Here is a 57,671-nt window from a genome sequence, read left to right as displayed (position 1 = left end):
TTCATCGCCTTAAGTGCGACGAGCGTAGAATCATATCCGAACTGCGCGTAGGCCAGCACATCCACTCCGAAACGCTTCTTGAACCGTTCGGCGAAGTTTTTTCCTGCCGCGTTGGACTCGAGCGGACGACCGGGCTCCCACGCATAATCCCCCTCCGAGCTAGGACCCGTTAGGTTGATGAACTCGGTCGTGTTGACGCCGCCGCCGCCGACGTATGCCGCTCGCAGCCCGAGCGAGCGCATTTGCTTTGCAATCAGAGCTGCCTGAGGATTGCTAGTCGACACGTAGATGAGGTCCGGTGTAAGTCCTTTTATGGTCGTCAGTTGAGGTCTAAAATCAACGGCCGTGTTTGAAGTATATTCGTGAGCAACGACGTTGCCGCCGGCAGCCTTGGCGATACGTTCGAATTCGTCCGCTTGGTTCTGCCCGAATGCGGTTCGGTCGTCGATGATTGCAATGCGCTTCGCCTTTTGAACGTTGACTGCGTACTTCGCCGCCGCTCCCGAATTTTGAGCATCGTTTGTGATGGTCGAAAACAGATTCTTGAAGCCGCGTTGGTTCAGCGAAGGGTTAGTCGACGTTGGATTGACATCAGGAATGCCGGCCCTTTCATAAAGGGCCGAAGCGGGGATCGTTGTGCCGGAGTTGAAGTGGCCAACTATAAAGTTCGATCCCTTGTCGATAAGCATCTGCCCGACCTGCACCGCGACGCGCGGGTCGCCTTGATCGTCCTCTGCGATCAATTCGAAACTTACCGGTTGTCCATTGATGTTAATCCCTTTCGCTCGCGCATCCTCCAACGCAAGCTGAACCCCATACTGGAGATCCTTGCCATAGCTTGCGTATTGGCCCGTCAAGGGACCGGCGAACCCTATCTTGACCATAGTGTCGGCAACCGCCAGAGTCGGTGCCGAAGAGCTAATCGCTGTGGCGATCAAACCACGCAACAACAGGCTGCTAAAATTCCTCATGTCTTACTCCAAGGGAGGCTGCGAGTCTTGCGAAAAGCCTCAGAAAGAACTGAAGTTCATGTATGGCTTTAGTGGACGCGCAGGCAATCGGCTGCTCTCCCGTCTACGTGACTGGTACCCGCAGTAGATTGTTTCGCCTGTTCAGTCGAGTCTGGCCACACCTGACCGGAACTAGAACCGGTGGACGATACCCACGCCTACGCCCACCATGCTGCGAGAAGACGAAGGCGTCGAATTGAAGCCGTCGCCGAGCGTAGCCGTCGCGTTGATGATGTTTCCTGCGCCGTTGTTTCCGAGTGTTTGACCGCTTGCGCGCTGATACCCCTGCAACGCGTACAGGCCCGTGCGTTTCGACAGCGAGTAATACTCGGACAGGTTGAACTGCTGGTACTGCGCGTTGCTCGTGATACCGTTGGCCTTCGTCGCGCGGGTGTAGCTGTAGCCCGTCGCGAAGTCCCAGGCGACCGTCGGCTTCCAGTGCAGCACAATGCCCCCCGTGTTCCAGATCGCCTCACTGTGAAACGCCGAGCCAGCACCGGGAATGTATTGCACGTTCGTGTAGGTCGCGGTAACGTCGAATTGGCTGTTGAACGTATAGCCCGCGCCGACTGCGAAGCGCTGCTGTGCCTGCGCCGTGCGATAGCCGTTCGTCACAGCCGAGACGCCCGTCTGCGCGCCCGCGTTCGACGTCGTCGAGTCCGCGCCGAATGCACCGCCGCCGACCGTCGAGTTGTTGATTCGGGAGAACCCGACCGCAATACCGACAGGCCCCTGCGAATACTGGATCGCCGTGGTCCACGTCGAACCTTGGTTGACGCTGCCCGGTACGCCCGCGAATGAATAGGAGCCGCTAAACTTGAAGCCATACAGTTGAGGCGACATGTAAAGTAACGTGTTGTTCGCGCGGTAGAGCGTATCCAGGCCGTCTACGTCGCCAGGGTGTGCACCGTAGAAGCCGGTGAGCCACGTCGTTGGGCTATAAGGAAAAAGAAGCTGGTAGTAAGATGTGTACTGGCGGCCAGCCGTAAGCGTGCCATAAGTGCCGTTGGCCACACCGACGAATGCCTGTCGGCTAAACATCAGATTCGACGTGGACATCGCGCCAGTCGCGCTATTGATGCCCTCTTCCAATGTAAAGATGGCTTTCGTGCCACCACCTAGATCTTCGGCCCCCTTCAGGCCGAACCGGCTGCCGGCCCACACCCCTGTAATCATCTTGAAGCTCGAGCGCCCGCCCGATGTCGAGCCTAGGGAAGTCGAACTCGACTGGTAGCCCAAACCCGTATCGACGATGCCGTACAGTGTTACGCTGCTTTGCGCGAAAGCGGAATGGACGGCGAGCATGGTTGCACAAACGAAAGCCGCCCTAACTCCGAGGTAATGTTTTTTCAATTTTCAGTCCTCATTATGTAATGTGTTATGACGACGCGTTATCTGAACAACGTGTCGCGCTAAAGCAGGGTTATCGAGGCAAGGAAGAAAAACAAGATACGGTACATTTGCCGATAGGCTTACTGCCACCGGTCTGGCTAAGCGCGGTTCAAGAGCGCACGGATACTATCAGGATGCTAATGTCTAGATCCGCGTCTACTCGCGGGCTAATTTCTCCATGGCACGCCTAGAAGTTTCGTGACTACAGTCTGTTGCAAGCTCAATGCGGCAAGCCAGGATGTCTTTGGGTTACCAGGCGTCGGCTCATTAGACATGCTCACCCTCAGTTCACCGCTCTTGCTCTTCGCATAGATCTCATGGCAGTTCAAGTGAATCGAAGGATCAGCGATCAGCGTCACACTCGTCCTCTCGAAGCCCAGACCATGAATAGCGATCGTAGCGGCGACGTTCGCGTTGGCGGGAAACTTCAGCGCGGCCTGCTCAGCTGTCCCTATAAAAACAACTCGTTGGCTCGTCAACGCTTCGAGATCGACTTCTTCCGCAGCAGGTGTACCCGCCCACGCTCGTGGAGGCTTTCGCCCGGTGTACATGACCTCGGTCAGTCCGCTCCGTGATGCGGCCGACAAAGCGTCGATCCCGCCGATCGCTCCGGCAATTGGTATGACTCGTGATCCGCCAGCGCTCGAACTGCTGCTCAACGCCGTGCGATTCTCGACCTTTGCTAGCGCTCCAACCGAAGAAAGTACCACGTCGAAACCTTCTCTAAGCACGTCGGGAACGACATTGGAGACGGCGTCATGGCCAGCGCACTCGACAACAACGGTCGGACGCCACGCAACGAGCTCGTGAATACTCGTCAGACGGCCATATCGTTCATCCGCCATGAAGTAGGGCGTCGCTCGCACGTCGAGGAACGCAATCTGATCGAAGGAATCGCGCGACAGGCACTCTGCGAAGCTCTGACCGATCGTGCCGGCGCCAATCACGGCGACTCGAAAACGGTCCTTAGTCATGGTTTGCCCACAAATTCGAGGAGATAACGCGTGTATTCGACCGTCGCGACATTCGGAAAAAAGTGTCCTCCGTTCATCTCGACAAGCGTCGAGCCAGGGATCAGTGACGCCAGTTCCCTGCTATGCTCGATCGGCACCACCATGTCGTCGCGAGCGCCGATTACGAGCGTTTGCATGTCAAGATTAGGCAACTCGTCAAAACGGGAATATTGGAGAAGCATGTCGATTCGGTCCCTGACCGTCGCCGCATCGGTGTCTAGGCCGCCATCAAAAGCGGGCATACTCGGTCCCGCTATCGCGCTGTTGTACCATTCGTTCGGGTAAGCGAGCAAAGCGGAAAGCATGCCGTACGCTGCGCTTCCTGCCTTGCTCAAGACCTCTTTGCGCAAGAGGAAGCAGTCGCGAAATCTCCTATCCGGTCGGGCCCATCCTCCACTCAGAACCAACTGATCGCAGCGGCGCGGAAACTCAAGTGCAATCGCCTGTGCAACGAGGCTGCCCGTGGAATGGCCGACGATCGTGGCATGGTCAATGTCAAGCGAGTCAAGAACATCCAACGCGGCGTCAACAACATTCGAGATGCTTTGCTCGCCGACGCACTTGCTCGCACCCACGCCTGGATGGTCGAAAGTGACCGTTCGATAGATTGGACAAAGGGTCTCCATCACCTGATGCCAGAACGAACCGCGTCCTCCGAGACCTGAAATCATCAAGATTGCCGGGCCGCTGCCTGCGGCCGCGCCTGCAACCCCAGCGTTGGTCACAAACGACTTCATTTGCTATCCCTGTTCGGTGCGGCAAACACGGTGTTTGCTTCGATCTCTGCAACGTTCGTGGGTCGGGGAAACGGCGACGGAGGCGAATCGCCGTGTGCCCGTGGTCGCCCGATCTGTCTGAAAAACGATTCCAATCCGCCCGGATTCATGAACCAAATCCAGTGCATCTCCTCGGTTTCACTGTCATTGATGAAGGTATGCGTACAACCCTTACCAAGAAAGAGGGTGGTACCAGGGGTAATGTCGTGAGTCTCGGTTCCGTTGATCACAACTCTGCCCTTGCCATGGATGAAATGAATGACTTCTTCATTTCGATCGTGACTGTGGTCGCGTACGTAGGCGCCTTTGCCGAGCGTTTGGGTCCCAACTGCAATCGGCGCGTCCATACGGATTTGATGGGGCGCGACGTGGATTGAGACGTACCCATTCGCAGGAAGCGGCTGCCAGTAGCTCTCCGCCTCCTCGGGGCGCGTGATGAGGAACCTTTCGCCTTCGATGCTTTTTGCGGTGTCGGTGTTGCTCATTTGTCGTCCATACTCCAGTGAGCACAGGTGTGGTGCTGTGACAGCCGATTGCCACAACATTTCTCGTTAGAGACGCCTCATTCATTCACGCGGCGAGTCTTCACCACCTCCCCGCGTTGCAGGACCAGCTCCAAATGCTCACCTGGTCCCGCCACTGCACCGATATCTGAAAGCGGGTTGCCATCCACGACCAGTATGTCTGCGAACGCTCCCTTTTCGATCGAGCCCAGCTTTCCCTTCATTCCGACGATTTCGGCAGCCACAGTGGTTGCCGAACGTAGCGCTTCCAAGTTTCCGAGCACTTCTGCACGAATACGAAATTCATTGCACTGAAACGCATGCCCGTCACTGCTCAGATCCGTTCCGAATCCCATCAACACGCCAGCCTTCGCATAAATCTCCAGCGATTCGCGCCCCGCGCGTTGGATTGCTGGGACCTTTGCAACAGACTCAGGCGGAAGACCGAGCTTTGCCCCCTGCTCTAGCAGAACATCGTAAGCGATGAGCGTCGGCACAACGAAAGCGCCATGGTCGTGCATCAACGTCGCTGTCGGCTCGTCGATAAGGTTGCCGTGTTCGATTGTGCGAACGCCGCACCTCACAGCTCGGGCGATTGAACGTGCGGTGTAAGCGTGAGCCATCACATAGGTGTTAGCGGCTTGCGCTTCATCTACGATGGCACGGATCTCGTTTTCCGAGTACTGAGTGTTCGCAATCGGGTCCGTAGGAGAGGCGATGCCACCTCCAGCCATAACTTTGATCTGAGTAGCACCCTTTTGAATTTCTTCGCGCACCGCTAAGCGAACCGCGTCCACACCATCGACAACGCGAGCGATAGCTCCTGTACGAATGGCGCATGAGCAAGGTTCGAGCACATCGTTTCGGGGGCGAAAATCCCCGTGACCTCCGGTCTGAGAAAGCGCCCTACCGGAAGGAAAAATCCGGGGGCCCGGGATGAGTCCTGTCTCCACAGCCTGCATAAGCGCCCAGTCAGCCCCACCTGCATCGCGTACGCTTGTGAAGCCTCGAGACAACATGCCGTCGAGAATGGGCAGCGATCGGATCGTTGCCAGGACATTTGGTTGTGCAGCATTCGCACCAAGGTTTGTGTGAGACGTGACAACGTGCACGTGGCAGTCGATGAACCCCGGCATTACAGTCTTTCCGCGGACATCGATCACGCGAGCATCTGCACGATCAACAGGGCCGTCAGTCACACCCACTATCACTTCGCCTTCGATGATTACATTGTGACCTTCCAGCAAAATCCCGCGTTGCAGATCAAGTACGTTTCCGCCTTGAAGAATAGTAGTTGTTGGCATATCGGTGTCCTTGTTAGGCATCTGGAGTTAACGCCGCGCGTCCTTTACAAAGCGGCTACCCACGAGGCTGATAGCGGCTGCGGCGATTACGTAATACGCTGGGACCATATTGCTTCCGGTGCTAGCCATTAACCACGTGACGACGAACGGCGTGAAGCCCCCGAACACCGTGACGGCGAGGTTGTATGCCACTGAGAGGCCGGTCGAAAGTACTTTTGTGGGAAACAGTTCCGAGAAAGCGGCCAATATCGAGCCGGCGTATCCCGAAAAAAGGGCACCGAAGACGATCTGAAAGACAAGCAGTGAGGTCAAACCGGGCGACCGATTAATCCAAGCGAACATCGGCCACACTAGTACCAAAATCGCAACTGCAGATCCGGATATGAAGATCCTTCTTCCATAAACGTCCGCGAGCCGTCCAACGATCGGTGAAACAAACATAATGACGGCGCCTCCCACCATGCCCGCGATGAATCCTGTCGACGGGTCCAGATGTAAGGTGCGGACTGAGTACGTCGGCATATAGAACAGCAGAACGTAAGTGATCACGGTCCAAAGAATGACCATCGAAAACGTCGCTAGCGTCTCGCGCGGAAAACGAGCGAGTACCTCTTTAAGAGGGGAGTTATGCTTCGCCTCTTCTTCAACAGCGCTGAACGCAGCAGTCTCGTCCATCCGACTACGGATGTAATAACCAACCGGTCCGATAAGAATCCCCAAAAGGAACGGCACTCGCCAGCCCCAGCTATGCAACGCTGCGGGGTCGAGCGAAGTATTGACGAAAGTGCCAACGCCCGCCCCTAAAAGGACTGAGAAACCAGTGCTGGACAAAATCCAGCTGGAATAGAAGGCACGCTTTCCCGGTGGAGCGCACTCCGTCAGGAATGCCGTGGCACCTCCCATCTCCCCACCAGCAGAGAACCCCTGTAAGAGCCGTGCGAAAACGATCAGCACGGGCGCGACAATGCCCGCCTGTTCGTAAGTGGGAGCAAAGCCGATGATCGCCGTGCCAAGTGCCATCAGTAGGATGATGAGCGACAGCGCCGCTTTTCGACCTGCCTTGTCGGCGTACACGCCTAGGATAATGCCCCCTACTGGACGCATGAAAAAGCCTACGCCGAAGGTTCCCACCGCAAGAAGTATCGACGTGAGCTCGTTTCCGGTAGGGAAGAACAGCTTGGCGATTGTCACCGAGAAGAAGCTAAAGACCGTCCAGTCAAACCATTCAAGTCCGTTTCCCAGAACTGTTGCAATGATTGCGCGCCGACCTTGGTCTGCTGTGCCAGTGATGTCGCGGCCTTCCGCTAAAAGTGTCTTCTCCATATCTCCTCCTATAGTCGACCTGTGGTCCTGCGTGTGCCTTGTTGATGATCGCCGTCAGCCTTGAGGAAAGCCCTCACCCCAGGTATCGCTCACCATGAAGCCAGTGCCGAATGGATCCGTCGGGTCGACGCCGAGCTGTTCAACGCTGAAGACCCAGCCTCGCCCTTCAATTCTCGGAAGCACAGCCGGTCGGCCGCCGATCTCCGTTCGCCCAAGCATTTCGACCTTGAATTCACTTCCGATAGCGGAGCGCGACACCAGTCGACTTCCTACATCCGCGAGCCCGCGGGCTGCGAGCGTCGCCAGGTTAGCTGAGCTTCCAGTTCCGCAGGGTGAACGATCGATTCGGCCCGGGACGAGCGTAGTACATGTTTGGTAGACATCGTCAGCGACGCGATTGCGGAACATCACATACGCAATCTTATTGATGCTCGGATAGAGAGGATGCTCGACCTTAACTTGTTCGTTCACGATGTCGGCGAACTTCACGCCTAGATCGGCAAGGCGACGGGCGTTCTCCGCATTGATGTCCATGCCCACTTGGTCAACGTCGACGAGCGCGTAGTAGACACCTCCGAACGCGATATCAACCTTGATCTTGCCAAAGTCCGGCGTCTCGATTTCGAGGTCGAGCTCTTCAACGAACGCGGGCATCATTTCGAGCGAGACGCTTTCGCAGCGTCCATCGTTGCACCGCGCGCGGGCTGTGACGAGCCCGACCGCAGTATCCAGCACGACAGTCGTCTCCGGCTCTTGCATCGGAACAATGCCGAGCTCCAAGAGCGCTGTAACAACACAGATCGAATTACTGCCGGACATCGGATGCGCCCTGTCGGCCTGCATGATAAAAAACCCGGCGTGAGCTTCAGGGCGCGTCGGCGGAACCAATAAGTTGAATGACATCGCTAGCGCGCCGCGCGGCTCGAATACGCAAAGGCGGCGGAGGCTGTCGTCCACCTCGTTGATGTAGTTCATCTTGTCGAGAACGGTATCACCCGGGATTTTTCCTACACCGCCCGTGATGACTTTACCAATCTCGCCTTCGGCGTGGACTCCCACGACCTGCAATGTTTTTTTCCAGCGCATTTTTTCCTCTAAAAAACTGTTGCCTTCAGTTCAGAACCGGTAAGCACCAAACGGAGCGAGATCCACCGGCGGTTTGCTTCCCGATATGAGATCGGTGACCAGCCTGCCTGTCGTTGCTGCGAGGGTCAGGCCGAGCTGTCCGTGTCCCGTAGCGAGGACCACGTTCTTGAGTTTGCGTGTCCGGTCGATGACTGGCTTCGTGTCAGGGAGCAAGGGACGATAACCAACCCCCAGTTGCTGTTCCTGCGTTCGAAGCTCAGGGAAGATTCGTTTTGTCTTGTTGAGAATGATCGTCGCCCGCTCGAAGTTCGGTGCGGCATCCCGTTGCGCGAATTCGATCGTCCCACCGACTTGCAACCCACGCGTCATCGGAGCGAGGCAAAAACCTCCGTCTGCGTAAATGACTGAGTGCCTCAAGGCGATTCCTGGGTCGGTCAAAAGGACCTGATAGCCCGCGACTCCTTCCAGCGGAATATTGACGCCCAGATGAGTGAAAAACTTTCGTGATCCAACGCCCGCCGCCACAACAACGTAGTCCGCAGCGACGGATTCGCCATTCGATAGCTCAACTCCCGTCGCACGGCCGTTGTCCTCATTGATTCGACTTGCACCTGCCAGCAATCGACGCCCACCGCGCGCCGTGAAGCTTTCGGTGAGCGCTACGATGAACCCTTGCGTGTCGCTCACAAAACGCCAGTCCGAAAGGAGAATCCCGTGCTTGAATTTGCCAGCAAGCGCGGGCTCGAGGTCGGCGATATCGGCGGCGCCGAGCTTTTCGAAGGCAAAGCCGAGCGAGCGCGGTAATTCGGCATGATGCAAGTCTTGCTCGAGTCCACCCGCCGTATCAAAGACCTGCATAACCGGGCGCTGGCTTAGCAGCGCTTTGTCTGAACAACCGTTTAACAGCGGTCCGTAGTCGTCGAATACGCGGCCGGTAAGTGATGCAAGGTCGTGCGCTATCTCGACCAGTCTCGATTGACGTGCGCACGAGAGGAAACGCATCATCCAAGGCAGCATTCGCGGAAAAGAAAGGGGCCTGAGTGCAAGCGGACCCTCCTGATCCATTAGCCATCCCGGAATCTTTTTCAAGATCCCCGGCTTGGACAGAGGAACGACCTCTCCTACCGCCAACTGTCCGCAACTCCACTTGCCCGTACTATCTCCGGGCTTTGCCGGATCGATAAGGGTGACGGCGTAGCCGCTTTGCTGAAGATAGAGAGCGCAGCAGACGCCCACGATGCCTCCGCCGATCACAGCGATAGTGCCCGTCGGGCGGCTGTCAGTCGTCCTCGCCAGCAGAGAATCAGTCGCAACACTCATCTTTATGTTCCAAAGTCCTTGTTTCAGCGGTCGCTGTCTTTCTTCGCCAGGAGCCGCTTTAGCTTCGCGATCCGCTGGTCCCGCCATGAACGCTTTGCTTCGAGCTGCTCCAACGGAAGCTGATCTCTGAACTGCTTTACCAGTTCCCTGGCTAACGACGGAGAGACGAAGCGCTCCGTTTCATGCCTTTCCATTGCCATCCGGTCATAGATGTCGCCGTACCGGGCGAGGTATTCCTCAAGGCCGCCGTCTGCGTTGAGGTCGATCGCTTGGAGCGGGCCCACCACCGCCCACCTCAAAGCAAAGCCATCGGTGACCAACTTGTCAGCGTCAGCTGCCGTGACGACACCAGCTTCAATTAGCCGGAACATCTCGATGAGCAGCGCTCCTTGCAACCGGTTCATTGCAAAACCGGGATGATCTTTCTTCACGAGGACAGGCGACTGACCCACCTCTTCCAACAGCGAAAGTGTCCGCTCGACGACAGCAGCGTCAGTCCATGGAGCGGGAACAACCTCCGTTGCCGGCAGCGTATGAGGAGGTGTTGCCGGATGGACGATCACGCATCGGTGCCGGTTCAAAAGGCCTTCCGTGAACTGCGACAGCGGTATTGCGGAGGTCGAGCTCGCAAGGATCGCCTCCGGCTTGCTGACTCGGTCCAACCGTTCAAATAGCTCCCGTTTGACCTCTACTTTCTCCGCAACCGACTCGTGCACGAGGTCCGCCGCAGCGACGGCGTCCTCTAGCGTTGAATGTATGACCACCCCAGCTTCAAGAGCCGCCAGTGAAGCCTGGGGATCACCGACGCTGTCCCGCAAATTGCGAAGTAGGCGGTCACGGATTCCCTCGAGCACGCTTATGTCCGAATCGAAGATAGCCACGCGGTGTCCCGCACGCACCCATACCGCGGCCCACGAGCATCCGATGACACCCGCTCCGACGATTGCAACAGTCAGTGTCTGCTTGTTCACTTGCATGTGTGCAAAAAGTAAGGACGGTATCGCGTTACTGGCCGATTTAACAGGGTGCTACAACATTCGGTGGTCTTCCCAGACCCGTTAAGCCGATTGTAGATAGCAGAAATTTTGCGAACAATTCCTGTTTTTTGACTTATATTCATGACAGTATGTTCGTAATGAACCGCTAACCGGCGGGCGCCAGTCACAATTAGGGTTTGTATGGATAAAAGCAGCGAGCTTTATGTCTTTACGGCAGTGGTCGCGCATGGAAATTTTGTGTCGGCCGCAGAAAAGTGCCGCCTGACGCCGTCAGGTGTTAGTCGAATCATCTCGCGGATGGAAGAACGGATGGGTGCGAAGCTCTTCGTGCGGTCGACTCGACGACTATCCTTGACTGCACAAGGTGAGTTTTTTTATTCGAAGGTTCGGTCGATGGTGGAGCAGATCGAGGCAGCCGAAGCCGCCACCGCGCAACGACCGCAAGTCCCTCACGGAGTCTTGCGCATCCGGGCAGCCGCTGGGTTCGTCGATAAACAACTCGTTCCGCTCATGCCTGAGTTTCTCGCGCGCTATCCGGATTTGCAGGTGGAAATTGTTGTTGGAGATGTGCCAATCGAACCGGACGATCGAAGCGTCGACCTCGCTTTCCGCTCGGGGCTCGCGCCGTCTGAAGACCATTTAAGCATCAAACTTGCGGCCAACCCGTTTGTCATATGCGCGTCGCCGAACTACCTCGAAAAATTTGGTCGCCCCGAACGTCCCGAAAACCTGGGCCGTCATAACTGCCTGACAATGGATGGAAGAGGGGTCACTCAAGCGGAATGGATGTTCCGCGAAGGCCAACGCAGGTTCTCTGTGTGGGTGAAAGGCAATATCGGCAGTGTGGCAACCGCGATCCATTCGGCGGCTCTCAACGACGTGGGAATCGCCCGCATTCCGCAATTTCTTGCCGAACAGGACGTACGAAGCGGGCGCCTGGTGCGGTTGCTTGACGACTACGCCCCCGATGACGGGCGTTCGATCTACCTCGTGTACATGACGACAGACAATCGATCTCTAAAGTGTCGCGCGCTCGTCGATTATCTCCTTGAAAAGTTCGATCCGATTCCGCCTTGGATGCGCTGACGGCACGCTGCGCCGATTACGTTGTTTTTTTCAGGAATGTAAGTCGAAAAATAGTAATTGTTCGTAAACTTTCCGCTATCTACAATCGGCAGCACGCTAGCCAGTTGTACGCTCTAACCGCGCTTAACCGGCCGACGAGCTCAGGTCTGCTGGCCGAGCGAAGTCAGCGGAGAATCTCGGGTCTGGGCGACGCGACAAAAACCGTGCAAATTCGGACTGCGAAGGGTCGAGCATCGCGACGGCACAATGAAGCGCACTCAATCGCGTCGGGGCCGGCGGGCCGCGACGAAGCTTCAGCAGTCTGTGGCACTCATCGCCTCCAACTGAACGTACCTCATCCCTAGCGAGAATCCGTCGGCAGTTGGTTGGCCATTTCACCGTTAAGACTGGAGCCCTCATGTCTCTCCCTAATTACGAAGGCATTATCACCGTTCTCACCACGCCGTTCGCCAAGACCGGCGAGGTCGATTTTTCGACGCTCGGTGGGCACATTGACTTCCTGCTGTCGAACGGCATCACCACGCTGCTTGAAGGGGGATCCACGGGCGAGTACTACGCTCAGTCTCTGTCCGAGCGCGAGAAAATTTTGGAGTTCGTGGCTGAACGTGCTGGAAAGAAGGCGAATTTGATCGCTGGCACAAATTCGATGCGACAGGATGATACGCTGGCGCTGAACACGCTGGCCGCCAAGCTGGGTTACCAAGCGGTCATGCTGGCCGCCCCTCCCTATTCCCTGCCAAGCACCACGGAGTTGATTGCCCACTTCCGCCGCATCGCTGAAGCAACGGATCTGGGCATCATCCTCTACAACTTCCCTGCCCGCACCGGCGTGGACCTTGACCCCGAGTTTCTCGCCGGCATCCAGGACCTCAAGAACATCAACGGCATCAAAGAGTCGAGTGGGTCCTTCGCGCGCATGATCGAGCATGTTTTGAACTTCCCGAATCTTCAACGCGTGGTTGGCGCCGACGACCAGGCACTCGATGCGTTCCTTTGGGGAGCTCGCAGCTGGATCTCCGGCGCTTCGAACTTCTTGCCGGCGGAACACGTCGCCATCTACAAGGTAGCGGTCGTCAAGCGTGACTTCAATCTCGCACACAAGATGATGACCGCCCTTCTGCCTATCACCTACATCCTGGAACAGGGTGGAAAATTCAATCAGTACGTCAAGTACGGCACGGAGTTGGCGGGGTTCCCTGTCGGCGAGGTCCGTGCTCCCCTGCTTGGCTTGACCGAATCGGAGAAGGCGAACTTCAAAGAGAAGCTCGAAGCGTTCAAGGCGCAGAACATCGCTCAGTATGCTGATTGACCCCATCGTCGTATCGGAGACTCAACGATGAAAGAATTGACACTGTCCGACTTCACTGCGGCTGCTGCGAAGATAAAGCCAGAAACTCGCGCCTTCATCGACGGCGAATTCGTACCCGCTCGATCGGGAAAGACGTTTGCCACGATCAACCCGGCGACCGGCAAGGAACTCGCGCAAGTCGCGGAATGCGACGCTGACGATGTCGATGTCGCGGTCTGCGCCGCGCGTCGAGCCTTTGAAAGCGGCGTATGGTCCGCAATGCCGCCCAAGGCTCGCAAGAAGATATTGCTTCGCTTCGCGGATCTGATGGAGCGTGACTCTGAAGAGCTCGCACTGCTCGAGGTCTTGGACAACGGCAAACCGATTTCGGACGCGCGTTCGGTGGACGTGCCCGATTCGATCGAGACATTGCGATGGCATGCCGAAGCAATCGACAAGATCTATGATCAGATTTCACCGACATCGGCTGACGTCGTGTCGATGATTGTGCGGGAACCGATCGGCGTAGTAGGTGCCGTCCTTCCGTGGAACTTCCCGATCTTCGTGGCAATGTGGAAGTTTGCACCCGCGCTTGCCGGTGGAAATTCCATCGTGATCAAACCGGCAGAACAAACGTCACTCACCGCTATCAAGCTCGCGGCGCTCGCCGCAGAAGCAGGCGTTCCGAACGGCGTGTTCAATGTCGTCACAGGCTTCGGCGAAACGGCAGGCCAGGCCATCGGTCGTCATATGGACGTCGATTGCGTCAGCTTCACTGGCTCCGGTGAGGTCGGCCGCTACTTTTTGCGTTACGCCGCTGAATCGAATATCAAACGGGTGGTGCTTGAGCTCGGCGGCAAGAGCCCAGCGATCGTCTTGGACGACGTGAGCGACCTTCAGGCCGTTGCCAATCAGATCGCCACGGGAATTCTGTTCTGCCAAGGTGAGAATTGCAGCGCAGGGTCTCGCCTAATCGTGCAAAGCGGGATTAAGGACCGCCTTCTCGACACGCTCGCGAAGACGTTCAAGACGTGGACTGTGGGTAATCCCCTTGAGCCCACGACGCGCGTCGGCGCCATGATTGAAGAGGCGCATATGAACCGAGTGCTGTCATACATCGATGCGGGCCGCGAAGGCGGAGCACGCATTTTGGTCGGTGGCCGACGGACGTTGACGGATACCGGCGGCTTCTTCGTCGAACCGACAATCTTCGACGGGGTGCGCAACGATATGCGAATCGCAAGAGAAGAGATCTTCGGACCGGTGCTTTCCGTGATCGAAGTGGCTGACGCGGATGAAGCCGTTCGCGTTGCAAATGACACAAACTATGGTCTCGCTTCGTCGTTGTACACGGACAACCTGCACCTGGCACATAAGGTGGCTCGAGCCATCAAAGCGGGAACCGTCTCTGTGAACTGTTTCTCAGAAGGTGATATGGGCGTCCCATTCGGCGGCTATAAACAATCTGGCTTCGGCGGCCGGGATAAAGGCATCGCTGCTCACGACCAGTACCTGCAGACCAAGGCTATCTGGATGCAGCTCCGCTGAGCAGCAAATCCGGGATGCCATCCGCGGTGGCATCCCTAAAACACCTACGTCATTTGACGGTGGCGCTCCGGTAGTGACCAACACCGGCCAATGTTTGCGGCTGCGCACGAGCGGCTGATTGATTTCGAAGCTCAAGCACCGGTTTTCTAGGAAGAACTGCTGCGTGCGATCTCGCGTAGCCACTCAACAAACACCCCGGCGCGCCTCGGCAAGTCCTCAGGCTGATGCACCAAATAATAGCTATACGGGCTAGCTTCGGAAAACGGTCCAAAGGGCAGAACGAGGGTTCCGTTCTCGATGTGACTCTGCACGAGGTGCTTTCGTCCCATCGCCACCCCAAGGTGGTTCTCCGCCGCAGTAATACAGAGATCCGACCGGTCAAACGTGAATGATCGGCGATTCGTAGTCGCCTCGGGGACGTGTTGATCGCACCAGAGTGCCCATTCTGCGTCGTGCGACGCATTGTTCCATGCCAATGAGTCGTGGAGCAGTGTGCAATCGACCAGGTTGGCAGGTGATCCGACCAGTGAGTGCTCCGCTGCGTAGGAGGGGCTGCAAACAGGGGCTACGCTTTCATCCATCAGCTTGTAGCTGATGAGGCCGGGAAACGGACCTCGCGTGTAGTCGATCGCCAGGTCGATGTTCCGGGTCCGGAAATCGATCGGTTCATTCCCGACGCGAAGGTCGACGGACACACCAGGGAACTTGCCGGCAAAGTCGGCCAGTTTAGGTACGAGCCAACAGGCAGCAAGCGAAGGTCGCGCGTAGACGGTAATGCGGCCCTCAACCTGCTCTTCGCTCGCGGGCGCGAGCGCTGCTGCAAGCTCGCTCATCGTGCGCTGCAAGATCGAAAACAGACGCTCACCGTCGGAAGTGAGTGCGATTTGTCTGGTGAGCCTGACGAACAAGTCCATCCCGAGCGCGTTCTCGAGACGCTTGATACGATGACTAACCGCACCCGACGTTAGACAAAGCTCCTCTGCTGCCTTGGAGAAACTACGATACCGGGCGACGACCAAGAACGTGTGCAGATTGGCAAATTGCCCGCTGTCAAGGCGATCGGCAATCCTTGGCGGAAGGTTGTACATTGATGAAGGTCGCTGGTCCGAGTCTCAGCATTCTAGTACCAACGGAGCGCTGTCGTCGCGCCAGCGACCGGATTTTCAAGAGGGAACTAGCGCCGCTCTACCCCGTGATAAATACAGTCCCATTTCTTCCTTGGGGACCATGCTTCCACCGGTCGCCCAAATAAGATGAGTCGCCTGATGGGACTTCTTCGCCGACAGGTCTATGCGCGACCGGTACGCCTGCTGGTCCGCCGCAAAGACACGGGATATCCCCGGTGCGCCGGCAAGCGCAGACGGTTCCAGCTGGAGACCCTCCTCTGCGTCGCTGAGTGCAAGCAAAGCATAGAGTTCGTCGTCGCTCACTGTGTAATAACCGTCTATCAGGCGCTGCATCGTTTTTCCAACGAAGCCCGATGGTCGACCCACCGCGAGCCCGTCTGCCGCAGTCACGTTGTCGATCCCGAAGTCCTGAACAGAGATCGCGTCATGCAGGCCAGTGTACACACCAAGGAACATACATGGTGAATGCGTTGGCTCCGCAAAGATGCAATGTACGGAGTCACCGAAAGCCAACTTCAGCCCGAACGCAACGCCTCCAGGCCCCCCGCCTACGCCACACGGTAGATAGACGAAAAGAGGATGGTCGCTGTCGACACGGACGCCCGCGTCGGTCAGTTGTGCCTTCAGTCGTCCAGCGGCAACGGCGTAACCGAGAAAAAGATTCTTCGAGTTTTCGTCGTCGATGAAGTGGCACATCGGATCTGCCAATGCTTGCCTTCTTCCTTCTGCGACCGCGACGCTGTAGTCGGACGTATGTTCGACGACAGTCACGCCGTGCGAGCGCAGCTTGTCTTTCTTCCATTGGCGGGCGTCCGACGACATATGGACGGTCACGTCGAAGCCGAAAGTGGCGCCCATGATGCCAATCGACAAACCCAGATTACCGGTCGACCCCACCGCAATCTTGTAGCGTCGAAAGAAAGCGCGGAAATCGTCTCTATCCAGCTTCGCGTAGTTGTCGCCCAGATCCAATAGCCCGCTTTTGACTGCTAGATCTTCGGCATGCTTGAGGACTTCATAAATCCCGCCGCGCGCCTTTATCGACCCGGAGATCGGCAAATTACTATCTAACTTGACCCAAAGGCTACCTGGAAGCTGAGTTCCATACCGGCTTTGCAACGCGGCCTGCAAATTAGGGATTGCTCTTATCGGTGATTCGATACGCCCGCTCGTCTCCGCGGTTTGCGGGAATACCCGCGCGATGTATGGTGCGAACCGGTCAAGCCTGGCGCTGGCGTCCCGTACATCCTGCTCGGTTAGCCCAACGTCCGGCAATGCTTCCTCAGCAGGAACCACGGACGGATTGAACCAGGTCGTCTCCTTCAGGTCCACCAGATCTGCGATCAGTGGGCAGGTTCCCTTCCACTCATCGATCGACTTGCCTGCAATCATAGATTCCGCTCTCAAATAGTTGACCGCACCTAGCGGGAGATTGGAACTATCCGCCGCGTCCCCAAAGATCTCCCGCTCCGGGCCGATTTGACACCTCCCTCCGTTCGTTGACAATGGATCATTCGTCAAGCGACGTGTGAAGTCATTTCAACCGTGAATGCGAAGGAACGGAGTGTGGTCGGCGCTTCCCGAATATGAGCGGTGGCAGGAGCGCTCGTATTGAGACGCAGAGCAACGGTCGTCGCAGCTTCCCAGTCGAAGGCTGATGCCAGCCAGGTAACCGCGACGAGAGCCGAATCATTCTATGGATTGGGGTAAGCCCTCGCATACCCATGGTTTTGTTAAGCAATAGCTGTCGAAATGACGGGACCGTCGCGACCTCAGCTAAGTTGGCACTCAGGGCAGGAAGCGTACCGGAATGATCGGAAAGTCGAGCCGCGAACTCAGCTATTACGATAATATCGTTTCCTTAACAACGCGTTTTGTGGCTATAACTGAAACGCAGTCCTGACTGCCATCACTTTCTCAACGACGCCGGTCGTTACTGGTCTCGATGACCAGTACGTCGTAAACCAAACGTTTTATTGCGGCCCTTGTAATTTTATGTGTCCCTTATTAGGACACCGCCTATCCAGTGACCATGTATCGGCTCGTGGCAGGATGCATTTCGCGCCGACCTGTCGGATCGCCCCAACGTCTCGACAGAGTACAGATTTATGCGCTGCCGGAAACCGTATGCCCTGTCGGCAGGGAGCTGGCGGTCACTGCCAAAAGTTTCCTTTCTCCAGCATCTTCTGCGCGCTCTTCCCTGATGCGGTGTGTTCGTCAAGCAACCGTCTGCCGACGTCAAGCTGCCATCGTCGCGCGCGTAGCGGACCGTTGCCCCAAACGCGCAGTACAGCACGGCTGCGATTTTGTGACTCAGCGACTTTCCCGGACCGACACCTGCTGCCTATGGCAAGCCAAAGAAGCGCTGGCTCGGCACCAGACAGCAACCAATTGATTCTCAAACAATATTTATTAGGGGCAGCCCGCAAGGCCACGCGCAGCCTAGATCGCTCTAACCGGAATATTGCGCGGAAATCAAGGTCATCCCTTGTAGCGCGACTCGGCACGCCGTAAAGCCACAGACGTCAACGACCAGGACTTTTGCAGACCTTCCCTAGATCGGCTTGGTGACAGATCTATTGCGCTCTACGGGTGGTGAGGGCGACGGGAGTGGTTGGCGTACAAATTCCATCCGCCGGTGCAATATCTGTCAACGGAGGCCGGCTTCTGAGTTTTCTTTGCCTTGTCGAAATGCAACTAGAAGCCGCTGGGCTCGTGCCAGAGATTGAGTAACGTACCAATTCCGTTCGCGGCAGCCGTCTTGTAAACATCGAACCCCCAGGCGATGTCGAAGACCGACATGCCGCATGAGATAAAGATGATTCGCTCTTCGAAGTTCAACCGACCAGGTTTGATGCAGTTCACAACGTCTCCCAGCCCGGTCGCCTCCTCAAGGGCAGGGAGTTTCCCTGCGTCGAGGAGGCGATAAAAAGGACCGCCCATTTCCCCGCTATAGTATGCTTCCTTGTCGCCGGAGGCGATGCCCTCTTCGAGGTAGGCCCGATGCATAGGCGTGTGATCGAATACGATTTTGCAGTTGGTCAGGAACGAATCGTCGGTGTTGAATGGACCGGACACCAGAATGGTCGCGCCTTCCTTAATCCACTCGTCCTTGAAGTAGAGAGGCTTTGCACGTGACGCCGCGACAGTAATGACATCGCCATCACGGAAGCAAGGCTCTGCGTCGGAAACGCCGACTACGCTGACATCGTATTTCTTTTCGGCCCAACGCGCGAAATTCTCCGCCCTTTGCAAAATGATATCGAAGCACACAATTTTTTTGACGGATGGCAGCTGAGTCATAAGGGCGGTCAGGCATGCCTTGTTGATCGGACCGCAGCCAACTACAGATATAACCCTTGCGTCCCGGTTTGCCAAGTGTTTCGCGCCGACTCCGGCCACCGCCCCCGTGCGTGCGGCGCTTAAGAGATTTGCTGACATAAGGGCCAGAGGTGCCCCGGTTTGCTTGTCGTTTAGCATCATTGTTAAGATCGAACGAGGAAGCCCCTCCTTTGCGTTCGCATGGTTGGAGCCATACCATTTATTCCCGCATACATCGAAACGTCCGCCAAGGTAGCCAGGCATTGCTGCAAAGCGGCGATCTGGTCCAGACATAGGCATATTCGGAAACGCTGAGTGCGGCGGAAACGTTATACTGATGCCGTGATGGTTGTGGTTTGGACCACCCATTAGATAGTCTCCTTTACCAAGCAATCCAAACGTCTCTTCACACACCGAAACGCACGCCGCGGCGTTCAGCACTCCGGCGTGAATCATCGCCGGCTCAGACAGGTAAAGAAAGTCAATCCTTGGATACATTCGGGATTCCTATACACATAAAAGGCTTGATTGATCACGCAGCGTTAACGCGAGGATCGTTCGGACGGATCGTCTGTAACCGACGGATGATTGAGTGGCACAGCATGCGTCGGCCGCGCAGTAAGAGCGGCCGTCATATCGCTTTAGAGATAATGGCGTGTAGGACATGAACAAAGTTAGTATGCCGGCATCCGCGACGCTTAGCTTCAGCGGTTAAGGCTCGAGGATGGTCAGTGCGCCGTTCGTGGACATAAGAGACTCTACGCCATCGCGTCGAACGACGATCATATCCTCGACTTGCAGCCCCCAACTACCGAGTTCGTAGTATGGTGTCTCCACACAAAGCGTCATGCCCTCCTCAATGAGGATATCGTTCGATGCCGTTAGGTTCGGGACGTCATAGCCGTCGATTCCGATACCGTGTCCGACGTGGCTGCGTTTGTAATGCGGAATACCCTCCCGCTGGACTGCTTTGACAGCGGCATCAAAAACGGCCGACGCCTTAACGCCGGGGCGAATCATTTCCAGTGCCGTCAGGACGCCGATGTGGAGGGCATGGTGGTATTGACGGATTTGCTTACTCGGCTCTCCAAGGACTGCGATACGCGCTATATCTGCTCGATAGTGTCGGTATCTACCCCCCACGTCAAACCGAATCACATCTCCATACTGGAGCTTCCGGTCGCCGGGCTCCACGTTAGGCATCGCAGATCGCGGACCGGAGCCGATACACCCGAGAACAGGATAGCCACCTTCGCTTGCCGTACGACGATGAAATGCAAGCCCCAGCTCCCGTTCTGTGGCACCAGGCTTTGCGATCTCGAGGGCGGAGGCAATCGACTGTTCCGCAATCTGGGCTGCACGCCTGAGCCGGTTCACTTCCTCCGGCGTCTTCACTGCACGGACGGTTCGAAAGACCTCAAGCGCTGGCTTCACCTTTGCGTTCGGTAAGCGTACCTGTATTTCGTCAAAGTTCCCCGGAAGAAGCCCCAGCTCATCGATGCCGATGACTGAGTCGCCGAGTCCACAGTCATTGATTGCCGCGCACAGCGCATTGATCGCTGTACCGTGATCGGGGAGACTGTAGAGGTCCAATTGACGTTGATCAAGCGCACTGAGCTCCACGCCCTCGGTCCGATCGACATTGAAGAAACCATATCGATAAACTTTCGAGATCCAAACATCGTCTTGGTCCGCCAGCTGATCAACCAGGCTCGTTGCGGCGATAATCGAGGGTTCTCCGCGCCCTGCGGCGGGAATGAGGACGTAAGACTGCGGACCGCGACGGACCCATTGGGAGAGCGCCCAATAGCCGCTCGAGTAGGTTACGTTCTCGGGCAAAGTTGCGACGATGGCATCGAGCCCATTGCGCGCCATCATTTCATTGAGTCTTTCGATGTTCAGCAACATTTCAAAAACTTCCGTTTAATAGTATAGGGAGCGGTCGCGATCTCGCACCAGCGCCGCAGTCGAATGTCCGCTAGAACTAAGTTCGGATAGCGCTCAGCTTGATATCTGTCACAAACATGTGCCCAGCAGAATGCGTGATCATTTCAGGAATTCCTGATGCCATTGCTATCGCCTGTGGGGTGACACCGCAGGCCCAGTAGACTTCAATCTCGTCTTCAGACGGCGGAGTGTAGCGGCCCCAATCAACTTTCGTTGCGTCGTTGATTCCGATATCACGGCCGTCACCCACATGGACAGGCCCACCATGAGCTAGCGGATAGTGCGACGTGATCTCTATTGCGCGGGCCACATCTTTTCGGGCTATGGGACGCATGCCCACAACCATGGGACCCTTGAAAACACCCGCCGGCTGACACTCAATGTTCGTCTTGTACACTGCGATCCTTCCGTTTTCCTCTTTGAGATGCTGTTGAGCAATGCCTTCATCGGTCAGAATCTCGTCAAAAGACAAGCTGCAACCGAGAATGAAGCTAACATGATCCTTTCTCCACAGGTGTTCAATCCGCGGGACTTCCTCGATAAGCGCTCCATTGCGGTAGACCCGATACCCGGGCAGATCTGTCCGGATGTCGCTTCCGGGCGCAGTGATCGGCATCTCCGGGTTGCCTGGATCACTCACCTCGAGCAGCGGGCATGGTTTCGGATTCCGTTGGCAAAACCGCAGGAAATCGAAGGCGTATTGCTCGGGCACGATCGCCAAGTTGGCCTGAACGTAGCTCCGCGCTAGTCCGTGTGTCGTACGCGTCCATTCGCGTTCACGGATTGCTTTTCGCACTTGCTTTCCAGTGGCATTGCTGAGTTGTTCGCGCAACATTTCGTGTTCCTCTGTTTATCGAAGCTGAACTACTGCTGTATCCAAGTGTTCCAGCTTTCAAGTAAGCTGTCGCGGTTTGCGTTGATCCAGTCTGGATTTGGGACAATGAACTTGCTTTTGATTTCTTCAGGCGTCGGGAGACGCTTCTGCGCGTCAGGCGGCATCATCTTCATTGCCACGTCGCTTGCAGGCACGCAGTCGAGGTTCTCGCAATGTTTGGCCTGCGCCGAGGGGGTGCTAGCGAAATATTCCAAAAGCTTTTCCGCCGCCGCCTTGTGCGGAGCACCCTTCGGGATCATCGCTCGATCCGCGATGATGATTGCTCCGTCATAGGACGATTCAACTTTCCGCCCCTCTTTCTCAAGTACGCTTGCACGCGTTCTCCACATCATCCCTGTGAAATATTGCCCGCTTCGGTATCCTTGAATACTCTGGTCGCCCGTCCTCCACCACATCGAGACTTGCGGCCTTACTTGATCTAGCTTGTGTAAAGCCCTTTTTATGTCCAAAGGAAACAGGTGATTCAGAGGTACACCATCTGCCACTAGCGCGACCGCCATAACTCGCCAGGGATCACCGAAATCCGGCAGCGCCCTCCCGCCAGGGAAAGCCGTCGTGTCCCAGAACTCCTTCCAGTTCGTCGGCCCGCCTTTTGGAAATTTGTCGCCGTTGTAGACCAGGTAAGTCACACCATAGTCGAGATTGACGCCCGCTCGGTCGCAGCCTGCGGGCATAAGGCTTTTCCCACCTAGCTTCTGGCAGAATCCGGTCATGTCCTCAGTGATTGCTTTGACCCGATCTGCATGAGCCTCGATGTCTCCCAGGATGATGAGATCCCAATTGACCGACCCTGTTTGAGCCATCGCGCGCAATCTCGCGATTTGTTCCTGAGCTTCCGCAGTGACGACATTTACCTGTATTCCAGTCGCTCTTGTGAATGGGTCAAAAACGTTGTTACGCAGGCTTTGTTGATATGCGCCTCCGGGGCTCGCGACAGTAATGGTTTCCTCGGCGCGACTCGTCGTTGCCTGGCAGAGTACGAACCCGCCAATTGTCAGAAAGCGTATGAGCTTGTTCATCTGTTTCACGGCAGTCTCCTAAAGGTTCACTTTTCCCGATTTGGCGCTTGCCCTTCGTTCCAGGGTGCGGATACCCGTCATGAGAGCTAGCGACAGAACGATCGTCATCGTTGCCACCGCTGCAATAATTGGCGTGAGGTTGTAATCGATGTCTTCAAAAAACTTCCGAGTGATCGTTTTCCCTCCCGTATCAGAGATGAAGAATGCGACGGTCGCCTCATCAAACGACGCGAGAAATGCAAACACAGCTCCGGCGGCGACGCCGGGCACAATGTCGGGAAGGACGATCGAAAAGAACGCATTGAGTCGCGTCGCGCCGCAATTCAGGGCTGCCCTCTCAAGAATAGGATCGAAACTCTTCAGTGCCGCTGACACGGTGATTACGACGTACGGAACGGCGAGGACCGTATGCGCGATAAGAAAGCCGCCAAAACTACCAACCAGTCCGACAGGTGCGAAGAAGAGATACAACGCAATCGCAATCACGATGTGCGGCACGACGAGCGGACTCAAAGCAATAGCCTGAATTGCCGCTTTACCAGGGAAGATACCTCTTACAAGCGCCATGGCCGCCATGGTGCCGATCACCGTCGAGGAGACCGTCGTGGCACAAGCCACTTTGAGGCTGAACAAAGTTGCCGACATCCAATCCGCGTCCGCAAGATATTGCACATACCATTTTAGTGACAGGACGTGCGGTGGAAACTGGATATAGGAGGCATCTCCGACCGACATCACCAAAATGATTAAGATCGGCCCGATCAGAAAGAGGAGCACCAGTAGCGCAAACCCTACCAAGGCTAAAGTCCCAACAGACGACGGAGATTTGCTGTTTACGACTTGGCTAGCTGACACATTGATCGTATTCATTATCACAGCTTCCCGGAAAACGACATGAACCGTCTGAAGACCACCGTGACAGCGATAGTTGCCAACAGTAGAAGAGTTGACAACGCTGCGGCGAACGGCCAGTTGAACGTCTGTGTGACTTGTTGACCAATGAGCGTAGCAATCAACAGTGTGCTCGGTCCCCCAACCAACGCTGGGGTCACGTAGAAACCGAGCGCCAACACAAATACGATGAGCGACCCTGCGTAGACGCCGGGCATGCTGAGTGGCAGAGTCACCCCTACAAAGGTTCGAGCGGAACTTGCTCCAAGGTTCGAAGACGCTCTAGACAGGTCAGGCGGGATGGCCTTCAATGCGCCATAGACGGGCAATATCAGGTACGGTAGCAAAACGTGAACCATTGCCATAATCACGGCGCCTTGGTTGTAAATCAGCTTAAGAGGCTCGCTTACAAGCCCCATGCCAATCAGCACGTCGTTGACAACCCCGTTCCGTTGGAGAAGTACGATCCAAGAATACGATCTGACCAAGACGCTCGTCCACATGGGGATGAGAATGCAGATGGTCGTAAGAAAAGCCGCTGTACCCTTAAGACGCGTCAGAAGCCAGGCGACAGGGTAACCCAAGACAACGGCTATGCTAGCTACTGCAAGCGCTATAAGAAAGGTTCGCAAAAACACGCGGGCATAAAGCCCTGATGCAACGTGCTCGTAGTGCTCGACAGTAAATGTGGGGGCAAAGACGCTGGTCAACAGCAACTTCCCAACAGGATAGACGAACGCCACAAGCAAAAGTAATAGGAAGGGCGACAAGAGCAGCAACGAGGACAAGGGGCCGTAGTTGTCGCGCGATTGCGGCGAACGCCCGAGTTGCTTCGCGGACGTAGACATGTCAATCCCCCCGGAAGGCTTGAACGGCCGCTGTGTGGAAGGTAAGGTCGACCGCGCTTCGCTCCTCAATATTTCCTGCGGCGCCTCCGCATTGGCTCTGGACATGCACGACAGTTCCATCGGCAAGCCGTACTATGAGCCACTGGAATGCCCCTACATAGGCTTTCGCTTCTACAATGCCAGCGATGCCCGATGCCTGCACATTGCCGGCCCTAATCTGCGTTCGCTCTGGGCGGACGGCTAGATCCAACCGGTCGCCCACCGATGGCAACGTGGCACTCCGAACCTGGTGTCGCGGCACCTTGAAAACCGCATTGCCACTTACGCGGGCCGTAACACCATCATCGTCGATCGCAACGCATGTAGAAGGTATGAAATTCATCTTGCCGATGAAGTCTGCAACGAACGGAGTCGCGGGACGCTCGTAAAGCTCCAGCGCTGTTCCTACTTGCTGGATGCATCCGTTCCCCATGACTGCAATTCGATCGGACATGGTCAAGGCTTCTTCTTGATCATGCGTCACATACACGACAGTTACGCCGAGTCGCTGCTGGAGTTGCTTGATCTCGATCTGCATCCGTTCGCGCATCTTCTTGTCGAGCGCGCTGAGCGGCTCATCCATTAGCAGCACTGGTGGCTCGAAGACCAGTGCCCGCGCGACTGCAACGCGCTGTTGCTGCCCACCGGATAACTGGCTTGGCATGCGATCGCCGTATCCGCTCAGCTGGACCATCGAGAGGGCTCGCTCTACTCTGTCAGGTATCTCCGCCTTTGGCACTTTTCGCATCTTCAGGGGATATGCAATGTTCTGCCGTACCGTCATATGGGGAAACAACGCGTATCGCTGAAATACCATTCCGATATTTCGCTTATTGGGGGCCATCCGTGTAATGTCAATCCCACCCAACGTTATGCTTCCTTCATTCGGAAACTCGAATCCTGCGAGCATCATAAGCAGCGTAGTCTTGCCGGAACCGGAAGGCCCTAGAAGCGATAAAAACTCTCCTGCGTGAATATCTAGATCGATACCGCTTACTGCTTTTGAGCTACCGTACTGCTTGGTAAGACTTTCGATTCGTATTGGAGCTCCGTCGATTGCAATGCTTCCGCGCGCCGCGGGGGCAGCGTCTTTCCTCAACCATGCGCGCCCGGTCTCCACCTCATTAGAAACAGCCACTGCCGCTATCGGATGCTTTGTGCTCATGGTTTTGCTCGAGAAGTTGTGATGTCCAATGCAATGGGATCACGGTAGCCAGCACTTGTACCAATCAACGCCACCTTGTCTGCTTCCACAAGGTGACCATCCGCCAAGAGCTGAGGGATTGCCGCGTAGGCGGCCGCCGCGCAGAGTTCAAGGTAGATGCCGAATTGGTCGGCTAAGTGGCGCTGCGCTTGCGCCGCCGATTCATCACTCACAGCTATCGCTGTCCCGCCGGTATCGACCACGGCCCGCAGGGATTGGTCCGTAGCTGTTGTGCCCGCTATCGATGCCTGCTTCGTCGACCCGGGAAATTCATCACCGATCAAAGCCTCATTTCGGAGAACCTTCGAAATCCGTGGAAAAGGTTCCACGGCGATGAGCTTCGGTACCTTCCCTTTCCAATGGCCTTGGCCTGCCAACGAAAAAAAGCCCGCAGCGATACCCCAGATGATGTCGCCCCTCGCAGTCGGAACAATGACCGCGTCCAAGCCGTCCCGACAGTCGTTCGCCAGCTCGAACGCTACGGTCTTGTACCCTTCAACCCCCCAGGCACAACTGCCGACGGCTGGCAGGTGGAAGTTGGTCAGCGGAAACCATCCCTCCTCATGTACCGCCTTCTCCATGACCCGCCAGCGCTCCAAGCTGTTCTCGACTACGACTATCTCGGTTCCGTACGTCGTCAGCGCTCGTTGAACCGGCTTGGGGAGGCTAGGAGTGACGAACACCCGGGAAGCGAGCCCGGCGCGAGATGCGAAACACGCCAGCGATACGCCAGCGTTACCCGAGCTTGCACAAACGATACCGCCGGCGTTCACCTCAAGTGCACGCGCCACGGCGAGAGGACTCATACGGTCCTTATGGCTTCCCGTCGGGTTCATCCATTCAGCCTTGACCCAGAGCCGTTTCAGAGACGGCGACCGTAGTTCGATCATTGGCGTCCCACCCTCACCAAGCGACGGCCAGTCGAGATACGGGAGGTAAGGCCCCCAACGCCTCATGTCTTGCTTGTCATTTGGTGGTACAACACCGCTCGTGCTTGCGTACACGGCTGCTACGCTGGTGGGTCGGCCCGCCAACCTGCTGTCTGGGCACCCGCCCGGATAATCGCCAACAGGCAACAACGGCCCTCCAGCGAGTGATCGAAATCCGATAAGGTCCGGGTTCCGACGGTACAAGTGGTTCATCAAATTTCCCCTGCTGTTCGCGTCCGGTTGGACGTGGAGTTGCTCCGTGAGGCCTATTTCCTCACGAGCAGTGATATTCTGTCTAATGCAGCCAAAAATGAACTCCATGCTTTGAGGTAATGTCTGTGGAAGCTAGACAGATTGAAGCGTTCCGGTCGGCCGCTATCCATGGCGGGTTTACGCGTGGGGCCGAAGCGCTCGGCATCACTCAGCCGGCTCTCACGAGGGCGATTGGACGACTTGAAGCCAGCATCGGCTTTGCGCTTTTCGAACGGGGTCATGGTCCGGCTCGCCTGACAGCCGAAGGAGCCGCTTTTCTGCGCGAAGTCGAGCGGAGATTTGTCGGCGTCGACCAACTGCGCCGCATCGCTCAAGACATAAGGAACTTTGGAACCGGTCGACTTCGCATCGCATGCATGCACGTATTCGCCAACGGTGTAGTACCGGCAGCTCTTCAGCGCTTCAAAGAAGCCTACCCAGAGGTGACCGTCTCCCTACAAATTCGACCTTCGGCGACGGTGTACGAATGGGCTGCCGGCGGCCGATGCGACGTCGGCATTGCCGGACCGAAAAGCGGCTTTCTCGGAGTCGAAGAAGAAACGTTCCTCGCGCCGGCAGGGGTACTAGCCGCACCATCGGAACACAGACTGGCACGCCTGAAGCGCCCGATCCATGCGAAAGACCTGCACGAGGAGGCGTTCCTCTCCTTGGCGTTAGAGGACAGCACCCGTCATGTCATCGACCAAATGTTTGCCGACGCGAACGTCCATCCCCTCGTGCAGGTCGAGACGCAGTACGCCGAAACGCTTTGCGCGCTTGTAGCGAGAGGGCTCGGCGTAGCCATAGTCAACCCAATCCTTGCGACACAGGTTAAGCATTTGCCTATCGTCATGCGGCGCTTCGAACCACATGTGCCGTTCGAGAGCCGCCTCCTGTGGACGGCTACCCACGCACGCACCAGAATCGCGGAGGCCTTCGTTGCATATATGCGTGAAGAAGCGATTCGCAGCGTCCGCGAGCTGCCATATGCCGAGGAGCTACTTCCTTAGGTGGCGGCGAATGAGTGCATTCAACCCACGTGAGCACCTCTTGAATGTCGGTTTCCCAGGGTCCGATTGGCACCGGCCAACGGATGCCGGCGACGTCTAATTCGTCGACAGCGCTTCCAGCTGGATAGCACCAGTAGCATGGTGTCAGGGACAACTTGAGGCTGAATCGACGTCAATGCCGGCCGCTGCAAGAGCGCTGCGAACCCGTCGGGCGAAGGCTAGAGCGTGGGGACCATCACCGTGCAGGCAGATGGTCTGCGCATTTAGCGGAACCCATTCGCCGGTTACCGCCTGCACGCGTCGCTCAAGGATCATCGCGAGTGTACGGTGCAATACGACATCTTCGTCGCTGAGCAAGGCCCCCGCTTCCGTGCGCGCACTAGCGATCCATCCGAGCGATACCCGCGATCCGCAAACACTTCTTCCACCGCGACGAGTCCAGCTCGGCGCGTGGCGTCGACCAAGCCGCTGTTGGCCAGGCCGAAAATTAACAGCGAAGGATCGAAGTCACGAACTGCGGACACAATGGCATCCGCAATCTCGTGCGTATTTGCAGCTTGGTTGTACAGCGCGCCGTGCGGCTTCACGTGCGCGACGTGCCCGCCTTCCGCCTCCGCAATTGCCGACAACGCGCCCAGTTGATACAGCACGTCCGCGTATATCTCGTCCGGCGGGAGATGCATTTCCTTGCGACCAAAGTGTGCGAGATCGTTGAAGCTCGGGTGCGCGCCCAGCGCGACGCCTCTTTCCACCGCCCCGCGTACGCACTCGCGCATCGCCGTTGCGCTCCCTGCATGCCAGCCGTACGCGATGTTCGCGGAGCTGACGAGGTCAAGCAGAGCCGCATCGGTGGAGTAACCTTCGCCAAGATCAGCGTTCAAATCAATTTGCATGTAATTCCGAATACTGCGCAGGGATGTTTCAGGTTGGACATGGGGCTACGCGTGCAACAGCTTCTCCGAAACCGACAAGCTGCCCATGTTGCACGTCGAAAGAAACTACAACTCCAGCTGCCGGTGATGCGACACGGCTCAAAGCTTCCCCAACTACCAGGTAACCTACCGTGTCGCCGGCTTTCACCTCCTCGCCCGGCGCTGTCGCCGGCGCACCCGTAAGCGGATGAGCACTACTGAAACACCCCGAAGCTTTTGCACGGATGATTTTCGTTTCCGGCTTTTCAACCTCGCGACGGTTGGCTGAAGCTACGACCTCTTCCGCGACTAACGCGTGAGGAAACTGGGTAGGTAACCGACGTAATATGAAACGTATTTTGTCATCGCAGTAGTCGAGCTCCGAGCAGTCTGAATCCTTAAACGCGCCGGACAGCTTTTCAAGAACGTCCATCATTGCGTGGCTCCCTTCGTTTGACGCGTGGAAAGCCAACTCTCAAGAAAGTGGATGGTGAAGCCACCGGCAGCCACTTCTCGCAGCTCTAGCACCTCTCGGTGAAGCGGTACGTTGGACTCCACGCCGTCAATTACGATTTCACTGAGTGCCTGCTTCATCCGCGCGATCGCTTGCTCGCGATCATCCCCAAAGGAAATGACTTTCGCGATCAGCGAGTCGTAGTGCGACGGCACCTCGTATCCCGCATACATGTGGGAGTCGACTCGAATTCCTGGGCCTCCAGGCGGAAGCCATGCCGTGACCGTCCCGGGAGACGGCATGAACGTCCGCGCGTTCTCGGCATTGATTCGGCACTCGATCGCATGTCCACGGAACGTTACGTCATCTTGGCAAACCGATAAGGGAAATCCCATCGCTATTCGAAGCTGTTCCACAACGATGTCCACACCGCACGTAAGCTCGGTCACAGGATGCTCGACCTGGACGCGGGTGTTCATTTCGATGAAGGCAAACTCGCCATTTTCATAAAGAAACTCAAAAGTGCCCGCTCCCCGGTAACCAATGTGCAAACATGCCTCAACGCACCTCTGCCCTATCTCTGCGATGGCCTGCCGTGGTATTCCTGGTGCCGGAGATTCTTCGATCACCTTTTGGTGGCGGCGCTGAAGTGAGCAGTCCCGCTCACCTAACCAAACGGCATTTCTGTGTTCATCGGCGAGAATTTGAATTTCCACATGGCGCGGATGTTCTAAGAACCGCTCCATATATACAGCTGCATTCCGGAACGCGCGATCTGCTTCCTGCCTCGTAAGCGAGACCGAGGCGAGCAAGTCGCCCTCGTTCCGGACAACGCGCATGCCTTTACCGCCACCGCCGCCGGCTGCTTTGATGATCAGTGGATAACCGACCCGCTGCGCAATACGGATGACCTCTTGGTCATCGTCAGGAAGCGCACCGTCGGACCCCGGCACACAAGGAACCCCTGCCTCTCTCATTGCTTGTTTAGCTTGGACCTTGTCTCCCATGCGACGAATAGAGGCAGCCCTTGGGCCGATGAAAACCAAGCCCTCGTTCTCCACCGCTTCAGCAAAGTCGCCGTTTTCGGATAGGAAGCCGTATCCGGGATGTATCGCCCTGGCTCCGGTGAGCCTTGCAGCGACTAGAAGCTCTGTAGTGTTCAAATAGCTTCCGCGTGCGGCGGCCGGCCCGATACAGATTTTTTCATCTGCTAGCTGCACGTGGCGTAGGGAAGCATCCGCTTCGGAATGCGCAGCGATGACCTTCAACCCCAGTTCACGGCACGCACGAAGGATACGAAGCGCAATCTCACCGCGATTGGCAATCATTACGCTGTCAAACATTGCCCACCTCGATAACGAAAAGAGGTGCTCCTGCACCAATTGTTGCTCCATCGTCCGGCAGTATTTCGACGATGATCCCCTGCCGGTCCGCCTCGATTTCGTTCAGCATTTTCATCGCTTCAACCAGGCAGATGGTCTGGCCGATGCTGACCGTATCCCCCAATGCGACAAACGGATCTTTTTCCGGGCTTGGCGATCTAAAGAACGTACCAGCCATCCCAGAGACGATCGTGTGCAGTTCCTTATTTGCGATCGGCGGTTGTACCGACTTCGCCGCATCGCTGGACTTGCCCGTAGCGTCGATGAGTCGCGCGCCCGTAGTCGATAGTTCGACACTGGGCGAAGTGCTTCCTCCGCGCTTAAGTCTTAGGCTAAAACCGCCACCTTGGAATTCGAGATCAGTAGCGCCCGAAATATCGAACAACTCGGCGACCTGCTTAATGAGTAGGGTACGTTCAGACTTATCGTCAGGCACAGCATCGAACCTCTTCAGTTGAAATCAGTCGCTGGTGTGGTGCTCGAGCAGAGCGCGATCACCATCGCGTCCGCCGGCATCCACTAATCTTCAAAACCTGCCGGCCATCAATTCGATGTCTCGACGAAGCGAAAGGACTTCCATATGGTCATCGCGGAGCGCAGCCAACGCGTCGTCTTCGCCTAGCATTTTGAAATGCAGATGCATCCCCGCACAAACTTGTCCGAGCTTCCATAGGTCGGCTTCGATTACTGTTGCGATCTTCGGATATCCCCCACAAGTGTTCGCGTCTGCTAGTTGGATGATCGGCTGTCCTGAGGGCGGAACCTGCACGGTACCCGGGACAATCCCATGCGAAAAAAGCTCCCTTTGCACAACGAGATCGAGGCGCTCCCCCTCAAGTCGATAACCCATACGGTTCGATTCAGGACGGACCGTATAGGGTTCGTGCATAAACCTCTGCGTCGCCTCATAGGAAAAGTCTTTATGCTCTGCGGCAGCAACGCATCGCAACTGAACGGTGTTACCAGAGAGCTCCGAGAACAGATTCTTCACTGCTTGGGGCGCGATACCAAAGTCGGTTCCGTTTCCATGGCTCCCCCTGTTTGGACTGTTCAATGATTTTCCGACAGGCAGCACATCACCGCGCTTCAGCCCCCGGCCGTTCATACCGCCGATACCAGCCCGCAGGTCAGTTGATCTTGAGCCCAGCACTTCCGAGACAGCGATGCCACCTGCGACCCCTATATAGGTCCGCCCTCCTTTCGCCGGCGGCTCGATCGATAAGGTATCGCCCGCAGAGACCCATCGGCACCAGTACGGCGCGAGCGATCTACTGCCCACTTTCGCCGCGCCTGGTGCCCCGGTGACCGCAATGAGCGCGTCGATCTGAAATTCGACTCGGAAAGGAAAAATGCCGATTTCTATCGCGGCCGCGTCCTGTGTGTTTCCGACCATAATGTTGGCGAGCCTGCATGACAATGCGTCAAGCGGCCCGCCTATACTTACGCCCATTGGCATACACTCCATCCGGCCCGCATCGACGACCAAGTTCAATGCCCCGTTACTTTTCACTTCAATCATGAGAGGACCTTGCGAACATTGAATCGAACCAAATCGCCAGCACTTAGGAGACAGGGCTGACTAGAGTGGGAATCAAAGATTGCCCGCTCCGATCTCCCAAGTGCATGCCATCCGCACGGTGCTGTCATTGGCAGAATCGCGGCCTGCGCACCCGCGATGATGACTGAGCCGCAAGCGAGGCTCATCCGAGGATTCGCGCGGCGTTTGGTTTGCAGGGCGTTCGGCAGCCCGGTCATGTACGGAAACCCCGGCATTGAGCCAATGCATGACACGGTGTAAGTAGCCTCACTATGGGAACGAATCAACTCCGCGACCGTCATGCCGAGCCCGTCAGCAGTTGTGACGAGATCTGGCCCACCTTCTCCCCCGTAATCCACGTCGAATTCGAAGGTCTTTTGTGTCTTCTCGCTGTGCTCCGCCCGCTGCCAGAGGTCCAACGTTAGTTCTCGCGCATCCTGAGGCGCAAGTTCGAGAGGGTCGAAAAGAACCAGCAGGTTGTTGACGCCAAGAATCGCTTGTCGAATGGCGCGGGTTCGCATATCTGAGCCGCGCAAGCGCTCTGCCAACCATACGAGCCGCGACTGAACATCGCTGTCGTACGATTCCTTCGACGGATCGAGAAGAATTCCTCCCACACCGGCGCTCGATATTCGCAAGGGAACATTGAGCGGAAGAGCTTGTTCTGAGTCAACGATGGAATCGTCGAGTCGATCAACTGTGGCCATTGAATCTCTCTGTGGTGCACGGCGCTAAAGAACGCGCTTCGGCCGCTGAGCGGCGACTGTTAAGCGGCGTATCGAATCAACTATTTGCCTTCTATATGAACGGTTTCGTCACTGCCAAGTCGCTAGCGACGCCGGGCCTAGCTTAGTACCGGCATCGCCCCATGCCTCTAGAACTTGTGACGAATGCCTACTCGACCGACTACCTGTACATTTGTGGTCGACTGAGTGCCAGCAGCGTTCTGATAGATTGCCGCGAGGGCGCCGCCGGAGGCGTGCTGATAGACGCCCATAATGTACACATCGGTCCGCTTAGAAAGGAAGTAGTCGACTATCGCATTGACTTGGCTATAGCGAGGATTCGCACCGCCATTGTTCACAGTGCCGTCGGTGAACGTGTAGCCGCCGGCAAGCATGAGCGACGGCGTCATGAAATACTTTGCCCAGACTTCGTAGTTGTTGAAACGAGCAAGATTGCCGGAAATTCCGTTCGCGTCATCAAATCGCGTGTTAGTGAAATTAACACCAACTTGACTTGTATCGAGGAACGTAAACGTGCCGCCGACTGCAATAGTCTGCATGTTCGAGGGCGCTCCAACGAAGCCCATGATCCCGGTTGTTGATGAGTTCGGGGTAGTAGGCGAGCTTGCCTGGAAGTTCCCATCCGGAAACTGGGTAGCCGGATTTTTTGCGAAGAAATATGCCGCACCGAGATAGAAGGGGCCGTAGACATAGCTTGCGCCGGCGCCAACGGAACTGTTCTGACCGAAATGTCCCGCGACGCCTCCAAACGCATACATGCCCTCGGCTGCGAACCCTCCCCATCGCGGGCTGACGTATTTCACCGCGTTATTGATCCGAAACCCGTTGTCGGTGTTATCGAAATCGCTGGGATGGGAGAAAAATGACCCAGCTTGACCGTTCAGAGTTGTCTGTTGGATCACGTCCACCAGCGGGTCGTACATGCGACCGACCGTGAATGTACCGTACTTCGGGTTGGTGAGACCGACCCAAGCCTGTCGTCCGAACTCTAGGCCGCCTTGGCCTAACTTTCCGTTAAATACGTTGAAGCCATTTTCCAACTGGAATGTGACCTTCGTTCCGCCGCCGATATCTTCCGCGCCACGCAAACCCCAGCGACTACCCTGATTCACTCCGCTGACGGCCTGGACGACTGAATGTCCTCCAGAGTTGTTGACATAGTCGATGCCTGCGTCAATGATCCCATAGAGCGTAACGCTGCTCTGAGCAAAAGCTGAGCAACTAAAGGCACCAAATGCGGCGGCGGTGAGGACTGTCCTTTTCATAGAATCTGATCTCCGGCGGCAATTTTTAAGGTTTGATATTTGTGTTCAAAACGGCTATGGGTAAAAAAAGTCCTGTGCGTCGTGATCGCTCACAACGAGGACAGTCGTGCACGTCACCTTTGTTTGGCGCGTGAAGAAACCCGCTCACTCCGAACGTTCGACGCCGATTGCGGGCTCTGTAGCTTGCACCCGTTGAGTTGCAGTACTAAACGACCGCGCTGAGTACGGTTTCGCTACGAAAGTCGAATCTGACCTACTCGAGAGCGATTACTGCCTCAATCTCTACCTTTGCTCCTTTCGGCAATCCGCTGACCTCAACGCATGCACGAGCGGGAAAAGGCTTCTCAAAGAACTGCGCATACCGTTCATTCATGTGCGGAAACGAGCGTAGATCCGTCAGGAAGATTGTCGTCTTCACGGCTTCACTGAGGGACGCTCCGGCAGCTCGAGCAATTGCATCGATGTTCTTTAGGCACTGTACGAGTTGCTCGGCTGGATCGTCTGAGACCATAGCCCCGGTTTCCGGTACCAGAGGCAACTGACCGGACACGAAGAGGAGATTTCCGTATTTCACGGCTTGCGAGTAGGGGCCAATGGCCTGAGGGGCGTCCGGTGTAGCAATTTCGGATAAAGATTTCATGGCGAGGATAAGAGTCGGGATACAAGCTTTGCTACGGCTTGACCGCCGCAGCGGTCAATTACCGTTCATTCAGTCACGTAGCCGGCGTGTTGATCGTTTGTCAGTGCGTCGCCGTCCCGATCCGCCGGTGCGCCGTAGCCCCCGCCTCCGGGAGTCTTCACCACAAGTCGATCCTCAGCCTTGATAACAAGCGCGCCCTTGCCTGGCAAAGAAGTTCCATCCGAAAGAGATAGTTCGCCCGCACTGCCCGCTCGCCCCCCCTGGCGTCCACGGGCTGGATGATCAATCCGGTCGAACGCGGCGAACAGCGTGAAGTCGTGACCGTCCAAGCTGCTTATTTCCATGTCTTGGCCCAAACCACCGCGCCATTGCCCTGCACCGCCCGACGCCTCTCTAAGCTCGCGCTTCCAGAACAGCAAGGGGGTAGAGCTTTCTACAATCTCAGTAGGCGTGCCCCGCACGTTGCTTGGAAAGGATGTGGCCGAAAGACCATCAAGTCCCGGCCGTGCGCCGCTTCCACCGTTTGTAACGATGGAGATCGCATAAGGGTCGTCAGTACGTCCACCGCGGAAGGTGAGCGTCCACTGTGTTGACGCGCCTTCACTCGGAGTGGGACACGACGGCAGCAACTGCTGCACGCATCCGAATACTACGTCCGGAAGCAGGAGGCCGATAATGTGGCGGCACGCCACAGGATGCGGGCGTTCGGCGTTCACGATCGACGTGTTAGGTGCCGAGACGCGGAATAGGGATAGTCCCCCCTCGTTATTGGGCAGGTCGGGCGCAATGCTGCACACGAGCGCGTATGCAGTCATAGCGGTCGTGTAGTTCAGTGGAACGTTGATGCCTTTTTTGGAAAGGCCGGAAGTCCCTGTCCAGTCGAAGCTCACACCGGTGTCGTCGACCTTCAATGTGCCTACGAGCTCGACAGGTGCTTCAAAGCCATCGATCGTCATTGTGTACGTTGCCGTACCGTACGGGAGCGCCTCGATGCGCTCGGCCATTGCGTTTCTGGACGTGGTGATTATGTGGTCGGCGACCTCCGACAAGTCGTCGAGACCGCTTTCGTTGAGCAACTCCTGGAGTCGACGCTCCGCAGTTTCATTCGATGCGATGAGCGAATAAATGTCGCCCTCCAGCTCCGTTGGAACCCGGGAATTTGCTTTGGCGACTGTCATCAGCGTCTCATTGATAACGCCCTTCTCCGCCAGCTTCATGATGGGTACATAGACGCCTTCGCAGAAGACATCCGACCCCTCGGTGCTCAATCCGATGCCACCGACATCCGTCATGTGGCCGGTGCACGCGAATAAAGCGACTACTCGGCCGCCCCTGAAGGCAGGCGTAACCACCAAGTAGTCGTTCAGGTGGCCCGTCCCCTTCCACGGATCATTTGTGACGTAGATGTCTCCGGGACACATCGCATCAACAGGGATCGCATCGACGAAAAAGAAGACAGCACGTGCCATTGTATTGATGTGGCCGGGTGTACCTGTCACAGCTTGGGCGAGCATCCGACCCTTAGTATCGAAAACTCCGGCCGACAAGTCTCCGCACTCTCGTACGATAGAACTGAACGCAGTACGCAGCAGCGTCTGGGCCTGTTCTTCGACAAGCGACATCAGTCTAGTCCAAATGACCTGTTTCTTAATGGGGGAAAGCGTTGCTTGATCTTTCATGGTTAGGCCTGTTCCTTCTTCGTGAGCACGAGATTGGCTCGCTCGTCGACGTGACCTTCGAAGCTTGCCGGCACGACCGTACTTGTCTCGTCCTCAACGATCATTGCGGGTCCAGTGAAGCGTGCTCCAGCCTTGAGGAGCTTTCGCTCGTAGATTCGATGCGCAACCATAGAGCCCACACGCGGCTCATAGATTTCACGCTTTATAGAAAACTCAGCTTCGAACGGGCGAACCTGCGGTGCGTCAGCCGCGGCCTCTGCCGTCCAAGTTGATTTCGACAGGCGCAGTTGCCAGGACACCACCTCCATCTCACCGTCCGGTATCACCCGCCCAAAGAGCCGTGCATACTCGGCCTCAAAGCCACTGCTGAGGGAAGTCGCTGACGCAGGAAGATCCTTGATCTGAACCGCCACTTCGTATCCCTGTCCGCGATAGCGCATGGCGCACGAGAAGGATGCAACCAGTGACTCCTGCTCCTTTAGATCGCCCGCAAGCGTTTCTCCCCTCTTCTGCAACGTTGCAAGCAGTTCGTTCACAGCTCCTTCGTCGAAGCTCTGCAATGAAGTCACTGCTGTCTGCACCAGGTCGACCGCGATTGGTGCACGGAGAAAGCCAAGAGCCGAACCAACGCCCGCGTTTCGGGGAATGATGATCGTGTCAATGCCCAGCTTCTCGGCTAGGCGCCCAGCGTGAAGAGGAGCGGCACCTCCAAACGCGATGATCACGTGCTCCGACAGCTCACGGCCGAGCTCCGCAGCATGCACCCGCGCTGCGTTAGCCATCGTCTCATCAACGATCTCTACCACGCCAAATGCCGATTCGGTCGTGCCGAGCGCCAACGCGTCGCCGATTACCCGTTTAATCGCAATTTCGGACGCCGATGTGTCCAGGCGAATACTGCCTCCCGCGAAATTTTCCGGGTCCAAGCGACCCATCAAGAGGTCTGAATCCGTGACAGTAGGTTCCTCCCCACCGCGGCCATAGCATGCAGGCCCTGGTTCGGAGGCCGCGCTGCGCGGACCCACGGCGATTCGATTCATGCGGTCAAGAGACGCGATGGAGCCGCCCCCCGCGCCGATCTCTACGAGTTCAACCACCGGCGTGCGTAACGGTAGTCCGCTACCCTTTTGGAAACGGCTCTGCCGGTCCACTTCGAACAGCGGAGCGACATGCGGCTCACCATCTTGTATGAAACAGATCTTGGCAGTCGTGCCGCCCATATCAAAAGACAGTACCTTGGGTAGGTCGAGCTCCTTGGCAATGGAAGCGGATAGCACAGCACCTCCCGCCGGACCGGACTCGATAAGGCGGATCGGAATGCGCTTTGCAATATCAAGTGGCATAACACCACCGGCGGAGCCCATCAGTAAGGCGGGAGCCGTCAGTCCAATCTCATCAAGGCTGCTTCGCAGCTTGTTCAGATACTGCTCAACGATAGGCTGAACGTAGGCGTTCGCAACGACTGTAGAGAAGCGCTCATATTCCCGAATCTCGGGGCAGACTTCACTTGACACGCTGATAGAGAGGTGTGGGAGCCTTTCAAGGAGCAGATCGCGGGCACGCTCCTCATGTGCGCCATTAGCGTATGCGTGGATGAAACCGATTGCCACGCTTTCAACACGTGCTTTTGTCAACTGCTCTGCTAGCGCGTCAAACGCTGCTTCATCAAGTGGCAAAAGTACGTCGCCGGTCGCCGACACGCGCTCTTCAACCACGAAGCGCCTTTCCCGGGGAACAAGTGGAGTTTGCTTGATGAGCATCAGGTCGGTAGGCGCATATCGCGTTTCATAACCGATCTCGAGCACATCGCGAAAGCCCTTGGTTGTGAGGAATGCCGTCAACGCCCCGCGACGTTCGAGTACAGCGTTGGTCGCGAGCGTCATCCCATGTACAAACAGCGACACCTCCGCGGTTGACACGCCGGCAGTGCGGAGAACGTGCTGCACACCGGTGATGATCGCCTGCTCTGGAGCGTCGTAGCGTGTCAACGTCTTAGTGGACCACCGCTCGCCGTGTCCTTCGAGAACAATGTCAGTGAACGTGCCTCCGATATCCGCCGATAGACGGAAATCGCGTTGCTCGACGTGGTCTTGCGTATACATTTGGTGCCTTTGATTGCCAATCCGTTAATAAATTATGTCGAACGCGATTGCAGCGGGTAAATGCGAAAGAAAGCGAGCTATATGCGCCAGATGCATCGAGCACTTCGATGAAGTCGTTGACCGTTACGATCCATCTGATGCAGGCTGGAATCGAGATTCGCCGCTTGCGTCTCGTTACGTGCTACCGCGATCTGCTTCGGAACAACGCCCCCGCGGGGCCCTGTACTTGGCGGTTCAATAGCTTGAGCACCGCCCAAAGGGTCGCCTGATTGCTTGTGAGCACCGGCTTTTTGACGACCTCTTCCAGGTGTTGGACCAGTTCGAAAGCGCGCAGATCTGTGCAACTGACGACAATGGCCTCAGCATCGGGCGAGTCGGCCTCTACGACCAAGCGCTCGATTTCCCCAGCCGTGATCTTGCGAATTTCGTTGCCCGAACGCAGCAAAGCGTGACTTGACACAACCTTGTAGCCGTTACTTTCAAAAAACCGGCACTCCGCCTTCGTTACATCTGCGGGATAGGGTGCCGCTATGGCGACCTTCGACACAGACAACGTCGCCAAGGCGTCCAGCAAGGCTGCCGACGTTGTAACGGCCCGTGAATCAGTAAGCGACTCAATTCTCGATGTGATATTCGCAAGTGCGCTGTTCCCGTCCAGAAACGTCCCGCTGGTGCATGCGTACACCACAACGTCCGGGACGATGGATGCGATCAAGCGACACGCATCATCCACCTGCGCGTTCATCGCTCGCAGGTCCTCGGGAGTTGAGACCTTCATGAACACCCGCGTAGCGAAGACGCCTACGTCGCTCGGCGCATGTCGAATGAAGTCAGGCTCAGTGGTCGTGTTCAGGGACGGAAGAATCAGGCCCACTCGTGGGCCTTCCATACGGGGATCAGACGTCATGGGCGGTGTAACCTCTTCTTAAAGTCCCGTTCTCTTCGAAGCCGAACAGGACGTCGCAGTGAGGGGCGCGCAGCTAAGACTGGGGTGGTCACTGCGCAACGAACTTGTTGATTCAGACGGTTGATGCCATCACTTGCTGAGAACGCTATTCGAGTTCCTTGCCAGCCGTCTCGGGCACAAGAAAAACGGCGCCGGCAGCTAGTAGGTAGAAACCTGCTGTAATGGAGAGGGCGCCACCGATGCCATACCACTCGCTAAGCAAACCGATGACTGCCGGAGCAAAAGAGCTAATTCCACGGCCGAAGTTGTAGCAAAAGCCAACGCCAAAGCCTCTGCAACTCGTAGGAAACACTTCAGAGAGCATTGGGCCGAAGCCGGCGAAGGCACCAGCCGCGAAGAACCCGACGAACGGCGAGAGCACCAGTAGCGAAGTCTCGTCTCGTACCGAAGAAAGCAAATAGATCATGACGCAAGAGACGATCACGTACACAGCGAAGATCGGGCGGCGGCCAAACCTGTCGGCCAAGACGCCGAAGATTGCGTTACCGAACCACGCAGCGATCATGGCCGGGATCAAGAATCCGGACGATTTTGCGATGCTCAGACCTGCGCCGCCTTTCGCGAGCGGAAGGCTGAGATAGCCGGGAAGCCATGTGAAAAGGCCCCAGTAGCCGCACATAGTCAAGGTGCTAATCAAACACATCATCAGCGTCGGGCGACGCATCCTGCCTCTGAAGATTTGCATGTAGTCCGCTTTCATGCGGTTCTCCGCGCGAGCTCTGAGGTACAGCGGACTCTCATCAACGTGTCGGATGATCCAGAAAATGAGCAGACCAGGGATCACGCCTAGAAAGAACAGCGTCCGCCAACCGAAAACAGGAAGAACCAGTGCAGAGGCGGCCGCGGCGCCAATGTAGCCGAGCGACCACCCAGCCTGCATTACTGATAGCGCCTTTGCCCGGTGCTTAACTGGCCACGATTCTGAAATAAGAAGCACGGAAACCGTCCACATCCCACCCCAACCGAGTCCGAGTACGGCGCGCGTTACTGCAAGCTGATTAAGGTTTTGGGTGAACGCGCTCAATCCTGCGAATATTGTGAAGACCGTGATACAGAGGACGATGGACCGCTTGCGACCGATCTTGTCGGCGACTGGTCCAGACACGACACCGCCAATCGAACACGCCAAAAGTGACACGGTTGCAAGGAACCCTGCCTGAAGCGTCGTCAAGTTCCATTCGTGAAGGATGGTTGACAACGCGAAAGCGTAGACCATGACGTCAAATGCATCGAGCACGTTCCCTAACACTACAGCAGCAAGGGCCCACCAATGCTTCGGAAGGACGTCAGCTCGCCACGACCCCTTCGTTCCTGAGCGCGATGCGCTCGTAGTGCCTACACCTTCGTCGGTTGCGGGGCGCACCGACCGGCTCGATTCTTCCAACATGTCTCATCCCCATCTAGTTGTCGACCCGCCAATGCAGCGATCGAGGTTCACAGCTTCAGATTGATATGTCGAGAATGATCGCCAGGATCATCAAACGCAAATACGTCAATATTGCCCGCTTATGCGCCCGATGCATGATCGCGAGGCGATTCGGAGCAACGCCCCGTCGGACGGGCGTGTGCGTCCGGCACGGCGGCACCGATTCGCCGCGAAAAACCACCCAGATAGGGGTCTTCCCTACTCTTCGCGCTGAGTCTCATGCGGGCGATGCATAAGGCAGCCACGAAAACGAATTTGGGAAAGAAATTATGACGCGCCTACACTCGGCCACGATCAAAGGAGATGAAGATGCTCGTAGCCGAAAAGCAGGAACTCAGCCTGCCACTTACGCCGTTCCGCGACGATTCGCCGCTTGACCTGTCGCTCGAAAACGTAAGAGAGGTGTTTCCGATCACCCGCAGCCGCGCTTACCTGAATAACGCTTCCATCGCCCCGGCCTCAACGCTTGTAATGTCGGCGATGGATCATTTTATGAGTGATGTTCGAGACAACGGACGAAACCGCTATCCGCTGTGGTGCGACTATGCGGAGACAGCCATCAAAGGGCGCGTGGGAGCAATGATCGGCGCTAAAGCTAGCGAGATCGCTTTCGTTAAGAACACCACGGAGGGCCTAGTGACCGTCGCCAACGGCTTGGATTGGCGCAAAGGCGATAATGTGCTCTTGCCTGACATCGAGTATCCCTCGAACGTTTACTGCTGGATGAAGCTGGCGAAGCTCGGCGTCGAGATCCGCTGGATCAAAGCAAGAAACGGTCGGATTGAGCTTGATGACATCGCTGCGTTGATGGACAGTCGTACCCGCCTCTTGTCGCTCAGCGCAGTACAATTTTCGAATGGGTTCAAGCAGGACCTCGCTGCTGTGTCGGAGCTCTGCTCCAAGAAGAAGGTGCTTCTGAATCTTGACGCCATCCAGTGGGTTGGCAATCAGGCCTTGAACCTAGCAGAGATACACGTTGATTTCCTGTCATTCGGCGGCCACAAATGGTTTCTCGCCCCGATTGGCACAGGTATCTTCTATTGCAACGAGAAGTCGATCGACCTGCTCGACCCGCCTAGCGTTGGATACCATACGGTTGATCGCGGGGAAGCCCACATGGACTACATCCTCGACTATCGCCCGGGCGCTGCACGATTCGAGGAGGCGTTGGTGAATTTTCCGGGGATCTGGGGGCTTGACGCGGCCGTTCGCATGCATCTTGCCGTTACACCGATCGCCGCTCAAGAGAAAATTGCTTCTGTCGTAAGCTACGCTGCCGAGCGATTGCAGTCTCGAGGGTGGCGCATCATCAGCCCGCGCAGCCATCCGGGTGAAACCTCTGGATTGCTTTCCTTCACGAAAGAAAGTCTTGACGTTGAGAAAGTGGCAAAGTCGATGAACTCTGCGGGAGTGGACCTAGCTGTTCGAGCGGGTGCCCTTCGTATTTCCCCGAGCTTCTACAACGACGAAAGCGACATCGACCGGATGATGGCGGCACTCGAAAGCTGCTGAAAATCGTTCGATGTTGGTCTCTATGAGATACGCCCGGTAACCAGACGGGCGTAAGCGTCTTTGTAATCGGCCCAACAAATTTACACCGGCGTCTTTACTAGACGCTGGTCGATCTTCACCCGCCGCGCTCGCTTCTGGCCGATCGCTGCCGGTTAGGCGTTTGAAGTGCGTCGGTCCCTAGCGTGTTTCACAACGTTTGCTGCCTCGGTGGGCCGACTAACAGGCTCTCCGGCAGTAACGCCCTCCCTCCCACGATCCTCCTATCGACAAATCGATCCGTTGCGCGAACTTAGCTTGTATGCTATGTACATCCGGTCTAGCGCACACAGGTCGATCAGCAGACAACGATTTTCGTTGCACTGTCGCGTTGATCGCTTCAACGGCACGTTCGCACGCGCTGCCCAGTTCGGCCGAAAGACCTAACAGTGTTTGAGTGGATGGAAATGATGGAGATCAGACTCGAATGGTTGAGGGCGTTCCGCGCCATCATGCAGACGGGAACAGCGACGGGAGCAACAGCGCTCGTATTTCGTACCCAACCTCAAGTTAGTCGAATGATTTCGGGTTTGGAGTCTTCGTTGGGCTTTCAGCTCTTCACTCGTGAAGGCCGGCGCTTGATTCCGACTGCCGACGGGCTTCGATTCTACTCGCACATCGAACCCCTACTAGCAAACTTCGACCGCCTCTCCGGCTTCGCGGAGGATATTAAGGAAAAAAGAGGTCGTCCGCTTGTCGTCGCCGCCGAACCTTTTTTACTCGCCCATCTCGTTCCCTCATCGGTTGAGCGCATGCACCGCGCTGAGGGTACGCATTTTGCAATTGATCTCTGTGTTAGAGAGGTTGGGCTCTGGGTCTCTCGCAGCAACGTAGACATCGCCATCGTCGCCCTGCCGTTTACGCAAACAGACCTCGAGCAGTTCAGCTTCGCGGAAGTAGAGCTAGTTGCCACGCTTCCGGAGGGACACCCGCTCTGCGACAACGAAGTCATCGACATCACTGATCTTGCGGCGCAACCGTTTATCGCGCTCAGACAGACGACGTTGCTACGCTCCCAGATCGATATGGCCGCAGTGCGACTTGGCAAGCCCTTTAGGCCGATTATGGAGACCGGCTCAGGTGCGACCGCGTGCGAGCTCGTAGCACGTGGGATCGGAGTGTCGATTTCGGACCCTGTTCTTGCCTCGGCTTACCGCGAACGTGGGGTGGTCGCACGGCGACTGTCCATGCCCCTGAAAGTCACCTACGGCTTTCTCGTGAATCCGGCAGCCGCTGGTGCTCAGGTCGTGCAGATGGCCCGGCATGTACTCGAAACTGCTGCCTCCCTCGCTGGCGACTTTGTATCGATCCAGCCATCCGTTTTCGAGCGGATGTCGGGCGCGTTGAGCGACCGCAACCGCTCGGCCACCGACGACGTAGTGAATTGGGAAAGCATGTCGAATCACCACGGGAATGATGAAAAGCAGTGATTTCGTTCCTGCACTCGCTTCGGAACGGATGGCAGTGCGAGCGGCTATTCGATGAACAGCATCAGAGTGTCCGCAAGCAGTATCGCATACACCCTCGACGCGTCCCTTCGTACAACTGATCGCCACCGTCTTACCTAGCCGGGTGAGCCCAACTTGCCGTTGCGGCAGCTGAACTCTGATTCCGAATGCGCCGCCCTGGCGCAACGCTCCAGGCACGTGCACCGCTCGGTCGACGTACAAATCACCGCTGCATACCAGGGTTATCCCTCGAAGCAGGCGCGTTTTGTTAAGCAATAGCTGTCGTTTGCGACGTCTTTTGCTTAACTCCACAGAAATGACGGGACCGTCGCGACCTCACCAAAGTTGGCACTCCGGGCAGGAAGCGAACCGGAATGATCGAAAAATCGAGTCGCAAACGCAGCTATTAAGATAACTATTCTTATCTTTAGGTGCCGGTTTTTCATCTAAACTGCACTGATGGAAAATCGCCCTGTCCACGATATGACCCCTCTTCCCGGGGAGCCCGCTGGCTTTCCGGACGCGGATGAACTCGCGGTGCTGCGCGCGTGGTACGCCGGCGTGCCGGTCCGGCAGGCCGTAGAGCGCTATCTGCCTTCGGCGCTCGGAAACGGAAGGTCGGCGCGCGGGGTGCTCGGCCGTATTCGCCGCAAGCTGCTCGATGTCGCGTGTGCGGTCCACCGGGACGATCTGGCCGCCCTTCTCTCGCATCCCGCGCAGGAGCGCGAACAGCATGCGAAGACCATGGCGCACGCGGTCAACGTGCTGCGCACGGCGCGCCCGCCCGAACCGCAGATCGCCGACGACATCGCACAGTGGTTCACTCCCCGCGCGGTGCGCGTGCTGCACGCACACGGCATCACGACGCTCGCCGATCTGACCGTGCGCATCCCGCGCCGGCGCCAGTGGTGGAAAGCCGTGCCGGGGCTCGGCGCGGCCAGCGCCCGGACCATCGAGGCCTTCTTCGCCGCCTGGCCCGCCCTCACGGAAAGAGCCCGCGCGCTGGTTGTCGCCAGCCAGCGTGGCGACATCGTGCCGCGGGAAACCCTCAAACTGCCCCACGAGGTCGACGGCTCCGCTGGCACGTTCCGCGCGCCGCCCGCGACCTGCACGCTCAACGCGTCCAACGACTACCAAGCCGTACAGACGTGGCTATCGCTGCACGAGTCGCCCGCCACGCAGCGAACGTATCGCAAGGAAGCAGAGCGGCTGATCCTGTGGGCGATCGTCGAACGCGGCCGTGCGCTGTCGTCGCTGACGACCGAGGATGCGATCGCGTACCGGACCTTCTTGCGGCACCCGTCGCCGCGCAGCCGCTGGATCGGCCGGGTGCGACCGCGCACGTCGCCCGACTGGCGGCCGTTTAACGGCAGCCTGTCGGCGCGCTCGGTTGCGCACGCGCTGTCGATTCTTGGCGCCCTGTTCCGCTGGCTCATCGAACAGCGCTACGTGCTGGCTAACCCCTTTGCGGGCATCAGGGTGCGCGGTGGCAAGACGGCGTCCGTGCTCGATGCATCGCGCGCCTTTACCGACGGCGAATGGGCGCTGGTGCGGACGATGGCCGACGGGCTTGAGTGGTCTGACGGCTGGACGGTACCCGCCGCGCAGCGGCTACGCTTTCTGCTCGATTTCGGCTTTGCGACGGGCCTGCGCGCGGGTGAACTCGTCGGCGCGACGCTCGGCCACGTTGAGACGGATGCACGCGGCGAACACTGGCTGCGCGTCACCGGCAAAGGCGGCAAGATCGCGCGGGTGGCGCTGCCGCCGCTGGCGTGGGAGGCACTGGCCCGCTATCTGGCCGGGCGCCAGCTGCCGACTACTCCTGCGCGCTGGCGGCCGGACACGCCGATCATCGGCAGCCTGGAAACGGACAGTGACGCGGCCATCAGCAGTGTGCGGCTGTGGAGCGTCCTCGAGCGCTTCCTGCTGCTTGCCGCCAATGCGATCGAGACCGATCACCCGCCGCTCGCACAGAAGCTGCGACGCGCGAGCCCACACTGGATTCGCCACACCCACGCTACCTTCGCGCTTGCGCACGGCGCCGAGCTCACCACGGTGCGCGACAACCTGCGGCACGCCTCCGTTTCCACGACGTCCATTTATCTGCACAGCGACGAAGTGAAGCGCGCGCGGCAGATCGGCGAGGCTTTCGATGTCAGAAAATGAGGGAAGCGAACGGATCGATTGCGAGAATTACGCAGCACCCAGTTTACAATAAAATGGGTGCTGTACAATTATAGAATCAGACGCAGGATCCCCAGCGCGAGCTGGCCTTTACGGAGCGAAAACGATGCGGCCCGATCAGATGACGGCTACCGAGCGCGCGGCCCTCGAGCGCCTGCTTGAGCACGCGCGCGGCGACACCCACCAGAGCCGGCGCGTGGCGGATTTCCTGCTGGCATGGTGGAATGCCAGCGCGTGCGGCGCGTACGATCTTACAACGGGGTGGTCCGTGGACGAGGCGATTGCCGAGGATCTGTGCGTCGTGTTCCGGCTTGCCACACGCGCGAACAGCTACCCCGATACGCTCGGCTACGGCCCGCAGTTCGAGGCCGTCGTGCGTGCCTAGCGTCCCGAGCTCATCAAGGAAGACTGACATGGCAACCGAAACCATCGACCAGAAAACCCTCTCCCAGCTCGTGGAAGCAGGCGCTGTACGTGCGGCGCATGTCGTTGGCCACGGCAACGGCTGGACGATCTCGGCACACTATGGCCGGACTGAGCGTTTTCTCGCGGCCAAGCGCGGCGACGTCCGTGTGTTTCGCAAGCTGGAAACGCTGGTGAGCTTCCTGCGCGATATGGGCATCAGCCACTTCGACGTGGACGCGGCCGGCTACGATCCACAGGCAGCCGAGCGCGTCACCCGACCCGATCGGTCTGCCGCGCTCAAGGAGGCACACGCCGCACGCGCGTATGACAGGTGGTTTCGTGAGCAGGTGCAGGAGTCGCTCGACGACCCTCGCCCAAACGTGCCGCACGCACAGGTGCAGCAGGAGATGGTTGAAAAGAAGGCGGCGCTGCGCAGGAAGATCGCCCGAGCCGGGGCTAAATCTTGATCGTCGAGTGGCGCCCGAAGGCACGCGAGGATCGCAACAGGCTTTTCGACTATATCGCGCAGGACAACCCCACCGCCGCACTTGAGCTGGATGACCGGATAGAACGACAGACCGACGCGTTGCCCGCGCGTCCTGAGTTGTACAAGCCCGGACGTATTCGTGGTACCCGTGAAATGGTACTCACGTCCAACTATGTGCTCGTCTATCGGATCAGAAAACAGGTGGGTTTGATAGAAATCGTGCGCATCATCGGCGCACGGCAACGCTACCCAAGGGGCAAACAGGGATCTTGATTGATCGCGCCAAAAGTCCCTCTCGAACGGGCGCCGATCGTGTTCAACAGGCGGATTCAGGGGGCATCGTCTGCTACGGATATTCATTCAACGCGCGTGTGCTATGGAAACCCTCGATCTCGAACCTCGAGTACTCGCCGATCGCCGCGGCGTCGCGTTCGCTCTCGCCCACGCGAATAGCAGGGTGCAGTGCGTGATCACGCTCACGACGCTGCAAGCTTACTTCTGGCTTGATCCCCGGGCCAGCGAAGCTCAGGTGCTGAAAACGTTCCGCGATGGATACGGGCGCATCCGTGCGATCGCCGAACGCAAGCTGCTCGCTCATCCCGCTGCGAAGCTCCAACTGACGCCAGACGATTTTGCACGACCCTGATCGCTAAGGCGGCGGAAGCCGGATGAGTCGGCACTTCGCGCCGACCGAAAAAAGCCCGCCATCTGACTGATGGCGGGCGTGTACGACATGCAGCCGAAATGGCCAGTCAGGCCGGCACCTTACGCCGCGTTGACAGCGTCCTTGAATCCTTTCCCGGCGGTGAACTTGACGGTTTTAGCGGCAGGTATCGTGAGCGTCTCGCCCGTCGAAGGATTGCGGCCCGTACGCTCAGCCCGGGCGCCCGTTGAGAACGAACCGAAGCCTATCAGTTGCACCGTCTCGCCACGCGTCACCGCAGCAGTCACAACCTCGAGGATGGCATCAAGGGCCTCGCCCGTGCTGGACTTGCTTTCGCCCGTGCTGGCGGCGACTGCGTCGATGAGTTCCTGCTTGTTCATATAAAACCCTCTCCTTGTGGCTCCCGCCCACGGCGGGATATGTGCAAACCTAACGCATGTGCATGGAGCAATGCAACTCGTAAGGTCCGCAGGAAGCCGTGTTTCCGGATATCAACGAATTTTCAAGTGAAAGCGAGATACTTGCGTACTCAACGTGTTCCGAGGCGGCGCTCCTGATGCGCCTCACAAAGGGCAACCTCGGACTCCTCTTCGTCATCGGTTCTTCGAAAAAGGCCCCTCGCCATGAAACCGACCATTGATAGCGGAACCCAACTCGGACTGTTTGCCCATCAATCTCTTGGTGCCCCTACGCACACCGTGCGGGGGGTTACTTGTACCACTCCGCCCTGATGGCCGCGAAGTCCATGTCCTTCCACTCCTCCTTCCAGAGCTGCCAGTACGGGATATCGTTGGAAGATGGGGCGTCAGCGCACTGGTCGATCTGGACGATCGACGGAAGGATTATGGATTCACCGACCAGCAGCGCTTCACCTTGCCGGAACGACGTCATCTTGTCGATCAGCGAGCCGAGCGAGTCCGGAAGCAGCTTCTTCACGTACCCTTGGTCCGCTGGATTGGTAAGGCGCATCGCAATAAAGTTGCTACATTGAGAGAAGATCGTTTCGGATATCTCGGAGGGGCGCTGGCTGGCAAGCAACAAGGTAACGCCGTACTTCCGTCCCTCCTTCGCGATCCGCTCAATGGAGACTTTGGATGAGCGGTACTTGGATAGCTCGCTGTTCGGGACATACTTGTGTGCCTCTTCGTAGACAAGCAGGATTGGCACGTCGTTGTTAACCTTCTCGTTAGGGTCCTTGGCACAGCGCATACGCTTGTAGACATACCCGTACTCGAAAACGAGGCGCGAGATGAGTGAGACCGTTATGCTCAGCACCTCGAATGGAACTCCGCTGAGGTCAATGACGGTCACGTTCGAATTTCCTTTCGAAGGGTACCCGAGCAGTTTTTGGAGCGTTTCTTCAAACGTGATGCTCTTTGATTTCTCGCCGAGGAAGAAATCAAGCCGACTGTCGTTGACCTTGTTTTCGAGCCGATTCACGAAATTGGTCAGCTTCCCGTAAAGGCTGCCCTGTGTGTATTTTGGCTGACCGGCCTTTTCCTTGTTGCTAGCCGCGTAGACTTCTCCAGTATCGACCATCTCTTCGTTCTTTGCGTTTGCGTACGCAAGCACTTCTTTGATGTCGAATAGGATAGGCGTGTCGAGGTGGATCTTTTGTTTTTCGGCCTCGGAACCACTGAACTTTTCGCGGCGGTCCCTGATGATCGCTTCCTTGAAAATGTTTCTCTGGTTGTGGTCATTAGCTTCAGTGTCGAGGAAGAACTCTTCCAGCTCTTCACTGTTCAGCATCCAGTACGGCAAGATCAGGTTTGAGATGTCGATGTGGTTTGCCGAAGGGAAGGCTGACTTGTACTCCGAGTGGATGTCGAAGACGATCACGTGCGAGTTGTTGAGCGAGAAGTCGCCGTTCTTTTCTTTTACCGCGTTCTGGATGACGGTAGCGAGGGTATGCGACTTGCCTGACCCCGTGGAGCCGACCACGGCGATGTGCTTGTTGAAGAACTTGTTTCCGTTGACGGGAACGGGGACGTTCTTGTTCGACGCCAGCGTCGCAAAGCGGAACCTCTCCGCTTCAGGCACTGAGTCGTCGTAAATCTTCTTGATATCAGCGATGGTCGCGGGCTGGACTTCCTTCGGCGGGATCGCGAGCGAATCGCCGCCGCGCTCGAATTTGCCGTCCCTCAGGATGCCAAGCGGGAAGGCTTCGATGATGTGGTCCCGTTTCCCGTCCGAACTGACGGCGATCTGGAAGTTCTCGATAATGGCTATGAGGATCGCGTTCTCGTTGTCAGCGATCTTCACGTAAGAGCCGACTTTCAGCGATTCTTCCGCTACCTTGAAGTCTTCGAGGTCGTCCACAACGATGCGTACCTTGTCGGGGAAGACTGCGATTACCTGGGCGTTGATTTGCTCTTCTTCCTGCGCGTTTGCCATGTTCATGTGCCTACGGTTAGATGATGGATTTGACGTCCGAAAGCCGCTCTACCTGAATCTTGACGTGCCGAACTGCCGGCTTTTCGTAGTCGAAGTAGCCGCTGCCCAGGTGGAACTGGTAGATGCGTCGGGTCTTGGTAACGGCATCCACGGTTTGCTCAACGTTAGGAAGGGTGTTCAGGACCTTGATCTTTACCCCATTGCCATGCGTGGCTTTCTGCGTGATTGAGTGATAGCTGAAGTCCGCGCCTTGGAAGTCGTGGCCGTCAATGAGCTTGAACCCTTCCACGCTCAGCTCTCTCTTCAGCGCGAGCAGCTCGTCGTCTGGTACGCCGTGGACGTAGATGTACGGGCAGAAGGGGGAGGGCTCTCGCGCGGACAGCTTCGCCCACTTCCTGGAAAGCTCGAAGAAGAGGTCCTTGAGGTCGCTCCGAACGTACGAGCCAGCAGCGTCCGCCTCGACTAGGAAGAAGCGCTCATGCGGGGATACGTTGAGCTCCGTGAAGTATTCCTTGCGGAGCGCCGCAAGATGTGCCTTCTTGCCCTTCTTCTCTATGAACCACTCATTGAACAGGATCGTGGAGGTGTTGATTCTTGTTAGGAACTCCTTCTTCGTGATTCTCCGGTCCTCCGGCACCGGTTTGATCGAGAGCTCGCGGATAACGGCTAGTGCGTTGTTGTAGTAGAAGTATTCGGCCGAGAACGACGTGCCTCCGAAGATAGCTCGGACGGCTTCGAGTACCTCGCGGTATTGTTCGTCAAACTCTTTCGCCCTAACGTCGATGGTGAAGCGTTTCAGGAATTCCTCGAGATCCGCATCGGAAAGGCCAAGCTCCGAATAGTGGTAGCGCGTAACCTTGGTAGTGCCTTTCCCCTCCGAGTACGTGAGGAAATGTTTTTTCAGGAAATCGACGTCGATGCCTCCATCCAGTTTTTCCTGACCCGAGGCGTAGTGGCCTTTAATAGAGTAAGAGATCTTTGGTTTTGTTCCCGCCAAGCTTTCTTTGAAATGGGACACCATGTGCTTTACCGCATCTTTGATCACGGAGTGGTTGTATTCCGTCTTCGCGTAATACTTGCATTGCGTGGCCGTAACGTCCGTTGCGGTCCGGATGTCGATGTCTTCGGTGCATTCGATCTCGACGGAATCGTCTGGTGACGCCAGTTGCAAGATGCTGAGGATTGACAGATCGAACTGGTAGAAATATCCCCGAATAGTGTCTACGGCGCTTCTGTCAGTCATGGTATATCCCGTAAATATTTTTCTTCAATCCTGACTTAACCGGCATCGGAAGGATTTTGGTTCTTAAGTTCGGCAAACTTTGCCGCCATTGTCGAGTTGCCCCGAGTTAGCTTCTTGATCGTCACATCCTGCGCCTTGTCGTTCGCAAGACGAAGGTTTCGATCGGTGCCCAGGAGGGCGTCTTTCGTCTTCTGCAGATGGTCGATTGACTTATCGATCTCCGCGATGGCTTTTTGGAAGTGTCCGGAGGCGAGGTCATAATTTCGCGCGAATGCCGCCTTAAAAGTCTCAAGCTCACCTTCAAACTTCGTGATGTCAATGTTCTGCGCCTTGACGAGCGCCAGCTCCGACTTATACGTGAGAGAGTTCATCGCAGCATTTCGCAGCAGCGTGATGATCGGAATGAAGAACTGCGGCCGGACGACGTACATCTTCGGAAAGCGGTGGAAGACGTCAACGATCCCAGTGTTGTAGAGATCGTTGTCGGGTTCCAGTAGAGAAACCAGCACCGCATATTCGCACCCCTTCTCGGTACGATCTTTGTCGAGCTCCTTCAGAAATTCCTCGTTTCTGTTCTTCGTCGCCGTTCGATCATTTTCGTTCTTCATTTCGAACATGATGGAAACGATCTCAGTGCCCGCTTCGTCCGTGTCACGAAAAATGTAGTCGCCCTTGCTGCCGGTTCGCGCATCGTTATCCTTCTCGAAATAGGCTCTCGGAAATGCTGTCGCTCGAATGCGGTTGAACTCTGTCTCGCAATGCTGCTCGAGAGTTTCGCCAACCATCTTGGTCGACAGGCGAGCCTTCATGTCACGGAGACGCTCGATTGCATCATCGCGATCTTTGATCTGTGTCTCGTATTTGTCCTTAAGCGACTTCTCGGCAAGCTGCTTTTCAAGCGCGGCTCGTTCGAGGCCATTCCTCAATTCATCCCGCTCTTTCTCGACTTTGCCAACAGCCTCCGAAATTGCAAGCTTCTGCGCAACCTCTATTGCGCCGAGCTTGGATGTCAGCTCCTGAATCGCAGCGTCCTTCGCCGCGGCAGCCTTCTGCAGCTCGTTCAAAAGGTTCGCCTCGGCCAGCTTCGCAGCAGATTCCGTTTCACGCCTTGCCTGCTCAAGTTCGTTCGCAAGCACGTCACGCTCTTTCTCCACAGCGTTGAGCGCCTCGGTAATGGCCAGCTTCCGCACGACTTCCGCCGCATCGATCTTGGCCTTCAGTTCTTTGATCTCGGAGTCCTTCGCTACGGAAGCCTCCTTCAACTCGCTAGCAACTTTGGTCGTGGCAAGCTCAACGGCATTTCGCTTGTCCTGCTCGGCCAGCTCAAGTCGCTCGTGCAATTGCTGCTCGAACTCGCTATCGCGCACCTGTTTTAGGATGTCCGCGTACCCCGCCTCGTCAATCTTGAACGCTTTCCCGCAGTGCGGGCAAATGATTTCGTGCATGCCTAGGTTCCCCCGCTTTTATCAGAATTCACTTTCGTATTCCGAGCCCGGCCTTTTCGCCACCCGCGTTGCAATCAGGTTTTCGACCGGCTGGAATCAATGTATCGCCATTGTCCACGTTTGTGGCTTCAGGATGGGCGATTATTGACGATCACGACCGTGAAGTCGAACGGCGATCCTTGCCGCTTATAAGCGCTGAGCAATGACGCTACAAAGCAGTCGCTGGACACGCGACGAATGAAGCGTCTCATTCCAAGGCGGGTATAGAAACGCAGGTGTATGTCACGTATACGGCCGCTTTCGACAGATCTTAAGGTCCGTACCGGGGGCGAAGACCAGTTCGTCGAGAGTGAGAAGTGCCATTCTCCGACGCCGGTTCGGGAACGGCAGCAAACTGCCACGCAACCGATGTACCGTTTCTTAACGACGAACGTCGGCTATAATCAAACAGCATGGCAGCAATACTCATACTGGTCACGACGTCAACGGCTTTCTCGCTCAGCGTGAAAAAGCCATCACCATCGCAAACAAAAACGCTACAACAACAACTACCGCCCAGAATATCTGCCACCCGGGACTCGAATTATTGATTGCAGCAGCCAAATGGCTCTTTCGTTGATATCGGCGTCGTGCCATATTGATTCCCCCTTTTCGTGCGTATCTTTGATCCCGGACTTAAGCATTCCACGTTTGGTTCCAATATACGGCTGCATCGAGGACGTGGGATCTGGTCTCGTGTACTGACAGTATGGCGCCGTGCTGGGCGACGCGATCGCTTGCAAACGTACACTTCCGGGCAGCAATGTCTCGTCAAAAGGCGGTAGCCTTCGTCACATTCGAGCGTCTACCCAGACACATTCGACCAAAGTACATCTGATTCTCTTCGGTCGGTGATCGATCGGCGCGCGTCTACGTCAGCCATTCTGGCGCGCCGCCTTTGACCGGGCTTGTCCACCCTTGCTCTTGAAATATATTGTCCGTCGGTGCTCAATGGATTGCCGATAGCCCGGCCGCAAGACGAGCCTGCAAGTCAGGACCGACACGACGGAAGCCGAGCAGTCTTGCTGCCGTGCGAACCAGATCTGCGTCGGTGCCGCCTGCATTGTCATCTCGGGCAATTTTCAGCGCAGCCTTGATCTCGAGCATCGAAATGTTCGTAGACTTCAGTGTCGCTCCGCTCTCGGCGGACCGGTCCCTGACCGGCACCGCGTCCAGGTGCTCGCGTATGAACCAGAATTCTTCGTCGCAGAGGAGATCACGGTCGCCCGACTGTGCCTGAAGCAACGCGGCGCGCGTCGCGGTCAGAATGCGCGAGCCAGCCTTCTCCTTCCCGAAGCACGCCGCGAGGCGCCGTGCAGCCTCCTCAACATTGATGGGCCCCTCGGCTGCCACGATTCGCTTGGCCAGATCGGCCAGTATTGACGTGGGGACCTCGTGGGGTTCCTGCCGGGTGCTCACAGGAAAATGTGCGCGCTGGTAAGCGGGCATCTGCCTCGTGACAGCATCAGGGACCTCGAAAGAAGTAGTCGCCGCTTCGACGACCGGGATCGAAACCGGCCGAGGCCGGTTGGCGCCTTCGATACGAACGCCAGCTTCTGCGGCCTCGCGCGCAGAGGCAAGAGCAACTCTTAGCCGCTCTGTCTCCGCCCGTCGGTTGTAAAACCAGTCGGTGCTCCAGATGCGATGGAAGCGCCAGCCGAGATGCTCGAGGACGTCCTGCCTCAGGTGATCACGCTCTCGCGCCCACAGTGCGCTGTGATAGGTCGCGCCGTCACATTCGACTGCCAGAACGTACGTGCCGGGGCGCTCCGGATGCCGAACCCCCATGTCGATCCGGAAGCCCGCCGATCCGACCTGCGGGTCCGCCAGATAGCCGAAGCTGCGAATGACGTTAGCGACATCCTCCTCGAACGGCGTGTCGGCCATTTCACCAGTAGGCCTGGAGTCGTCCATATTGCCGTTTTTCGCGAACTCCAGGAAACGCTTCAGGATGCGGGCGCCCTCGCGACTTACCCGGCTGGGATCGATATCGCCTGGATCGAACGACGCAAACACCTCGCAGCGCACGCGTGCGCGTGTAAAGAGCACGTTGAGACGACGCTCGCCACCTTCCATGTTCACCGGCCCGAAGGTCATGCTGGCAAGTCTGCCGCCGGGTGTGGCGGGACCATAGCAGACGCTGACCAGGATTACGTCGCGCTCATCCCCCTGCACGTTTTCGATGTTTTTGACAAACACGTCCTCGGCTTGCCCTTCGCGAAGAAATGCGTCGAGAGCTGCATCGCTGCGGCGTGCGAGTTCCAAAAGCTCTGTGATCAGATTTTTCTGTGTCGAAGAGAACGTGACGATGCCAAGCGAAAGCTCTGGGTGCATACGTGCGTGCTGCGCCACGCGACCCACGATCGCTTCGCCCTCTTTCCGGTTATCGCGCTTACCGCCCTTGTCGTAAACACCATCGACGCGAGTGAAGCATAGGCCGAACGCTGGGTCATTCTGCAGTGGTGACGGTGGCAAGATGAGGCCGTCATCGTAAAATTCGCGGTTCGACATCCGGATCAGCGAAGGATCTCGCGACCGGTAGTGCCACTGAAGCATGCGCGAACCAATGCCCCGCGCCTCGCAAAGGCTAAGGATGCTTTCCATCGAGCCGACCTTGGCCGCACCACCCAGCAGGTCCGCCTCTGCTTCTTCATCGGCGTCGTCGTCGGCCTCGTCGTCGAGAAGGCGGTCAAAGAAGGAAGACGGTGGCAATTGCTTCTGGTCACCGACCACTACAATCTGTCTGGCACGCGCGATCGCACCCAGCGCATCCTCTGGACGCACCTGCGACGCCTCGTCGATCACAAGCAGATCGAAGGTCAGTGCTCCAGGCGGGAGGTACTGGGCCACCGAGATCGGGCTCATGAGCAGGACGGGCTTGATCCGCTGCACGGCCGTGCCGGCCGTCGAAAACAGCTTGCGAACAGCGATGTGCCCTCGCTTCTTGCCAATCTCGCCGCGGATCACCTTCATTTCGCCCATGGCTCCCTGCGGGACCTGCTGCAGGTGTCCGGACAGGATGGTGGTCACATTCTCCGACAAGCGCTTGCGTTCGAGCAATGCGAACGTCTCGACAAGTTCATGACGCTTTTCCAGCCCCATATCGGGTAGCACGGGGGACGAATCCAACGCGACGCGCCAAAGGCGCTCGGCGCGCGCGAACCGGAGTTCCACAGCCGCCGCCGCAGGATCGAATTCACCTGTTCGCATTCGTTGCGCAAGGTCCGTCAAACCCGTCGACGCCAGCCGCTGGTGCAGGCGTGTCAGATTAGTCCATGCCGAATAGCGGTCGGTAGACGACGCCATCGCGTCGAGGCGAGCCGCCATCTCGCCGAGCTCGACTTTCTCCATGCTCGATTCGCCGAACACATTGGGATCCAGCTTCAAAACACGAACGACCTCATCCAGGTCTCGGACGACCTTCGGCGCGGCATCACGAAGCGCGCGTCGCATCTTCGCAACCACATCCGGCTGCTGGGCGAGCGCCAACAGCGTATCTGGCGAGCAGTTTAGTGCGGCATCGCCTGCTCGCTCACACCACCCCGCGATTGTGAGCAAGGCGCCCATGTCAGTCCGCTCTCCGTGCCAAGCGTCTCCCATAACGCGAAGGCAATAGTCTTTGTCATCCTCCCAGCGCGCCTTGCGGGATTGGACTCTATCGAGTCGATCCACCAGTTCGACGCGTTTGTCGGCTGTCTTTGGAAGTGGGCCGCGCAGCATGCCCGCCAGGTCACGGGACGCGGCGCGGTAGCCACCGCCCAATCGCGCGAAGAAGGAGCGCGTGCCAGCCACCAATGGTCCGCGCAACGTGGCCGTCTTCGCAGCGAATGCCGCCTCAACGAATGTCTCATCGGCGGCGTCTTGCTCTGACCGCCACGCAACTCCGGCCTCGATCGCTTTCTTGAGTCGCGGTAAATCGGACGCTGAAAGGAACGCGCGCGCGGTGTTGGCAGATCCTGCCGGCAGACCTTCCAGGCGGTCAAGAACGTCTGCGATGGTTCCTGCCGACGAGATAGTCACTGGCACAGTAACGCTCAATGCGCCCGCAGAAGTTCTCACTGCATCTTCTAGCAGTAGCACCGCGGCATGCGCGGTCTCGATAAGCCTGGCCAGTCGGGTGAGGTCGAGTGGCTGGAGATCAAGGTTTTGGGTTCCAGCGAATGGATGCCTGTTTGCGTCGCCCTCCTCCCTGAGCACTTCGCCATAGCGGGCAACGGTCTCGAGCAGTTGTCGCTCCTGCTCCCGCGTCATCTGCACAAGGTCGTCGGCAGAGATGGTAGGAGCTGGCGCGCCCGAGCCGATGTAATGAACCTGCACGCTCAACACCGAGAAGGCTGTCTCCCCCGTGCTTCCAATCGGACTGTGCAGAGCCTCTGCAAGCAGGTTTAATTTGTCGCGTGCCTCAGTGAGAGCGACCGGTGCACCGGCTTGAACGGGGACGGCAGCGGCAGCTCCGATAGTGCGGGCGAGTTCCGCAAGCACCGCTTTCCTGTTCGCGCTTCGCGAGTGAAGCTCCAGGCAGATATCCCGAAGACCGACCTTCACGAGACGATCATGCACAACGGAGAGAGCCGCC

47 protein-coding genes and 1 pseudogene (2 of these 48 only partly in view) are annotated in these 57,671 nt (G+C 57.1%); 11 read left to right on the top strand and 37 right to left on the bottom strand.

Annotation, left to right across the window (positions count from 1 at the left end):
• The 10 genes from QEN71_RS41345 to QEN71_RS41300 form a co-directional block, all read right to left on the bottom strand.
• On the bottom strand, positions 1 to 971 hold the 5' portion of the coding sequence (locus tag QEN71_RS41345) for a branched-chain amino acid ABC transporter substrate-binding protein (RefSeq protein ID WP_201658924.1). Its footprint begins 181 nt before the window's first position; the window shows 971 of its 1,152 coding nt (coding positions 1–971); it begins with the start codon at positions 969 to 971; the stop codon falls past the left edge of the window.
• Positions 972 to 1,142: 171 nt separating this feature from the next.
• Positions 1,143 to 2,315, bottom strand: a complete 1,173-nt coding sequence (locus QEN71_RS41340; protein ID WP_201658921.1) for a porin — start codon at positions 2,313 to 2,315, stop codon at positions 1,143 to 1,145.
• A gap of 254 nt (positions 2,316 to 2,569) precedes the next feature.
• Positions 2,570 to 3,376 carry an aspartate dehydrogenase gene (locus tag QEN71_RS41335; RefSeq protein WP_201658918.1) on the bottom strand — a complete coding sequence of 269 codons (807 nt, stop codon included), beginning with the start codon at positions 3,374 to 3,376 and terminating at the stop codon, positions 2,570 to 2,572.
• Complete coding sequence (locus QEN71_RS41330; protein ID WP_201658915.1) at positions 3,373 to 4,152, bottom strand: alpha/beta fold hydrolase; 780 nt, start codon at positions 4,150 to 4,152, stop codon at positions 3,373 to 3,375. The genes QEN71_RS41335 and QEN71_RS41330 overlap by 4 nt, the downstream gene beginning before the upstream one ends.
• Entirely contained in the window at positions 4,149 to 4,676 is a 528-nt protein-coding gene (locus QEN71_RS41325; protein ID WP_201658912.1) for a cupin domain-containing protein, read from the bottom strand. Before QEN71_RS41325 ends, QEN71_RS41330 begins: the two co-directional genes overlap by 4 nt.
• 77 nt (positions 4,677 to 4,753) lie before the next feature.
• Positions 4,754 to 5,998 carry a metal-dependent hydrolase family protein gene (locus QEN71_RS41320; RefSeq protein ID WP_201658909.1) on the bottom strand — a complete coding sequence of 415 codons (1,245 nt, stop codon included), beginning with the start codon at positions 5,996 to 5,998 and terminating at the stop codon, positions 4,754 to 4,756.
• A 27-nt stretch (positions 5,999 to 6,025) separates the two neighbouring features.
• On the bottom strand, positions 6,026 to 7,321 hold the full coding sequence (locus QEN71_RS41315; RefSeq protein WP_201658906.1) for an MFS transporter: 1,296 nt from the start codon (positions 7,319 to 7,321) through the stop codon (positions 6,026 to 6,028).
• Positions 7,322 to 7,375: 54 nt separating this feature from the next.
• The gene (locus QEN71_RS41310; protein WP_201658903.1) at positions 7,376 to 8,407 is read right to left on the bottom strand and encodes a proline racemase family protein; all 1,032 of its coding nucleotides are present in this window, start codon (positions 8,405 to 8,407) and stop codon (positions 7,376 to 7,378) included.
• Between the two features lie 30 nt (positions 8,408 to 8,437).
• On the bottom strand, positions 8,438 to 9,727 hold the full coding sequence (locus QEN71_RS41305; protein WP_201658900.1) for an NAD(P)/FAD-dependent oxidoreductase: 1,290 nt from the start codon (positions 9,725 to 9,727) through the stop codon (positions 8,438 to 8,440).
• A gap of 23 nt (positions 9,728 to 9,750) precedes the next feature.
• Positions 9,751 to 10,704, bottom strand: coding sequence for a 3-hydroxyacyl-CoA dehydrogenase (locus QEN71_RS41300; RefSeq protein WP_233472084.1), 954 nt, complete (start codon positions 10,702 to 10,704; stop codon positions 9,751 to 9,753).
• Between the two features lie 201 nt (positions 10,705 to 10,905).
• On the opposite strand from QEN71_RS41300, the gene QEN71_RS41295 reads away from it, so the two are divergent.
• The 3 genes from QEN71_RS41295 (at position 10,906) to QEN71_RS41285 (ending at position 14,647) form a co-directional block, all read left to right on the top strand.
• A complete protein-coding gene (locus QEN71_RS41295; RefSeq protein WP_201658897.1) occupies positions 10,906 to 11,811 on the top strand; it encodes a LysR family transcriptional regulator in 906 nt (301 codons plus the stop codon).
• 397 nt (positions 11,812 to 12,208) lie between these two features.
• Entirely contained in the window at positions 12,209 to 13,120 is a 912-nt protein-coding gene (locus tag QEN71_RS41290; RefSeq protein ID WP_201658894.1) for a dihydrodipicolinate synthase family protein, read from the top strand.
• A gap of 27 nt (positions 13,121 to 13,147) precedes the next feature.
• Entirely contained in the window at positions 13,148 to 14,647 is a 1,500-nt protein-coding gene (locus tag QEN71_RS41285) for an aldehyde dehydrogenase (protein WP_201658891.1), read from the top strand.
• Positions 14,648 to 14,793: 146 nt separating this feature from the next.
• On the opposite strand, the gene dsdC is transcribed toward QEN71_RS41285, so the two are convergent.
• The 10 genes from dsdC to QEN71_RS41235 all read right to left on the bottom strand — a co-directional run bounded on the left by dsdC (position 14,794) and on the right by QEN71_RS41235 (position 26,894).
• On the bottom strand, positions 14,794 to 15,735 hold the full coding sequence (dsdC, locus tag QEN71_RS41280) for a DNA-binding transcriptional regulator DsdC (protein ID WP_201658888.1): 942 nt from the start codon (positions 15,733 to 15,735) through the stop codon (positions 14,794 to 14,796).
• Positions 15,736 to 15,810: 75 nt separating this feature from the next.
• The gene (gene dsdA, locus QEN71_RS41275) at positions 15,811 to 17,166 is read right to left on the bottom strand and encodes a D-serine ammonia-lyase (RefSeq protein WP_201658885.1); all 1,356 of its coding nucleotides are present in this window, start codon (positions 17,164 to 17,166) and stop codon (positions 15,811 to 15,813) included.
• Positions 17,167 to 18,471: 1,305 nt separating this feature from the next.
• Positions 18,472 to 19,593 carry a tyramine oxidase subunit B gene (locus QEN71_RS41270; protein ID WP_201658882.1) on the bottom strand — a complete coding sequence of 374 codons (1,122 nt, stop codon included), beginning with the start codon at positions 19,591 to 19,593 and terminating at the stop codon, positions 18,472 to 18,474.
• A gap of 213 nt (positions 19,594 to 19,806) precedes the next feature.
• Positions 19,807 to 21,003: a M24 family metallopeptidase gene (locus tag QEN71_RS41265; protein WP_201658879.1), complete on the bottom strand. Its 1,197-nt coding sequence runs from the start codon at positions 21,001 to 21,003 to the stop codon at positions 19,807 to 19,809.
• Between the two features lie 76 nt (positions 21,004 to 21,079).
• Positions 21,080 to 21,877, bottom strand: coding sequence for a putative hydro-lyase (locus QEN71_RS41260; protein WP_201658876.1), 798 nt, complete (start codon positions 21,875 to 21,877; stop codon positions 21,080 to 21,082).
• A gap of 29 nt (positions 21,878 to 21,906) precedes the next feature.
• Positions 21,907 to 22,956 (bottom strand): extracellular solute-binding protein, encoded by a 1,050-nt coding sequence (locus QEN71_RS41255; RefSeq protein ID WP_233472091.1) that lies wholly within the window; start codon positions 22,954 to 22,956, stop codon positions 21,907 to 21,909.
• Positions 22,957 to 22,974: 18 nt separating this feature from the next.
• Positions 22,975 to 23,826 carry an ABC transporter permease gene (locus QEN71_RS41250; protein ID WP_201658870.1) on the bottom strand — a complete coding sequence of 284 codons (852 nt, stop codon included), beginning with the start codon at positions 23,824 to 23,826 and terminating at the stop codon, positions 22,975 to 22,977.
• 2 nt (positions 23,827 to 23,828) lie between these two features.
• Positions 23,829 to 24,695, bottom strand: a complete 867-nt coding sequence (locus QEN71_RS41245; RefSeq protein ID WP_201658867.1) for an ABC transporter permease — start codon at positions 24,693 to 24,695, stop codon at positions 23,829 to 23,831.
• Position 24,696: 1 nt separating this feature from the next.
• Positions 24,697 to 25,791: an ABC transporter ATP-binding protein gene (locus QEN71_RS41240; protein WP_407675478.1), complete on the bottom strand. Its 1,095-nt coding sequence runs from the start codon at positions 25,789 to 25,791 to the stop codon at positions 24,697 to 24,699.
• A gap of 104 nt (positions 25,792 to 25,895) precedes the next feature.
• Entirely contained in the window at positions 25,896 to 26,894 is a 999-nt protein-coding gene (locus tag QEN71_RS41235; RefSeq protein WP_267909739.1) for a threonine synthase, read from the bottom strand.
• 311 nt (positions 26,895 to 27,205) lie between these two features.
• Here QEN71_RS41235 and QEN71_RS41230 point away from each other — a divergent pair, with 311 nt between their 5' ends.
• Positions 27,206 to 28,129 (top strand): LysR substrate-binding domain-containing protein, encoded by a 924-nt coding sequence (locus tag QEN71_RS41230; protein WP_201658858.1) that lies wholly within the window; start codon positions 27,206 to 27,208, stop codon positions 28,127 to 28,129.
• 144 nt (positions 28,130 to 28,273) lie between these two features.
• Here the strand turns inward: QEN71_RS41230 and pxpA are convergent.
• From pxpA to QEN71_RS41170, 12 genes and pseudogenes are all read right to left on the bottom strand, one after another.
• Positions 28,274 to 29,022 (bottom strand): annotated as a pseudogene (gene pxpA, locus QEN71_RS41225) (5-oxoprolinase subunit PxpA).
• A gap of 28 nt (positions 29,023 to 29,050) precedes the next feature.
• Positions 29,051 to 29,476 carry a hypothetical protein gene (locus QEN71_RS41220; RefSeq protein ID WP_201658855.1) on the bottom strand — a complete coding sequence of 142 codons (426 nt, stop codon included), beginning with the start codon at positions 29,474 to 29,476 and terminating at the stop codon, positions 29,051 to 29,053.
• Positions 29,473 to 30,837 carry an acetyl-CoA carboxylase biotin carboxylase subunit gene (accC, locus tag QEN71_RS41215; protein WP_201658852.1) on the bottom strand — a complete coding sequence of 455 codons (1,365 nt, stop codon included), beginning with the start codon at positions 30,835 to 30,837 and terminating at the stop codon, positions 29,473 to 29,475. The genes QEN71_RS41220 and accC overlap by 4 nt, the downstream gene beginning before the upstream one ends.
• The gene (gene accB, locus QEN71_RS41210; RefSeq protein WP_201658849.1) at positions 30,830 to 31,312 is read right to left on the bottom strand and encodes an acetyl-CoA carboxylase biotin carboxyl carrier protein; all 483 of its coding nucleotides are present in this window, start codon (positions 31,310 to 31,312) and stop codon (positions 30,830 to 30,832) included. Before accB ends, accC begins: the two co-directional genes overlap by 8 nt.
• 90 nt (positions 31,313 to 31,402) lie before the next feature.
• Complete coding sequence (locus tag QEN71_RS41205; protein ID WP_201658846.1) at positions 31,403 to 32,395, bottom strand: 5-oxoprolinase subunit C family protein; 993 nt, start codon at positions 32,393 to 32,395, stop codon at positions 31,403 to 31,405.
• Complete coding sequence (pxpB, locus tag QEN71_RS41200) at positions 32,392 to 33,120, bottom strand: 5-oxoprolinase subunit PxpB (protein ID WP_201658844.1); 729 nt, start codon at positions 33,118 to 33,120, stop codon at positions 32,392 to 32,394. The genes QEN71_RS41205 and pxpB overlap by 4 nt, the downstream gene beginning before the upstream one ends.
• A gap of 167 nt (positions 33,121 to 33,287) precedes the next feature.
• Positions 33,288 to 34,424, bottom strand: a complete 1,137-nt coding sequence (locus QEN71_RS41195; protein ID WP_201658841.1) for a porin — start codon at positions 34,422 to 34,424, stop codon at positions 33,288 to 33,290.
• A gap of 253 nt (positions 34,425 to 34,677) precedes the next feature.
• On the bottom strand, positions 34,678 to 35,064 hold the full coding sequence (locus QEN71_RS41190; protein WP_201658838.1) for a RidA family protein: 387 nt from the start codon (positions 35,062 to 35,064) through the stop codon (positions 34,678 to 34,680).
• Between the two features lie 65 nt (positions 35,065 to 35,129).
• Positions 35,130 to 36,743: a hydantoinase B/oxoprolinase family protein gene (locus QEN71_RS41185; protein ID WP_201658835.1), complete on the bottom strand. Its 1,614-nt coding sequence runs from the start codon at positions 36,741 to 36,743 to the stop codon at positions 35,130 to 35,132.
• A 2-nt stretch (positions 36,744 to 36,745) separates the two neighbouring features.
• Entirely contained in the window at positions 36,746 to 38,845 is a 2,100-nt protein-coding gene (locus QEN71_RS41180; protein ID WP_201658832.1) for a hydantoinase/oxoprolinase family protein, read from the bottom strand.
• Positions 38,846 to 39,026: 181 nt separating this feature from the next.
• Positions 39,027 to 39,719, bottom strand: a complete 693-nt coding sequence (locus QEN71_RS41175; protein ID WP_201658829.1) for a maleate cis-trans isomerase family protein — start codon at positions 39,717 to 39,719, stop codon at positions 39,027 to 39,029.
• A gap of 178 nt (positions 39,720 to 39,897) precedes the next feature.
• Positions 39,898 to 41,199, bottom strand: coding sequence for an MFS transporter (locus QEN71_RS41170; protein ID WP_201658826.1), 1,302 nt, complete (start codon positions 41,197 to 41,199; stop codon positions 39,898 to 39,900).
• Positions 41,200 to 41,547: 348 nt separating this feature from the next.
• On the opposite strand from QEN71_RS41170, the gene QEN71_RS41165 reads away from it, so the two are divergent.
• The 7 genes from QEN71_RS41165 to QEN71_RS41135 all read left to right on the top strand — a co-directional run bounded on the left by QEN71_RS41165 (position 41,548) and on the right by QEN71_RS41135 (position 47,956).
• Positions 41,548 to 42,750, top strand: a complete 1,203-nt coding sequence (locus QEN71_RS41165) for an aminotransferase class V-fold PLP-dependent enzyme (protein WP_233472083.1) — start codon at positions 41,548 to 41,550, stop codon at positions 42,748 to 42,750.
• A gap of 425 nt (positions 42,751 to 43,175) precedes the next feature.
• Positions 43,176 to 44,216, top strand: coding sequence for a LysR substrate-binding domain-containing protein (locus tag QEN71_RS41160; protein ID WP_201658820.1), 1,041 nt, complete (start codon positions 43,176 to 43,178; stop codon positions 44,214 to 44,216).
• Between the two features lie 501 nt (positions 44,217 to 44,717).
• Positions 44,718 to 46,400: a site-specific integrase gene (locus QEN71_RS41155; protein WP_201658817.1), complete on the top strand. Its 1,683-nt coding sequence runs from the start codon at positions 44,718 to 44,720 to the stop codon at positions 46,398 to 46,400.
• 124 nt (positions 46,401 to 46,524) lie between these two features.
• Entirely contained in the window at positions 46,525 to 46,803 is a 279-nt protein-coding gene (locus tag QEN71_RS41150; RefSeq protein WP_201658814.1) for a DUF7673 family protein, read from the top strand.
• 28 nt (positions 46,804 to 46,831) lie between these two features.
• Entirely contained in the window at positions 46,832 to 47,290 is a 459-nt protein-coding gene (gene relB / locus QEN71_RS41145) for a type II toxin-antitoxin system RelB family antitoxin (RefSeq protein WP_201658812.1), read from the top strand.
• Positions 47,287 to 47,583, top strand: coding sequence for a type II toxin-antitoxin system RelE/ParE family toxin (locus tag QEN71_RS41140; protein WP_201658809.1), 297 nt, complete (start codon positions 47,287 to 47,289; stop codon positions 47,581 to 47,583). The genes relB and QEN71_RS41140 overlap by 4 nt, the downstream gene beginning before the upstream one ends.
• Before the next feature lie 103 nt (positions 47,584 to 47,686).
• A complete protein-coding gene (locus QEN71_RS41135) occupies positions 47,687 to 47,956 on the top strand; it encodes a DUF1488 family protein (protein WP_201658806.1) in 270 nt (89 codons plus the stop codon).
• A gap of 119 nt (positions 47,957 to 48,075) precedes the next feature.
• Here QEN71_RS41135 and QEN71_RS41130 read toward each other — a convergent pair whose 3' ends face one another.
• The 5 genes from QEN71_RS41130 to QEN71_RS41110 form a co-directional block, all read right to left on the bottom strand.
• The gene (locus tag QEN71_RS41130) at positions 48,076 to 48,354 is read right to left on the bottom strand and encodes an HU family DNA-binding protein (RefSeq protein WP_201658803.1); all 279 of its coding nucleotides are present in this window, start codon (positions 48,352 to 48,354) and stop codon (positions 48,076 to 48,078) included.
• Positions 48,355 to 48,682: 328 nt separating this feature from the next.
• Complete coding sequence (locus QEN71_RS41125; protein ID WP_201658800.1) at positions 48,683 to 50,374, bottom strand: ATP-binding protein; 1,692 nt, start codon at positions 50,372 to 50,374, stop codon at positions 48,683 to 48,685.
• 10 nt (positions 50,375 to 50,384) lie between these two features.
• Positions 50,385 to 51,611, bottom strand: coding sequence for a DUF4297 family anti-phage-associated protein (locus QEN71_RS41120; protein WP_201658797.1), 1,227 nt, complete (start codon positions 51,609 to 51,611; stop codon positions 50,385 to 50,387).
• A 35-nt stretch (positions 51,612 to 51,646) separates the two neighbouring features.
• Positions 51,647 to 53,056 (bottom strand): DUF2130 domain-containing protein, encoded by a 1,410-nt coding sequence (locus QEN71_RS41115; RefSeq protein WP_201658794.1) that lies wholly within the window; start codon positions 53,054 to 53,056, stop codon positions 51,647 to 51,649.
• Between the two features lie 987 nt (positions 53,057 to 54,043).
• Positions 54,044 to 57,671, bottom strand: partial view of a DUF3320 domain-containing protein gene (locus QEN71_RS41110; RefSeq protein ID WP_201658791.1) — the 3' portion only. Its footprint extends 1,082 nt past the window's final position; the window shows 3,628 of its 4,710 coding nt (coding positions 1,083–4,710); the start codon falls outside the window, past its right edge; its stop codon occupies positions 54,044 to 54,046.

Source organism: Paraburkholderia sabiae, from assembly GCF_030412785.1.
GTDB classification, from domain to species: Bacteria; Pseudomonadota; Gammaproteobacteria; order Burkholderiales; family Burkholderiaceae; genus Paraburkholderia; species Paraburkholderia sabiae.
Note: the sequence above shows the minus strand (reverse complement) of the source record. Positions and strands in the feature narration are given on the sequence as shown.

What these genes read in the sequence shown, in the direction of transcription:
- QEN71_RS41340 (WP_201658921.1), bottom strand. Translation starts at nt 2,315, where the DNA reads ATGCTCGCCGTCCATTCCGCTTTCGCGCAAAGCAGCGTAACACTGTAC.
- QEN71_RS41335 (WP_201658918.1), bottom strand. Translation starts at nt 3,376, where the DNA reads ATGACTAAGGACCGTTTTCGAGTCGCCGTGATTGGCGCCGGCACGATC.
- QEN71_RS41330 (WP_201658915.1), bottom strand. Translation starts at nt 4,152, where the DNA reads ATGAAGTCGTTTGTGACCAACGCTGGGGTTGCAGGCGCGGCCGCAGGC.
- QEN71_RS41325 (WP_201658912.1), bottom strand. Translation starts at nt 4,676, where the DNA reads ATGAGCAACACCGACACCGCAAAAAGCATCGAAGGCGAAAGGTTCCTC.
- QEN71_RS41320 (WP_201658909.1), bottom strand. Translation starts at nt 5,998, where the DNA reads ATGCCAACAACTACTATTCTTCAAGGCGGAAACGTACTTGATCTGCAA.
- QEN71_RS41315 (WP_201658906.1), bottom strand. Translation starts at nt 7,321, where the DNA reads ATGGAGAAGACACTTTTAGCGGAAGGCCGCGACATCACTGGCACAGCA.
- QEN71_RS41310 (WP_201658903.1), bottom strand. Translation starts at nt 8,407, where the DNA reads ATGCGCTGGAAAAAAACATTGCAGGTCGTGGGAGTCCACGCCGAAGGC.
- QEN71_RS41305 (WP_201658900.1), bottom strand. Translation starts at nt 9,727, where the DNA reads ATGAGTGTTGCGACTGATTCTCTGCTGGCGAGGACGACTGACAGCCGC.
- QEN71_RS41300 (WP_233472084.1), bottom strand. Translation starts at nt 10,704, where the DNA reads ATGCAAGTGAACAAGCAGACACTGACTGTTGCAATCGTCGGAGCGGGT.
- QEN71_RS41295 (WP_201658897.1), top strand. Translation starts at nt 10,906, where the DNA reads ATGGATAAAAGCAGCGAGCTTTATGTCTTTACGGCAGTGGTCGCGCAT.
- QEN71_RS41290 (WP_201658894.1), top strand. Translation starts at nt 12,209, where the DNA reads ATGTCTCTCCCTAATTACGAAGGCATTATCACCGTTCTCACCACGCCG.
- QEN71_RS41285 (WP_201658891.1), top strand. Translation starts at nt 13,148, where the DNA reads ATGAAAGAATTGACACTGTCCGACTTCACTGCGGCTGCTGCGAAGATA.
- dsdC (WP_201658888.1), bottom strand. Translation starts at nt 15,735, where the DNA reads ATGTACAACCTTCCGCCAAGGATTGCCGATCGCCTTGACAGCGGGCAA.
- dsdA (WP_201658885.1), bottom strand. Translation starts at nt 17,166, where the DNA reads ATGATTGCAGGCAAGTCGATCGATGAGTGGAAGGGAACCTGCCCACTG.
- QEN71_RS41270 (WP_201658882.1), bottom strand. Translation starts at nt 19,593, where the DNA reads ATGTATCCAAGGATTGACTTTCTTTACCTGTCTGAGCCGGCGATGATT.
- QEN71_RS41265 (WP_201658879.1), bottom strand. Translation starts at nt 21,003, where the DNA reads ATGTTGCTGAACATCGAAAGACTCAATGAAATGATGGCGCGCAATGGG.
- QEN71_RS41260 (WP_201658876.1), bottom strand. Translation starts at nt 21,877, where the DNA reads ATGTTGCGCGAACAACTCAGCAATGCCACTGGAAAGCAAGTGCGAAAA.
- QEN71_RS41255 (WP_233472091.1), bottom strand. Translation starts at nt 22,956, where the DNA reads ATGAACAAGCTCATACGCTTTCTGACAATTGGCGGGTTCGTACTCTGC.
- QEN71_RS41250 (WP_201658870.1), bottom strand. Translation starts at nt 23,826, where the DNA reads ATGAATACGATCAATGTGTCAGCTAGCCAAGTCGTAAACAGCAAATCT.
- QEN71_RS41245 (WP_201658867.1), bottom strand. Translation starts at nt 24,695, where the DNA reads ATGTCTACGTCCGCGAAGCAACTCGGGCGTTCGCCGCAATCGCGCGAC.
- QEN71_RS41235 (WP_267909739.1), bottom strand. Translation starts at nt 26,894, where the DNA reads ATGAGGCGTTGGGGGCCTTACCTCCCGTATCTCGACTGGCCGTCGCTT.
- QEN71_RS41220 (WP_201658855.1), bottom strand. Translation starts at nt 29,476, where the DNA reads ATGATGGACGTTCTTGAAAAGCTGTCCGGCGCGTTTAAGGATTCAGAC.
- accC (WP_201658852.1), bottom strand. Translation starts at nt 30,837, where the DNA reads ATGTTTGACAGCGTAATGATTGCCAATCGCGGTGAGATTGCGCTTCGT.
- QEN71_RS41205 (WP_201658846.1), bottom strand. Translation starts at nt 32,395, where the DNA reads ATGATTGAAGTGAAAAGTAACGGGGCATTGAACTTGGTCGTCGATGCG.
- pxpB (WP_201658844.1), bottom strand. Translation starts at nt 33,120, where the DNA reads ATGGCCACAGTTGATCGACTCGACGATTCCATCGTTGACTCAGAACAA.
- QEN71_RS41195 (WP_201658841.1), bottom strand. Translation starts at nt 34,424, where the DNA reads ATGAAAAGGACAGTCCTCACCGCCGCCGCATTTGGTGCCTTTAGTTGC.
- QEN71_RS41190 (WP_201658838.1), bottom strand. Translation starts at nt 35,064, where the DNA reads ATGAAATCTTTATCCGAAATTGCTACACCGGACGCCCCTCAGGCCATT.
- QEN71_RS41185 (WP_201658835.1), bottom strand. Translation starts at nt 36,743, where the DNA reads ATGAAAGATCAAGCAACGCTTTCCCCCATTAAGAAACAGGTCATTTGG.
- QEN71_RS41180 (WP_201658832.1), bottom strand. Translation starts at nt 38,845, where the DNA reads ATGTATACGCAAGACCACGTCGAGCAACGCGATTTCCGTCTATCGGCG.
- QEN71_RS41170 (WP_201658826.1), bottom strand. Translation starts at nt 41,199, where the DNA reads ATGTTGGAAGAATCGAGCCGGTCGGTGCGCCCCGCAACCGACGAAGGT.
- QEN71_RS41165 (WP_233472083.1), top strand. Translation starts at nt 41,548, where the DNA reads ATGCTCGTAGCCGAAAAGCAGGAACTCAGCCTGCCACTTACGCCGTTC.
- QEN71_RS41155 (WP_201658817.1), top strand. Translation starts at nt 44,718, where the DNA reads ATGACCCCTCTTCCCGGGGAGCCCGCTGGCTTTCCGGACGCGGATGAA.
- QEN71_RS41150 (WP_201658814.1), top strand. Translation starts at nt 46,525, where the DNA reads ATGCGGCCCGATCAGATGACGGCTACCGAGCGCGCGGCCCTCGAGCGC.
- relB (WP_201658812.1), top strand. Translation starts at nt 46,832, where the DNA reads ATGGCAACCGAAACCATCGACCAGAAAACCCTCTCCCAGCTCGTGGAA.
- QEN71_RS41135 (WP_201658806.1), top strand. Translation starts at nt 47,687, where the DNA reads ATGGAAACCCTCGATCTCGAACCTCGAGTACTCGCCGATCGCCGCGGC.
- QEN71_RS41130 (WP_201658803.1), bottom strand. Translation starts at nt 48,354, where the DNA reads ATGAACAAGCAGGAACTCATCGACGCAGTCGCCGCCAGCACGGGCGAA.
- QEN71_RS41125 (WP_201658800.1), bottom strand. Translation starts at nt 50,374, where the DNA reads ATGAACATGGCAAACGCGCAGGAAGAAGAGCAAATCAACGCCCAGGTA.
- QEN71_RS41120 (WP_201658797.1), bottom strand. Translation starts at nt 51,611, where the DNA reads ATGACTGACAGAAGCGCCGTAGACACTATTCGGGGATATTTCTACCAG.
- QEN71_RS41115 (WP_201658794.1), bottom strand. Translation starts at nt 53,056, where the DNA reads ATGCACGAAATCATTTGCCCGCACTGCGGGAAAGCGTTCAAGATTGAC.